This window comes from Amycolatopsis sp. NPDC104775, assembly GCF_055583325.1.
On sequence record NZ_JBVJOE010000003.1, the window covers coordinates 559602 to 616791 of the forward strand.

Annotated in this window: 51 protein-coding genes (1 of these 51 running past the window's edge); 23 read left to right on the forward strand and 28 right to left on the reverse strand. The window is 69.4% G+C overall.

Annotated features, from left to right (window positions below; all coding sequences use genetic code 11):
• Window positions 1-174: 174 nt before the first annotated feature.
• Window positions 175-3225, reverse strand: a complete 3051-nt coding sequence (locus tag ACZ63D_RS16740) for an AfsR/SARP family transcriptional regulator (protein WP_465355189.1) — start codon at window positions 3223-3225, stop codon at window positions 175-177.
• A gap of 1110 nt (window positions 3226-4335) precedes the next feature.
• Between ACZ63D_RS16740 and ACZ63D_RS16745 the strand changes: the two genes are divergently transcribed.
• The 3 genes from ACZ63D_RS16745 to ACZ63D_RS16755 all read left to right on the forward strand — a co-directional run bounded on the left by ACZ63D_RS16745 (window position 4336) and on the right by ACZ63D_RS16755 (window position 6469).
• Window positions 4336-5136: an AfsR/SARP family transcriptional regulator gene (locus ACZ63D_RS16745; protein WP_465355190.1), complete on the forward strand. Its 801-nt coding sequence runs from the start codon at window positions 4336-4338 to the stop codon at window positions 5134-5136.
• Window positions 5133-5906: a thioesterase II family protein gene (locus ACZ63D_RS16750; protein WP_465355191.1), complete on the forward strand. Its 774-nt coding sequence runs from the start codon at window positions 5133-5135 to the stop codon at window positions 5904-5906. The genes ACZ63D_RS16745 and ACZ63D_RS16750 overlap by 4 nt, the downstream gene beginning before the upstream one ends.
• A 65-nt stretch (window positions 5907-5971) precedes the next feature.
• Complete coding sequence (locus tag ACZ63D_RS16755) at window positions 5972-6469, forward strand: GNAT family N-acetyltransferase (protein ID WP_465355192.1); 498 nt, start codon at window positions 5972-5974, stop codon at window positions 6467-6469.
• Here ACZ63D_RS16755 and ACZ63D_RS16760 read toward each other — a convergent pair.
• The 3 genes from ACZ63D_RS16760 to ACZ63D_RS16770 form a co-directional block, all read right to left on the reverse strand.
• On the reverse strand, window positions 6466-7839 hold the full coding sequence (locus ACZ63D_RS16760; RefSeq protein WP_465355193.1) for an MFS transporter: 1374 nt from the start codon (window positions 7837-7839) through the stop codon (window positions 6466-6468). The two genes, ACZ63D_RS16755 and ACZ63D_RS16760, sit on opposite strands and share 4 nt — an antisense overlap.
• Window positions 7840-8233: 394 nt before the next feature.
• Window positions 8234-9073, reverse strand: a complete 840-nt coding sequence (locus ACZ63D_RS16765) for a helix-turn-helix transcriptional regulator (RefSeq protein ID WP_465355194.1) — start codon at window positions 9071-9073, stop codon at window positions 8234-8236.
• Window positions 9074-9105: 32 nt separating this feature from the next.
• Window positions 9106-10290, reverse strand: coding sequence for an MFS transporter (locus ACZ63D_RS16770; RefSeq protein ID WP_465355195.1), 1185 nt, complete (start codon window positions 10288-10290; stop codon window positions 9106-9108).
• Window positions 10291-10369: 79 nt separating this feature from the next.
• On the opposite strand from ACZ63D_RS16770, the gene ACZ63D_RS16775 reads away from it, so the two are divergent.
• The 3 genes from ACZ63D_RS16775 to ACZ63D_RS16785 all read left to right on the forward strand — a co-directional run bounded on the left by ACZ63D_RS16775 (window position 10370) and on the right by ACZ63D_RS16785 (window position 15227).
• Window positions 10370-13363 (forward strand): AfsR/SARP family transcriptional regulator, encoded by a 2994-nt coding sequence (locus tag ACZ63D_RS16775; protein ID WP_465355196.1) that lies wholly within the window; start codon window positions 10370-10372, stop codon window positions 13361-13363.
• A gap of 100 nt (window positions 13364-13463) precedes the next feature.
• Entirely contained in the window at window positions 13464-14339 is an 876-nt protein-coding gene (locus ACZ63D_RS16780) for an NADP-dependent oxidoreductase (RefSeq protein WP_465355197.1), read from the forward strand.
• 54 nt (window positions 14340-14393) lie between these two features.
• Window positions 14394-15227: an MmyB family transcriptional regulator gene (locus ACZ63D_RS16785; protein ID WP_465355198.1), complete on the forward strand. Its 834-nt coding sequence runs from the start codon at window positions 14394-14396 to the stop codon at window positions 15225-15227.
• A 34-nt stretch (window positions 15228-15261) separates the two neighbouring features.
• On the opposite strand, the gene ACZ63D_RS16790 is transcribed toward ACZ63D_RS16785, so the two are convergent.
• From ACZ63D_RS16790 to ACZ63D_RS16805, 4 genes are all read right to left on the reverse strand, one after another.
• Window positions 15262-16236, reverse strand: coding sequence for an NADPH:quinone oxidoreductase family protein (locus tag ACZ63D_RS16790; RefSeq protein WP_465355199.1), 975 nt, complete (start codon window positions 16234-16236; stop codon window positions 15262-15264).
• Between the two features lie 14 nt (window positions 16237-16250).
• Window positions 16251-17669 (reverse strand): Re/Si-specific NAD(P)(+) transhydrogenase subunit beta, encoded by a 1419-nt coding sequence (pntB, locus tag ACZ63D_RS16795; protein WP_465355200.1) that lies wholly within the window; start codon window positions 17667-17669, stop codon window positions 16251-16253.
• Window positions 17670-17688: 19 nt separating this feature from the next.
• Window positions 17689-19212: a Re/Si-specific NAD(P)(+) transhydrogenase subunit alpha gene (locus tag ACZ63D_RS16800; RefSeq protein ID WP_465355201.1), complete on the reverse strand. Its 1524-nt coding sequence runs from the start codon at window positions 19210-19212 to the stop codon at window positions 17689-17691.
• A 693-nt stretch (window positions 19213-19905) separates the two neighbouring features.
• On the reverse strand, window positions 19906-21492 hold the full coding sequence (locus ACZ63D_RS16805) for an alkaline phosphatase family protein (RefSeq protein WP_465355563.1): 1587 nt from the start codon (window positions 21490-21492) through the stop codon (window positions 19906-19908).
• Between the two features lie 296 nt (window positions 21493-21788).
• Here ACZ63D_RS16805 and ACZ63D_RS16810 point away from each other — a divergent pair, with 296 nt between their 5' ends.
• The 3 genes from ACZ63D_RS16810 (at window position 21789) to ACZ63D_RS16820 (ending at window position 23908) form a co-directional block, all read left to right on the forward strand.
• Window positions 21789-22121, forward strand: a complete 333-nt coding sequence (locus tag ACZ63D_RS16810; protein ID WP_465355202.1) for a VOC family protein — start codon at window positions 21789-21791, stop codon at window positions 22119-22121.
• A gap of 81 nt (window positions 22122-22202) precedes the next feature.
• On the forward strand, window positions 22203-23057 hold the full coding sequence (locus tag ACZ63D_RS16815) for an alpha/beta fold hydrolase (protein WP_465355203.1): 855 nt from the start codon (window positions 22203-22205) through the stop codon (window positions 23055-23057).
• A 245-nt stretch (window positions 23058-23302) separates the two neighbouring features.
• Complete coding sequence (locus ACZ63D_RS16820) at window positions 23303-23908, forward strand: TetR/AcrR family transcriptional regulator (protein ID WP_465355204.1); 606 nt, start codon at window positions 23303-23305, stop codon at window positions 23906-23908.
• Here the strand turns inward: ACZ63D_RS16820 and ACZ63D_RS16825 are convergent, their stop codons facing one another.
• The 5 genes from ACZ63D_RS16825 to ACZ63D_RS16845 are packed head-to-tail and all read right to left on the reverse strand — an operon-like array spanning window position 23909 to window position 28952.
• On the reverse strand, window positions 23909-24607 hold the full coding sequence (locus tag ACZ63D_RS16825; protein WP_465355205.1) for an AMP-binding enzyme: 699 nt from the start codon (window positions 24605-24607) through the stop codon (window positions 23909-23911).
• A complete protein-coding gene (locus tag ACZ63D_RS16830; protein ID WP_465355206.1) occupies window positions 24532-25578 on the reverse strand; it encodes an AMP-binding protein in 1047 nt (348 codons plus the stop codon). Before ACZ63D_RS16830 ends, ACZ63D_RS16825 begins: the two co-directional genes overlap by 76 nt.
• A gap of 39 nt (window positions 25579-25617) precedes the next feature.
• Window positions 25618-27234 carry a class I adenylate-forming enzyme family protein gene (locus ACZ63D_RS16835; RefSeq protein ID WP_465355207.1) on the reverse strand — a complete coding sequence of 539 codons (1617 nt, stop codon included), beginning with the start codon at window positions 27232-27234 and terminating at the stop codon, window positions 25618-25620.
• Between the two features lie 27 nt (window positions 27235-27261).
• Entirely contained in the window at window positions 27262-28047 is a 786-nt protein-coding gene (locus tag ACZ63D_RS16840; RefSeq protein ID WP_465355208.1) for a MaoC/PaaZ C-terminal domain-containing protein, read from the reverse strand.
• The gene (locus ACZ63D_RS16845) at window positions 28044-28952 is read right to left on the reverse strand and encodes an SDR family oxidoreductase (protein ID WP_465355209.1); all 909 of its coding nucleotides are present in this window, start codon (window positions 28950-28952) and stop codon (window positions 28044-28046) included. Before ACZ63D_RS16845 ends, ACZ63D_RS16840 begins: the two co-directional genes overlap by 4 nt.
• A gap of 93 nt (window positions 28953-29045) precedes the next feature.
• On the opposite strand from ACZ63D_RS16845, the gene ACZ63D_RS16850 reads away from it, so the two are divergent.
• Together ACZ63D_RS16850 and ACZ63D_RS16855 are read left to right on the forward strand one after the other, a co-directional pair.
• On the forward strand, window positions 29046-29804 hold the full coding sequence (locus ACZ63D_RS16850) for an enoyl-CoA hydratase family protein (RefSeq protein WP_465355210.1): 759 nt from the start codon (window positions 29046-29048) through the stop codon (window positions 29802-29804).
• Window positions 29805-29819: 15 nt separating this feature from the next.
• Window positions 29820-30878 carry an NAD(P)H-dependent flavin oxidoreductase gene (locus ACZ63D_RS16855; protein WP_465355211.1) on the forward strand — a complete coding sequence of 353 codons (1059 nt, stop codon included), beginning with the start codon at window positions 29820-29822 and terminating at the stop codon, window positions 30876-30878.
• A gap of 272 nt (window positions 30879-31150) precedes the next feature.
• Here the strand turns inward: ACZ63D_RS16855 and ACZ63D_RS16860 are convergent, their stop codons facing one another.
• The 3 genes from ACZ63D_RS16860 to ACZ63D_RS16870 are packed head-to-tail and all read right to left on the reverse strand — an operon-like array spanning window position 31151 to window position 34295.
• The gene (locus ACZ63D_RS16860) at window positions 31151-32302 is read right to left on the reverse strand and encodes an acetyl-CoA C-acetyltransferase (RefSeq protein WP_465355564.1); all 1152 of its coding nucleotides are present in this window, start codon (window positions 32300-32302) and stop codon (window positions 31151-31153) included.
• 17 nt (window positions 32303-32319) lie between these two features.
• Complete coding sequence (locus tag ACZ63D_RS16865; RefSeq protein WP_465355212.1) at window positions 32320-33120, reverse strand: SDR family oxidoreductase; 801 nt, start codon at window positions 33118-33120, stop codon at window positions 32320-32322.
• Window positions 33117-34295: an acyl-CoA dehydrogenase family protein gene (locus tag ACZ63D_RS16870; protein ID WP_465355213.1), complete on the reverse strand. Its 1179-nt coding sequence runs from the start codon at window positions 34293-34295 to the stop codon at window positions 33117-33119. The genes ACZ63D_RS16865 and ACZ63D_RS16870 overlap by 4 nt, the downstream gene beginning before the upstream one ends.
• 97 nt (window positions 34296-34392) lie before the next feature.
• Here ACZ63D_RS16870 and ACZ63D_RS16875 point away from each other — a divergent pair, with 97 nt between their 5' ends.
• Genes ACZ63D_RS16875 through ACZ63D_RS16900 form a run of 6 tightly spaced genes read left to right on the forward strand, consistent with a single transcriptional unit; the run spans window position 34393 to window position 40109 of the window.
• Window positions 34393-35271 carry an enoyl-CoA hydratase gene (locus ACZ63D_RS16875; protein WP_465355214.1) on the forward strand — a complete coding sequence of 293 codons (879 nt, stop codon included), beginning with the start codon at window positions 34393-34395 and terminating at the stop codon, window positions 35269-35271.
• Window positions 35268-36422, forward strand: a complete 1155-nt coding sequence (locus tag ACZ63D_RS16880; protein WP_465355215.1) for an acyl-CoA dehydrogenase family protein — start codon at window positions 35268-35270, stop codon at window positions 36420-36422. The genes ACZ63D_RS16875 and ACZ63D_RS16880 overlap by 4 nt, the downstream gene beginning before the upstream one ends.
• Window positions 36419-37372 carry an acyl-CoA dehydrogenase family protein gene (locus tag ACZ63D_RS16885; RefSeq protein ID WP_465355216.1) on the forward strand — a complete coding sequence of 318 codons (954 nt, stop codon included), beginning with the start codon at window positions 36419-36421 and terminating at the stop codon, window positions 37370-37372. The genes ACZ63D_RS16880 and ACZ63D_RS16885 overlap by 4 nt, the downstream gene beginning before the upstream one ends.
• Window positions 37372-38445: an acyl-CoA dehydrogenase family protein gene (locus ACZ63D_RS16890; protein ID WP_465355217.1), complete on the forward strand. Its 1074-nt coding sequence runs from the start codon at window positions 37372-37374 to the stop codon at window positions 38443-38445. The genes ACZ63D_RS16885 and ACZ63D_RS16890 overlap by 1 nt, the downstream gene beginning before the upstream one ends.
• 24 nt (window positions 38446-38469) lie before the next feature.
• On the forward strand, window positions 38470-39342 hold the full coding sequence (locus tag ACZ63D_RS16895; protein WP_465355218.1) for a CoA transferase subunit A: 873 nt from the start codon (window positions 38470-38472) through the stop codon (window positions 39340-39342).
• Entirely contained in the window at window positions 39339-40109 is a 771-nt protein-coding gene (locus tag ACZ63D_RS16900; protein ID WP_465355219.1) for a CoA-transferase subunit beta, read from the forward strand. The genes ACZ63D_RS16895 and ACZ63D_RS16900 overlap by 4 nt, the downstream gene beginning before the upstream one ends.
• Window positions 40110-40114: 5 nt before the next feature.
• On the opposite strand, the gene ACZ63D_RS16905 is transcribed toward ACZ63D_RS16900, so the two are convergent.
• The gene (locus ACZ63D_RS16905) at window positions 40115-40726 is read right to left on the reverse strand and encodes a TetR/AcrR family transcriptional regulator (protein ID WP_465355220.1); all 612 of its coding nucleotides are present in this window, start codon (window positions 40724-40726) and stop codon (window positions 40115-40117) included.
• Window positions 40727-40799: 73 nt separating this feature from the next.
• Here ACZ63D_RS16905 and ACZ63D_RS16910 point away from each other — a divergent pair, with 73 nt between their 5' ends.
• Window positions 40800-42362, forward strand: coding sequence for an AMP-binding protein (locus ACZ63D_RS16910; protein WP_465355221.1), 1563 nt, complete (start codon window positions 40800-40802; stop codon window positions 42360-42362).
• Between the two features lie 29 nt (window positions 42363-42391).
• On the opposite strand, the gene ACZ63D_RS16915 is transcribed toward ACZ63D_RS16910, so the two are convergent.
• The 4 genes from ACZ63D_RS16915 to ACZ63D_RS16930 form a co-directional block, all read right to left on the reverse strand.
• Complete coding sequence (locus ACZ63D_RS16915) at window positions 42392-42571, reverse strand: hypothetical protein (RefSeq protein WP_465355222.1); 180 nt, start codon at window positions 42569-42571, stop codon at window positions 42392-42394.
• Between the two features lie 235 nt (window positions 42572-42806).
• Window positions 42807-44012: an acetyl-CoA C-acetyltransferase gene (locus ACZ63D_RS16920; RefSeq protein WP_465355223.1), complete on the reverse strand. Its 1206-nt coding sequence runs from the start codon at window positions 44010-44012 to the stop codon at window positions 42807-42809.
• A 13-nt stretch (window positions 44013-44025) separates the two neighbouring features.
• Complete coding sequence (locus tag ACZ63D_RS16925; protein ID WP_465355224.1) at window positions 44026-44796, reverse strand: SDR family oxidoreductase; 771 nt, start codon at window positions 44794-44796, stop codon at window positions 44026-44028.
• Between the two features lie 276 nt (window positions 44797-45072).
• Entirely contained in the window at window positions 45073-46302 is a 1230-nt protein-coding gene (locus ACZ63D_RS16930; RefSeq protein ID WP_465355565.1) for an NADH:flavin oxidoreductase, read from the reverse strand.
• A gap of 165 nt (window positions 46303-46467) precedes the next feature.
• On the opposite strand from ACZ63D_RS16930, the gene ACZ63D_RS16935 reads away from it, so the two are divergent.
• Window positions 46468-46743 carry a hypothetical protein gene (locus tag ACZ63D_RS16935; RefSeq protein WP_465355225.1) on the forward strand — a complete coding sequence of 92 codons (276 nt, stop codon included), beginning with the start codon at window positions 46468-46470 and terminating at the stop codon, window positions 46741-46743.
• 51 nt (window positions 46744-46794) lie between these two features.
• Here ACZ63D_RS16935 and ACZ63D_RS16940 read toward each other — a convergent pair whose 3' ends face one another.
• The 4 genes from ACZ63D_RS16940 to ACZ63D_RS16955 all read right to left on the reverse strand — a co-directional run bounded on the left by ACZ63D_RS16940 (window position 46795) and on the right by ACZ63D_RS16955 (window position 50033).
• A complete protein-coding gene (locus ACZ63D_RS16940) occupies window positions 46795-47556 on the reverse strand; it encodes an SDR family NAD(P)-dependent oxidoreductase (protein WP_465355226.1) in 762 nt (253 codons plus the stop codon).
• Window positions 47553-48203, reverse strand: coding sequence for a PaaI family thioesterase (locus tag ACZ63D_RS16945; protein ID WP_465355227.1), 651 nt, complete (start codon window positions 48201-48203; stop codon window positions 47553-47555). The genes ACZ63D_RS16940 and ACZ63D_RS16945 overlap by 4 nt, the downstream gene beginning before the upstream one ends.
• Complete coding sequence (locus ACZ63D_RS16950; RefSeq protein ID WP_465355228.1) at window positions 48203-48976, reverse strand: SDR family NAD(P)-dependent oxidoreductase; 774 nt, start codon at window positions 48974-48976, stop codon at window positions 48203-48205. Before ACZ63D_RS16950 ends, ACZ63D_RS16945 begins: the two co-directional genes overlap by 1 nt.
• 445 nt (window positions 48977-49421) lie before the next feature.
• A complete protein-coding gene (locus tag ACZ63D_RS16955) occupies window positions 49422-50033 on the reverse strand; it encodes a TetR/AcrR family transcriptional regulator (RefSeq protein ID WP_465355229.1) in 612 nt (203 codons plus the stop codon).
• A 276-nt stretch (window positions 50034-50309) separates the two neighbouring features.
• On the opposite strand from ACZ63D_RS16955, the gene ACZ63D_RS16960 reads away from it, so the two are divergent.
• Both ACZ63D_RS16960 and ACZ63D_RS16965 read left to right on the forward strand, forming a co-directional pair.
• Window positions 50310-51083: a class I SAM-dependent DNA methyltransferase gene (locus ACZ63D_RS16960; RefSeq protein WP_465355566.1), complete on the forward strand. Its 774-nt coding sequence runs from the start codon at window positions 50310-50312 to the stop codon at window positions 51081-51083.
• A 223-nt stretch (window positions 51084-51306) separates the two neighbouring features.
• Window positions 51307-52125, forward strand: a complete 819-nt coding sequence (locus ACZ63D_RS16965; RefSeq protein ID WP_465355230.1) for an IclR family transcriptional regulator — start codon at window positions 51307-51309, stop codon at window positions 52123-52125.
• Window positions 52126-52319: 194 nt separating this feature from the next.
• Here the strand turns inward: ACZ63D_RS16965 and ACZ63D_RS16970 are convergent, their stop codons facing one another.
• Window positions 52320-53231: a LysR family transcriptional regulator gene (locus ACZ63D_RS16970; RefSeq protein ID WP_465355231.1), complete on the reverse strand. Its 912-nt coding sequence runs from the start codon at window positions 53229-53231 to the stop codon at window positions 52320-52322.
• 453 nt (window positions 53232-53684) lie between these two features.
• Here ACZ63D_RS16970 and ACZ63D_RS16975 point away from each other — a divergent pair, with 453 nt between their 5' ends.
• The gene (locus ACZ63D_RS16975) at window positions 53685-54083 is read left to right on the forward strand and encodes a DUF1508 domain-containing protein (RefSeq protein WP_465355232.1); all 399 of its coding nucleotides are present in this window, start codon (window positions 53685-53687) and stop codon (window positions 54081-54083) included.
• A gap of 135 nt (window positions 54084-54218) precedes the next feature.
• The gene (locus ACZ63D_RS16980) at window positions 54219-55298 is read left to right on the forward strand and encodes a substrate-binding domain-containing protein (RefSeq protein ID WP_465355233.1); all 1080 of its coding nucleotides are present in this window, start codon (window positions 54219-54221) and stop codon (window positions 55296-55298) included.
• Window positions 55299-55580: 282 nt separating this feature from the next.
• Here the strand turns inward: ACZ63D_RS16980 and ACZ63D_RS16985 are convergent, their stop codons facing one another.
• The gene (locus ACZ63D_RS16985; RefSeq protein ID WP_465355234.1) at window positions 55581-56459 is read right to left on the reverse strand and encodes a sortase; all 879 of its coding nucleotides are present in this window, start codon (window positions 56457-56459) and stop codon (window positions 55581-55583) included.
• Window positions 56456-57190 carry the 3' portion of a hypothetical protein gene (locus tag ACZ63D_RS16990; protein ID WP_465355235.1) on the reverse strand. Its footprint extends 1536 nt past the window's final position, so 735 of the gene's 2271 nt are visible here — the last part of the coding sequence; the start codon falls outside the window, past its right edge — the gene reads right to left on this strand; its stop codon occupies window positions 56456-56458. Before ACZ63D_RS16990 ends, ACZ63D_RS16985 begins: the two co-directional genes overlap by 4 nt.

Genomic DNA, 57190 nt, shown 5'->3' on the forward strand with positions numbered 1-57190 from the left:
AACCCCCCCACCCCCCCCCCCACCCCCACACCCAAACCCCCCACGCCGGGGGGGTTTTTTTCCCCCCCCCTCTCCCCCCCCCACCCCCCCCCCCCCGCGCCGTAGTCACCATCAACCTTCGGGGTGCCCCCACGCAACAGGTCCCCCGCCCAAAACCGGAACCAGGAGCCGACCTCACCCCCGAGCCGCCTCCGGCACCCCCAACTCATCAAAAATCCCATTCCCCGCACCACAATGCCCCCGCCCGGCCTCCGCCTTCCCGAGCGCGGTCTCCGCCTCCCCCGCCCCCACCAGCCCGCGAGCCTCAGCCACCCGATACCCGATCGCCGCGGCCACCCGATACGCCCGCTCGTAATGCGAAACCGCCTCGGCGAACCGCCCCTGCCCCCGCCGCAGCCCTCCGATCAGGTTGTCGATCTCCACCTGCCGGATAGGCGTCCAATGATCCCGCCCATGCCGCAACGCCAGCTCAGCGAACTTCTCCGCGTCCCCGTCGGACCCCAGCCGATGCACAGTCACCGCCGACAACGCGAACACCAGCGCCGCCTCCCCCGCCGACGCCCCGAACTCCTCGACGATCCCCCGGGCCCGCCGCAACTGCTCGTCCGCCTTCCCGGCCTCCCCCGCACCGAGATAAGCATGCGCGAGATCGATCCGAGCGATCACCTCGTGCTCATGAATCCCGAGCTCGCTGTCCAGCTCGACCGCCCGCAACGCGGCCTCCGCCGCCTCCGGATACCGGGCCCACTGCTCATACAGCGAACTGAGATTCACCAACGACTCGGCCTCAGCCCGCCCGGCCCCCAGCTCCCGCTTGATCCGGATCGACTCCCGCAGCAACGGCAACGCTTCCTCGAACCGCCCCACCGTCCCGGTCAGCAGCCCCAGCATCCCGGTGTCCTTGGCGAATCCCCGCCGGTCCCCCAGCTTCCCGGCGATCTCCAACGCCTCCGCGGCCGCGGCGATCCCCGTCTCGAACCGCCCGAGTTTCCACGCCGCCACCGCGAGATTGGACAGGCTCAACCGCAGCAGCTCCGGATCCCCCAGCCGCCGCGACGACGCCACCGAAAGCTCCGCCAGCTCAGCGAAAGCCGTGTACAACCCCACCGCGTCAAGCTGAAAAACGACATTCCGCGCCAGATGCACGACGTGCCGGTCATACCCCTTCTCGTGCGCCAGCACCGCGGCGGCTTCCAGCGTCCCCTGCTCCCGCGCCAGCCACTCGCGCGCCAGCTTCGGATCGTCCAGCTGCCGAGGCGCGGGCCGGCCCGGGTCAAGCCGCCGCGACAACCGGAGACGCCCTGGAAAGAGGATGTCGCACACCTGATCGCTGGCCCCGACCAGATAGTCGAGCAGCCGTTCCAGTGCTTCCTGGACGTCCGGCGCCGGGCTGGGGCCGGAGGCTCGCAGCACCTGCCGCACGAAACTCCGCACCAGATCATGGAAAGCGTAGTACCCGAATTCGTGCTGCTGCAGCATGTGCGCGTCGAGCAGCACCTCGAGGATGTCCTCGGCCTCGTTCTCCGACGATCCGAGCAGCGCCGCCGCGGAGTCGACGTCGATGTCCCGTCCCGGATGGAGCCCGAGCAGCCGGAACGCCGCGCGGTAGCGGGAATCGAGGCCCTCGTAGGAGATCTTGAGCGTCAGGTCGACGCCGCGCTGGCCGGAGCGCAGTTCGTCGAGCCGGCGCGATTCGTCGCTCATCCGGTCGACGAGGTACCCGATCGACCAGCGCGGCCGGTTCGCGAGCCTGCCGAGCGCGATCCGCATCGCCAGCGGCAGGTGCCCGCACAGTTCGACCAGGTCGGCGACCGCCTCCGGTTCGGCCGCCGCGCGCCGCGTGCTCAGCACCGCGGCGGCCATCGCGTTGCCGTCCTCGTCGGTCATCGTGCCCAGCGACATCCAGTGCGCGCCGTCGAGGTCGATCAGCCGGTTGCGGCTGGTGATCAGCACCAGCGACTGGGAATTCGGCGGCAGGATCGGCCGGACCTGAGCCACGTCGCACACGTTGTCCAGCAGCAGCAGCACGCTCCGGTCGGCGACCGCGGTGCGCCACAGGTTGATCCGCGCCGCGGGCTCGTCCGGCAGATGGTCGGTCGGCACGCCCTGCATCCGCAGCAGCGCCTCGGCCGCCGCGTGCGCGGTCATCGGCTTCTCGTCGGGGGTGAAACCGCGAAGATCGAGGTAAAGCTGCGCGTCGCGGTAGCGGTCGGAAACCGAATACGCGACGCGGATCGCGAGCGAGGTCTTGCCCGCCCCGCCCATCCCGTCGATCGCGACGACGCACGGGCCCTGCTGCGGCGCCCGGTCGATATAGGACTTGAGAATGCCGAGTTCGTATTCGCGGCCGATGAAGTCGGTCAGGTCGTTGGGCAGCGAGTACGCCTTGACCGGTTTCTCCGGCTCGAGGAGCACCGGCGCCTTCTCCGGCACCGCGCGTGCGGTCGCGGGCGCGGCCAGCCCCGGATCGTTGCGCAGGATCTGCTCGTGCAGCTTGACCAGGTCCGCGCCGGGATCGAGGCCGAGTTCCTCGGACAGCAGCGCGCGCACCCGGGCGAACTCGTCCAGCGCCTCGACCTGCCGTCCCGACCGGTACAGCGCGAGCATCAGCTGGCCGCGAAGCCGCTCCCGCAGCGGGTGCGCGGCGATGTGCGTGCGCAGTTCTCCCACCAGCTCGGAATGCTCGCCGCGGGCCAGCCGCAGGTCGATCAGCTGTTCCATCGCGGCGACGCGCTGTTCCTGCAACGCGGTGTTCGCGGCCTGGATCGACAGGCCGCCCTCGCCGCCGGCGACGGCCGGGCCGCGCCACAGCGCGAGCGCGTGCTCCAAATGCCGCGCCGCCTGCTCGGCCTCGTGCTTCGCCAGCGCGTCCCGGGCCCCGGTGAGCGACGCGGAGAATTCCCGGAGGTCCAGCTGCCCGGTTTCGAGCAGCATCCGGTACCCCGAAGACTCGGTGACCAGCACTTCCGCGCCGTCCGGGATGAGCTGCCGCAGGCCGGCGACCGCCTTGCGCACCTGGTGGACGGCGGTCGCGGGCGGCGTTTCGTCCCACACCGCGCCGACGAGCTGCGCGACGCGCAACGGGCGGCCCGCCTCCAGCGCCAGCGCTGCGAGCACGCGTTCCTGCACGAGCCCGCCCAACCGGACCCGGTCCCCGCCGACCTGGCATTCCACCGGCCCCAGGACGTTCACCCGCAGCCGCGGCCCCTCCCCCGTACTGGACATCCGGTTCACCGCTGTCTTTCCCGGGCGGGGAATCGATTTCCGCCCGCGCCGTCACGCTTCCCGCCACCGCACCGGAAATTCGACAAGAACATCGTTATCTGGTACTGCGCCAGTCTTGCGCTGCGGCTTTTCCCGGACGTACGCCGAGCGCAGCGTTGACAAGACATGACGATGCTCCTGCGGTCGGGGGCGGCGTAATCATGGGAACGCAAGACTACCGGGCGGGACCGGAACAACCGGCGCACCAAGAGAAAGCATTTACCGCGCGTCGCGGAAAATCCCGGGACGGCGGGCCCGGCGCCGGAACGACGTCCGGCCCGGTTAGCCGGTGAAGCGGCCGTTATCGCAGACCGGGGCCGCCGCGGCAGCGTTCGCCGCCGCGCCGCGCACTTGCCCGAAGGAGCCGCCGCGCCTGTATCGGAGACTCGAAAATCCCGCCCGGAGAGGTACCGCCGAGCGGCACATCGGGCACACTCGCGGAATACCGCTCTCGCGCCGGCAAAGGCGCGCGGACGAGGCTGATCATATCTTCAAGAGAAACCATGCCGCAGCAACGCAGTCAAGTCCTCGGCGGCGAAGTAGTCAAGCGACCACAGTTAGTCAGGATCGCGGCGGACAGTACTTGTTCGACTCCGTTTCGCGGCCGGGCCGCCCGTTGTGCCCGCCCAGCGCGGTTCGTCCGCGATCCGGAACGGCTCGCCCGGTTGCCCGTCCACACCGGAAACTGTGCCCTGGCGACACCTCTTCGACTGGGGCGCGCACCTGCCGGAAACGGACCGCGAGACGACGCTGAATACCGCCGGGGATTCGCCGTTTTTTGCGTGATGCCAGATTTCTCCCGGCCGCGGCAAACGGCGGCGGGAAACGCCGTCCCGCCGGCGAGACGATCACCGGCCCGCGCCGCCTTGCGACGTGCGCCGGCCGCCGCTTAGGCTCGGCACAACTCCTCGATATCGAAAACGAGAGCATTTCCGATTTCCCCGCGAATAGTTGGATCGAGGCCTCATGTCCAGTAATGAAACCGTCCGAAAACCACTCCGGAACCCGGCAGCGGCGAAAAGCGAGGACCACCTCGCCGAAATCTTTTCCGGCGGCCTAGCCCGCGGTCCGATGAACGAATCGATCGTCGTGCGCACGCTCGGCGGATTTCACGTGGCCGTCGACGGCGAACCGATCGAACGCTGGCGCGCGAGCAAAGCGTGCCAGCTGCTGCAGTACCTGCTGCTGCGGCGCGGGCGCGGCGTTTCGCGCGATCAGCTCAACGACGCGCTCTGGCCCGAATCGGCCTGGTCCAACGGTTCCAGCTCGCTCAAGGTCGCCGCGCACGTCCTGCGCCGGGTGCTCGCCGAGCACGGCGCGCAGGACGGCCCCTGCTCGTCGCTGCGGCTGGTCACCACCGAGAGCGGCTACCGGCTGAGCGCCGACAATGTGCTCGTCGATTTCGAGCGGTTCAACGAGCTGGTCGACTACGGCTACGTTTTGCAGCGGGAAGGAAACGACGCCGGGGCGCTGCTGCGCTACCAGCGCGCGGCCGGCCTCTACCCCGGCGATTTCCTGCCCGGCGTGCACCTTCCGTGGGCCGCCGAATACCGGGAATGGCTGCGCAGCCGGTTTCTGTGCACGATGGAGTACATCGTCGAAAGCCAGCTGCGCGAAGCCGACTTCCAGGGCGCGGTCGGCTCCTGCAGGCGGATCCTCGAGGTGGACCCGCTGCACGAGAAGGTCTACCGGTCGCTGATGGTGCTGCACGGGCTGCTCGGCCAGCTGAACCAGGTAATCCGCTGGTACCGGCTGTGCGAAGTCCGGCTGCGGGACGAACTGCAGGTGGAACCGGACCGCCGCACCCGGCAGCTGTACGAGCACGCGATCCGCGGCAAGCTCACCCGCGAGCACCTGACGGCCGCGCCGTGACCGCGACCCGCCCCGCCCCCGGCTGGACCCCGTGGCACCGGGACAAGGCGCCGACCGGCCGGTTCCCGGTCTACTGCCTCCCCCACGCCGGCGGCGGCGGAGCCCACTACCTGCCCTGGACGCGCCTGCCGGGCCCCGATTTCATCCCGGTGGAATTGCCCGGCCGCGGCCCGCGCCTGTTCGAGACCCCGTACTCCGACCTCGCCGAGCTGACGACCGCACTGGCCGAGGAACTGTTCGCTCCGCTGCCGTCCGGATCGTTCGCCCTGTTCGGCCACAGCATGGGCGCCTACCTCGCCTACGAGGTCACCCGGCGGCTGGCCGGACACGGCGGCCCGCTGCCCGCCCAGCTGATCGTGTCCGGCGTCCGCCCTCCCGGCGCGCCGCCCGCCCGCCGTTTCGGCGACCGCGGCGACGCGGCGCTGATCCGGTCGATGACCGAACTGGGCGGCACTCCGCCGGAGGTGCTGGAGCGACCGGAGCTGCTCGAACTGGTGCTCCCGGCCCTGCGCGCGGATCTGACGCTGGTGGAAGAGTTCTACGACACCGGACAACCGGTGCGGCTGCCTTGCCCGGTCACCGTTTTCGGCGGGGAGACCGATCATCTCGCCGGGCCCGAATGGCTGGCGGGCTGGCGCGAGGTCGCCGGGGACCGTTTCTCGGTCAAGGTGTTTCCCGGCGGGCACTTCTACCTGCACGACGATCCGGCTCCGGTGCTGCGGGAGCTCACCGCCACCGTACTGTCCACTGTGGAGGGATGCGCGGAGTGAACCGGCTCGGCGGGCGGCGGAAATTCGCTGGACAGCGGTTGGTCCGGCGCGCAAGATCACCAGACGTGACCGATCTCGCCGCCTTGCCGCTCGCCGATGCCCAGCTGTCCGAAGCCCAAGCCGCCGACGCCGCCGAACTCCTGGTGCTGCAACGATGCTGCTGGGTCCCGCAGGCGATCGTCAACGACACCTTCGACGTTCCCGCGCTGCACGAAGACCTGGACACCGTGCGCGGCTGGATCGCGGCCACGCGCGTGTGGACGCTCCGGCTTGCCGGGCGGCTCGTCGCCGCGGTCCGCGCCCATCTCGAAGAGGACCGCTGGGAGATCGGCCGCCTGATGGTGGCGCCCGATCTCGCCGGACAGGGCGTCGGCCGGTGGCTGCTGAGCTACGCCGAACAGCAGGCCCCGCCGCAGGCGGCCAGCCTGGCGCTCTACACCGGATCGGGCAGCGAACGGAACCTGACGATGTACCGCCGCGCCGGGTACCAGGTGGCCGAACCGCCCGCGAACACGCTCGGGAAGCACATTCGCGGGGCGGTTTTCCTGACGAAGAGCGTTTAACGTTTTCCCTTGCGCAGCAAGGCGAACACGCCGACGGCGAGCAGGGCGAACGCGTCCGCCCCGATCGCGGTCCGGATGGCGTCCAGCTCGCCGGTGGTGACGCTGGTGAAAACCGCGCTCAGCAACGGAATCCCGATCGCCATGCCGATTTGCTGGCTCTGCGTGGCCATTCCCGTGGCGAGTCCTTGGGTGTCCGCGTCGGCCGCGGAAGTGGTGAGCACCAGGAACGACAGCATCGCCAGCATCGAGAAGACCGCGTTCACGAACTCAGCGGCGATCAGGATCGCCAGCCAGCCGTTCGTGGCCGCCAGCCACAGGCCGGGCAGCATGAACGCGCCCTGGCCGACCAGCGCCACGCCGAGCATCGTGCGCGGCGGAACCTTCGCGAGGACCCTCGGGCCGATGCTGCCGCCGAGGATCTGCCCGACGCCAATTCCGACCAGCACCAGCCCGGCGACCAGCGACGAATAGCCAAGGACATTCTGGACGTACAAACCGGTGAAGAAGATCAGCGCGGTCTCGCCGCCGAAGAGGAACAGCGCTGCCACGTTGCCGTAGGCGATGTCGGGGTGGCGAAGGATGGCGACCGGCACGAGCGGGTCGGCGGTCCGGCTCTCCACGATCGCGAACGCGATCAGCAGGACAGCCGCCAGCGCCAGCGAAAAGAGCGTCCCGGAGTCCAAACCGGACTCGGCGACGCGGGTGACGCCGTAGATCCCGGCGAACAGCCCGGTGGTGATGAGCACCGCCCCGGGCACGTCGGGCTTCCGGCGGTTTTCCGCGCGGCTTTCCGGGACCACGAGCGGTACGACCAGCAGCGCGGCGAGCGCGACCGGCACGTTGAGGAAGAACGCCCAGCGCCAGGAGAGCAGGTCGGTGAGCAGCCCGCCGAGGATCGAGCCGACGGTGAAACCGGAGCTCATCCTCACCCCGTTGAGCCCCAATGCCTTGGTGCGCAGGGAAGGTTCCGGGAACGCGGCGGTGAGCAGCGCGAGCGCGGCCGGGGTGACCGCGGCGGTGGCGAGGCCCTGCAGCGTCCGCGCGACGAGCAGCACCGCGGGCGAACCGGCGAGCCCGCCGACCACCGAGGCGAGGCCGAGCACCGCCATCCCGGCCACGAAAATCCGGCGGCGGCCGAGGTAATCGCCGACGCGGCCGAACACCAGGGTGCAGCCAGCCGCGCACAACGCGAACACGGTGGCGATCCATTGCAGATCGCCGGAGAGAAAGCCGAGGTCCGCCCCGACCCGCGGGAGCGCGACGTTCAGCACGGAGAAATCCGCCGCCAGCATGAACTGCGCGGCCAGCAGAACCACGAGCACCACCACGCGGCGGCCGGTCAGGCGGACGGGAGCGGTATCGGTCGTCATGCCGCTTAGCTTCGAGGCGGTGGCGGGAAACAGCCAGATCCCCGCTGTGACTAGCACTGCCAGTGGCAGGCTGCGGCCGGGTCGGCGCTACGGGCGACACGGCTCCGCAGGCCGAGCGCACCACAGAACACCAGCAGGTTTCAGGGTTCAGCACCGGCCGCCCACGACTGCGGACCGTCAGCAGGGAGCTTCCCCGGAACTCCACGCAAGACCCGTGGCCCCGGGTCGGCGGGAACGACCGGGCCGCAGCCGACCCGGCTCCGCGCGCCGGGCACACCACGCGACACCACCAGGCCCCCGGCAGGTTCAGCACCGGCCGCCCACGACTGCAACCGACTCCAGACCGTCACCAGAAAGCCCCGCCGCGTGCGGGAAACCCAGGCCCGCAGCGAGGTCAACCCAGCTCAGTGCCGAGCAGCTTCATCGCCGCCTCGTGCGAGGACCCCGGCTCCGCGTGGTAGATCTTCAGAATCGTCCCGTCCCCCAGTTCCGCGGACTGGTACATCAGCTCGAACCGCCCCACCGTCGGATGCCGGAACGTTTTCGTCCCCGCTGTGCAGTTCCCGACCGTCTGGCCGACCCACAGTTCCGCGAATTCCGCGCTGGCCATGGTCAGCTCGCCGATCAGCTCGGCCAGCCGCGGGTCGTGCCGGTGGTCACCGGCGATGTAGCGCAGGTAGGAGACGTTCTGCTGGGCCTCCAGCGGCCAGTCCGCGTACAGCGCGCGCACGTTGTCGTCGAGGAAGTTCAGCTTGATCACGTTCGGCCGGTCCCGGTCGGGCGCGGCGAAATCCAGGTGCGCGGCGAACAGTTTGTGGAACAGCGAATTCCACGCCAGGATGTCGCAGCGGAAATTGAGCACCGCGACCGCGGCGTCGGCGAGGGTGTTCACCAGCATGCGGGTCCGCGGGGTGACCTCGTCGGTCGTGGGCGGGCGCACCGGCGGGGCGGGCGCGGCCGTGCCGATCTTGAGCAGGTGCGCTTCCTCGGCCGCGTTCAGGTCCAGCGCGCGGGCGATCGCGGACAGCACTTCCGGCGACGCGTGCGCGGTCCGCGCCTGTTCGAGCCGGGTGTAGTAGGTCGAGCTGACCCCGGCGAGCGCGGCGACCTCCTCCCGCCGCAGGCCGGGCACCCGCCGGGAACCGCGGCTGACCAGGCCGATTTCGGCGGGTTGGAGGCGTTCGCGCATCCGGCGCAGGTAGCTTCCGAGGTCGGTGTTCACGGGATCTGGCACGGTTCCATCCAAGATCGCCGGGCCAGCCGGCGTCAAGCGCGCGGGTCCCGCGCCGGGAAACCGTGCCGCCGGGCGAAAAGCACGACCGCCACCACCGGCGCCATCAGCACCAGCACCGCCCACGGGAAGGACCCGCTGCCAGCGACGTCCAGCAGCACCCCGCCCACCACGCCACCAGCGGCCATCGCGGCGTTCCACAGTGTCACGAGCATCGCCTGGACGGTGTCCGCGGAAGCGCCGCCCGCGTCCCCGGCCGCGGTCTGCAGCAGGGTCGGCACCCCGCCCCAGCCGAGGCCCCACAACGCGGCGGCGACGTACACCAGCGCAGGCCCGGTCGCGAGCAACGCCGCGGCGACGGCCACCAGCAGCGCGCTGACGACCATCAGCAACCGCAGCCGACGATGGATCTGCGCGCCGACGATCCAGATGCTCGCGATCGAAGCGAGGCCGAAGGCGAGCAGGACCAGGTCGGTTTGATCGCCCATGCCGAGACCGGTGAGGAAGGTGGCGAGGTAGGCGTACAGGACGGTGTGCGCCAGCACGAACACCAGCGTGACGAACAGGACCGCCGCGACTCCGGGGATCCGCAGGGCGGGCAGCATCTTCGGGCGCGTTCCCCCGGCTTGGCCGGGGAAGTCCGGCACGGCCACGCCGATCCAGGCCAGCAACACCAGCGTGAGCACGGTCATGGCGAGAAACGCGGTGCGCCAGCCGGTGAGCTGGCCGACGAAGGTCCCGGCGGGCACGCCGAGGCACAGCGCGACTGGGATACCAGCCATGGCGATTGCAATGGCACGCCCCTGCAAAGCGGGCGCCACCAAACGCCGGGCGTATCCGGCCAGCAACGCCCACGCGAGACCGGCCGCGACGCCCGCGACGAAGCGCGCGACCATCGTCAGGCTGTACTCCGACGACACGGCGGTGACGGTGTTGGCCACGGCGAATCCGGCCATCGCGGTCAGCAGCAACCGTTTGCGCCGCCAGCCGGCGGTGATGGTGGACAGTGGGATCGCGGTCAGCACGGTGCCCAGCGCATAGACCGTGACGGTTTGGCCGGTGGCGGATTCGCTGACGCCGAGCGAGCGGCTCATCGCGGGCAGCAGGCCGGCGGGCAGCGTCTCGGTGAGGCTGGTGATGAACACCGCGGTGGCGAGGGACAGGAGTGCGAAAAGCGGAAGCCGCCGGGTAGGCGCGGCCGCGACTGAGGTGGAGCTCATGCGTCCACAGTGCGGACCGGGCCTTCGGGAATGCTTACGATCGACTGACGGTGACCTGATGGCGCGACGGGAGCGACGCATGCGGTTCGGGGTGCTCGGCCCGCTCGCGGTGTGGGACGAGACAGGCACCCTGGTCACCGTGCCCGAAGCGAAAGTGCGCGCACTGCTCGCGACGCTTCTGGCCAGCGACGGCGGACCGGTCAGCGCGGACCGGCTCATCCAAGACCTGTGGGGCGAGCACCCGCCCGGCAAACCGGCAGGCGCGTTGCAGGCCAAGGTGTCGCAGCTGCGCCGGATCGTCGGGCGGGACGGCGTCGAACGGCAACCGGCGGGCTACCGGCTCCGGATCGGCCGCTCCGACGCCGCTGAGTTCCGCGACCTCGTCGCCCAGGCTCGCGCGACGGCGGACCCCCAAGCCCGGGCTGCGCGCTTCGCCGAAGCCCTGGCCCTGTGGCGCGGTGAGGCGTTCGCCGACTTCGCCGACGAGGAGTTCGCGCGACCGGCCGCGCATCGGTTGTCCGAACTGCGCCTGGCTGCGGTAGAAGAACAAGCCAAGGCGCAAGTCGAAGCAGGCGACTACTCCGCCGCAGACGAGCTGGCGGACGTCATCGCGCAGCATCCTCTCCGGGAAGGCTTGCGGGCAGCGCACATGCGCGCGCTGTATCTGCGCGGACGGCAGAGCGAAGCCCTTGCCTCCTATACCGATCTCCGCACCCGGCTCGCTGAGGAGCTGGGCGTCGACCCGAGCCCGGAGCTGCGCGCGCTGTACGAATCGCTGCTCCGCCAAGACCCCGGGCTTGCCGCCGAACCTCGCGGCAACCTTCCCCGCCCGCTGACCCCGTTGATCGGCCGGGATGCCGCGCTCGCCCGGCTGGCCGGACTCTCGGCCCGGCTGGTGACGCTGACCGGGCCGGGCGGGGTCGGCAAGTCACGGCTGGCAGTGGCCGTGGCGGGTGCCGCGCGGACCGCACCGGACGGTGCGTGGCTGATCGAATTCGCGGGCGTGCGCGGCTCCGCGGCCGACCTCGCCGAGACGGTCTCCGCCGTGCTCGGAATCCGCGATTCGGCCGACTCCGCCTCCCCGGTCCACCGGCTCGCCACCGCCCTGCGCGACCGGCGGCTGCTGCTCGTCCTGGACAACTGCGAGCACGTCGTCGAAGCCGCCGCCGAACTCGTCGAAACACTCCTCCGCACCACCCGTGACCTGCGCATTCTCGCCACCAGCCAGGAACCGCTCGGACTGCCGGGCGAGGCCGTGTTCCCCGTCGAGCCGCTCGCGCCCGACGACGCCGTGCGGCTGTTCACCGAACGAGCAGCCGCTTCCGCGCCGGGTTTCGCGGGTGATCCCGCCACGATCGCCGAGATCTGCCGCCGCCTCGACGGTCTTCCGCTCGCGCTGGAACTGGCGGCCACCCGCGTGCGCGGCTTGGGCGTACGGGAACTGGCGGCCCGGCTCAACGACCGGTTCGCCGTCCTGACCCGGGGGTCGCGCGGCGCTCCGGCGCGGCAGCAGACCCTGCGCGCGGTGCTCGACTGGAGCTGGGAGCTGCTCAGCGAACCGGAGCGGACTGTCCTCAGCAGACTGGCCGTCCACCGCGACAGTTTCGACCTCGCCGCCGCCGAAGCCGTCTGCGCGGGAGACGGCGACGTGGTCGATCTCGTGCTTCGGCTGGTCGACCGGTCGCTGGTGGCGGTCACGGACGGACCGGCCGGGATCCGGTACCGGCTGCTGGAATCCGTTGCCGCGTATGCCATCGAGCGCCTGACCGACCCAGCCGGGACGCGCGATCGGCACCTGCGCCATTACCTGCGCATCGCCGAGAGCGCCCAATTGCACGGCACCGAACAACGTGCATGGCTTACCCGGCTGGACGCCGAAGCGGGCAACCTGCGCGCCGCACTGGACGAGGCGATCCGCCGGTCGCCCGCCGAGGCGATGCGGCTCGCGACGGCGCTGTCCTGGTGGTGGCTGCTGCGCGGCCGACTGACCGAAGGCCGCCGGATGCTGTCCGCCGTTTCGAGGGTCGTCCCAGCGGATCCGGAACTCACTGTCCTCAATGGATCGTTCGCCCTGCTGACCGGAGAACAAGCCCCACCGGATTCCCCGAAGAGCGTCCGTGCCTTGTGGCTGCGAGCCTACAGCCTGTTCAGCGTCGGCGACCTCGCCGCCAGCGAGGAGATGAACGCACGCGCCCTCGCCCTCGCGACTGCCGAAGACGACGAATGGGGCGTCGCCGCGACGCTCGGCCTGCGCGCGATGCTCGGCCTGGTCCGCGGGGATCTCGCCGGGCTGGGCCGGGACGGTCGGCGCAGCGCCGAGATCTTCCGCCGCCTCGGCGACCGGTGGGGCGAGATGCAGACCATCCCGCCGCTGGCCGCGCTCGCCGAAATCAAGGGCGACTACGCCGAAGCCGCGCGCCGCCAGCACGAAGGGCTCGCGATCGCGCGCGAACTGGACTGGCAAGCGGAAGTGTCCGCGAGATTGTCCGGCCTTGGCCGCCTGGCCCTGCTCGAGCGCGACTGGCAACGAGCCCGAGACCTGCACGAACAAGCTCTCCGCATCGCAGCCGACCACGGTTACACCTACGGCCGGCTCCACGCCGAAATGGGCCTGGCGCTGGGTGCCCGCCGCTCCGGCGACCTCGATGCCGCCGAGCATCACCTGACCCGCATCCGCGACGAATACCGCGGCCTGTCCTCGACGGCGGGCGACCATCTGCTGTATGCGGAACTCGGTTTCATCGCCGAGCTTCGCGGAGATTTGGCGCAGGCGCAGAAAAATCACCTGCAGGGCTTGGAATACGCGCGGCTGCTGGACGAGCCCCGGGCTTTCGCGCTGTCGTTGGAAGGGCTGGCCGGGACGGTGGCTCCGGAGTCCGCCGCCGTGCTGCTGGGTGCGGCGGACGCGGCGCGGCGCAGTGTCGACGCCCCACTCCCGGCGGCCGAGCGGGCTGACGTGGACCGGATCGCGCAGGCCGCTCGATCCTCCCTCGGCGAATCCGCCTTCACCGCGGCATTCGAGCGCGGAGCCCAAATGTCGGCCGAGGCAGCCGCTCTTGCTTCTGCTGGGTAGCGACGCCGTCACCAGGACAAGCACCGCCTAGCTCCGCCGCTCCAGCCGCCGCACCCTGGCAACAGAGCCGCACCCCGGCGGCCGGACTGGAGCAACCCTCGTGAAAGCACTGCGCATCAACGCCTTCGGCACCGACGCCGCCCTCGCCGACCTCCCCGCACCCGTCCCCGGGCCGGGCCAAGTCGTAGTCGATGTCGTGGCCGCGGCGGCCAACCCGCTCGACCTCAAAATCGCCTCCGGAACCATGCAGGACTACTTCCCCGCCGCCCTCCCCTACGTCCTGGGCACCGACTTCTCCGGCCGGATCGCCGAAGCCGCCTCGGGATGGCAGGTCGGCGACCCGGTCATCGGCCGCCTCGACCCCGTCAGCGGCGGCGCGTTCGCCGAGCAGCTCGTGATCGACGCGGCGCAGCTCGTCCCAGCACCGTCCGGTGTCAGCCTGACAACCGCGGCAGGCCTGCCCACCGCCGCCGCGACCGCCTGGCAGGCATTGGTCGAGGTCGCGAACGTCCAACCTGGACAGACAGTTCTCGTGCACGCCGCAGCTGGGGGCGTCGGCAGCTTCGCGGTCCAGATCGCCCGGCGGCTCGGCGCGAGGGTCTTCGCGACTGCATCCGGGTCGGGCGTCGCCCTCGCGGAGAAGCTCGGCGCCGAGTCCGTCATCGACTACCGCGAGAACGCCTTCGAGCGCCAGCTCGAAGGAATCGACGTCGTGCTCGACACCGTCGGCGGCGAGGTCGTGAACCGATCACGGCAGGTGCTGAAACCGGGCGGTCGGCTGGTCACCACCCCGACCCCGGCCGAAGGAGCCGAGTTCGTGCTCCACGCCTCAGACGCGGCCCGGCTGGCCAAGGTGGCAGATCTGGGCCTCGAAGTGCTGGTCGACCGCACCTACCCGCTGACCGACGGCGCGCGGGCACTCGCCTACCTCGCCGAAGGCCACGCCCGCGGCAAGGTCCTCCTCGAAGTCGCCTAGGTGGCGATGACGACGCCTGGTTGCGGCCGCTCGCCCCGAGGCATAGTGGGCGGCATGGACCTGCGCGAACTAGGCGGCTACCTCAAGTCGCGGCGAGACCGGATCAGCCCGGCGGACGTCGGCCTCTTCGCGGGGCCGCGCCGCCGAGTGACCGGGCTGCGCCGCGACGAGGTGGCCACCCTGGCGCGCGCCTCGGTGGACTACTACGTGCAGCTGGAGCAGGGCCGCGGCGCCCAGCCGTCCGAGCAGATGCTCGCCGCGTTGGCCCGCGCGCTGCGGCTGACCAGCGACGAGCGCGACCACCTCTACCACCTGGCTGGCCGCCCGCTCCCGCCCGCGTCGAGCGGCAACGCGCACGTCCAGCCCGCCCTGCTCAACCTTCTCGAGCAGCTGACCGCCACACCCGCCCAGGTCATGACCGACCTCAGCGTGCCGCTCGTGCAGAACCGGCTCGCCGAGGCGCTGCTCGGCGCCCCGGCTCCCGGCGACGGCGTCGAGGCCAGCTTCGTCTACCAGTGGTTCACCGACCCCGCCGCGCGCGAGCGGTACCACCCCGACGAACACAAGCACCAATCGCGCGTCTTCGTCGCCGACCTGCGCGCCGCGATCGCCAAACGCCGCCGCGACGCACTGGCCGGCGAACTTCTCGCGGCCCTGCACGCCCGCAGCGAGGAATTCGCCCGCCTCTGGGACCAGCACGAGGTCGCCGTCCGGCGCACGGACCGCAAACGGCTCGTGCACCCGACGCTCGGCGTCCTCGAACTCGACTGCATGAACCTGCTCAGCGAAGACGGCGGCCAGCGGCTCCTGTGGTTCACCGCGCCACCCGGCAGCGACGGCTTGGAGCTGCTAGCCGCCATCGGCACCCAGGACCTCGCACCCCATTAGTCCACAATGGACACACTCGGCGCCGCACGGTCCACTAAGGACGAACCTGCAAAATGAGCTTCCCCATCGCCTTCCGATTCTCGATGGCCTCCAGCGCCTCCCGCACCTGCCCGAGCGGGTAACTCCCGCCCAGCGGCGGCACGATCGCGCCCTCCGCCAGCTTCGGCAGCAGTTCCGCCCACTGCCCCTGCAGGTATCCCGGCCGAGGCAGCGCGTACGCGCCCCATCCGACGCCCACGACGTCCAAGTTGTTGAGCAGCAACCGGTTCACCTTCACCTCGGGGATCGACCCGCCGGTGAACCCGATGACCAGCATCCGCCCGTCCGCGGCGAGGCACCGCAGGGAATCGGTGAACCGGTCTCCGCCGACGACGTCCGCGATCAGGTCGACCCCGCGGCCGCCGGTCGACGCCTTCACCGCGTCCTTGAAACCGTCCGCCAGCACGTATTCGTCCGCCCCGGCCGCGACCGCCGCCTCGCCCTTCTCCGGCGTCGACACCACTCCGAGCACCTTGCCCGCGCCGAACGCCTTCGCCACCTGGATGACCGCCGTCCCGACCCCGCCGGCCGCGCCGTGCACCAGCACGGTCTCCCCGGCCGCCATCCGGCCGCGGCGGCACAGCGCGAAATGCGCGGTCAGGTAGTTGAACGGGATCGCCGCCGCCTGGTGGAAGCCGAGGTCGTCCGGAATCGGGAACACCGCGTCCGCCGCGCACGCGACCCGCTCGGCGAACCCGCCCAGGAACGGCAGCGCCGCGACCCGGTCCCCGGCCTTGACCGCCGCGCCGTCCGGAGCCTCGGCCACGATCCCGGCGACTTCCGCGCCCGGGATGAACGGCAGCTCTGGTTTCACCTGGTACAGCCCGCGCGTCTGGAGCAGGTCCGGGAACGCCACCCCGGCCGCGTGCACGTCGATCAGCACCTGGTCGTCCGCGCGCGAAGGCGCATCTGCCTCGACCACTGAAACGGTCGACGGGCCTTCGAGATCCTTGATGTGTACGGCTTTCATGCGTTTCTCCTGGTTCACAGCGCGGCGAGGATGTCGTTGACCCGGTCCTTGGCGTCACCGAAGAGCATCGCCGAGTTCTCGCGGAAGAACAGCGGGTTCTGCACGCCCGCGTAGCCCGAGGCCATGGAGCGCTTGAACACCACGACGTTCTCCGCTTCCCACACGGTCAGCACCGGCATGCCCGCGATCGGGCTGCCCGGGTCCTCGGCGGCGGCCGGGTTCACCGTGTCGTTGGCGCCGATCACCAAAACCACGTCGGTGTCGGCGAAATCGTCGTTGATCTCGTCCAGTTCCAGCACGATGTCATACGGGACCTTCGCCTCGGCGAGCAGCACGTTCATGTGCCCGGGCAACCGTCCCGCGACGGGGTGGATGCCGAACCGGACCTCGATGCCCTTGTCGCGCAGTTTCCGGGTCAGCTCCGCCACCCCGTACTGCGCCTGCGCGACCGCCATCCCGTACCCCGGCGTGATAATCACCCGCGACGCCCCGGTCAGCAGCTCCGCCGCGCCCTCCGCAGTGATTTCCCGGTGCTCGCCGTAATCCTTGTCCCCGCTCGGCCCGGCCTCGATGCCGAACCCGCCCGCGATGACGGAGATGAACGACCGGTTCATCGCCTTGCACATGATGTAGGACAGGTACGCACCCGAGGAACCGACCAACGCGCCGGTGATGATCAGCAGGTCGTTCTCCAGCAGGAAGCCCGACGCCGCCGCGGCCCAGCCCGAGTACGAGTTCAGCATGGACACGACCACCGGCATGTCCCCGCCGCCGATCGAGGCCACCAGATGCCACCCCAGCGCCAAAGCCAGCACGGTGACGACGATCAGCAGCCACAACGCCGGACTGACCACGAACCACGCGGTGAACGCCACGAACAGCACCAGCGCGCCGAGGTTCAGGAAGTTCTTGCCCGGCAGCATCAACGGCGCGGACTTGATCTTCGCCGACAGTTTCAGGTTCGCCACGATCGACCCGGTGAACGTCACCGCGCCGATGAACACCCCGATGAACACCTCGGCGTGGTGGATCCCCAGCGTCCCCAGGGAATCCAGGTGCCGGGCCTCGGCCCCGCCCGGGTCGGATTCGACCTGCAGGTAGCCGTTCCAGCCCACCAGGACGGCGGCGAGACCGACGAACGAATGCAGCAGGGCGATCAGCTCGGGCATCCCGGTCATCTCGACCACCGCCGCGCGGCGCAGCCCGATCCCGGCCCCGATCACCATCGCGACGATCATCAGCGCGATCGACGTCCCGGTGATCTCCCCGGACACCGCCTGGGCGATCGTCGCGACGAGCGCGACCGCCATCCCGGCGATGCCGAAATAGTTTCCGACCCGCGCGGTCTCGTGCCGGGACAGCCCGGCCAGCGCGAGAATGAACAACAGCCCGGCCACGATGTAGGCGGCCTGGCTCGCAGTGTGCACAGTCATCTGAAGGAGGCCTCTCGGGTCAGCTGCGGGAGAACATGGCGAGCATCCGGCGCGTCACCGCGAAGCCGCCGAAGATGTTGATCGTCGCCAGCAAGGTCGCCACCGCCGCCAGCACCACGACCACTGTGTTGCCGCTGACCAGGTTCAGCAGAGCGCCCACGACGATGATCCCGGAAATCGCGTTCGTCACCGACATCAACGGCGTGTGCAGCGCGTGGTGCACGTGCCCGATCACGTAGTAGCCGATCACGATCGCCAGCGCGAACACCGTCAGATGCGGCAGCAAAGCGGCCGGGGCCAGCGCCGCCAGCAACAGGAACACCGCCGCGATCCCCAGCACGATCCCGAGCCGGCGGCCCGAGGACATCGGCTGCTTCTCCGGTTCCTCCTTCTTCTCCGCCGCCGCGGGCTTCTGCGGTGCCGCGGATACTTGCACCGGCGGTGGCGGCCACGTCAGCTCGCCGTTTTTCACGACCGTGATCGACCGGACCACCACATCGTCGAAGTCGACCACGAGCTGGCCGTCCTTCTCCGGTGTCATCAGCTTCATCAGGTTGACCAGGTTCGTCCCGTACAGCTGGGACGCCTGCGCCGGAAGCCGACCCGCGAGGTCGGTGTAGCCGAGGATCGTCACGCCGTTGTCCGTGACAATGCTTTCCCCGGCGACCGAGCCCTCGACGTTGCCGCCGTTGGCCGCGGCCATGTCCACGATGACCGAACCCGGCTTCATCGACGCCACCATCTCGCCGGTGATGATCCGCGGCGCCGGACGCCCCGGGATCAACGCCGTCGTGACGATGATGTCGACGTCCTTGCATTGCGCCGCGTACAGCTCCTTCTCGCGCGCCTTGTAGTCGTCGCCCATCTCCTTCGCGTAACCCGTCGCGGACACCTCCGCGTTCGGGTCCTCGATGGACAGATACTCCCCGCCCAGGCTCTTCACCTGATCAGCCACTTCCGGCCGCGGGTCGGTCGCCCGCACGATCGCCCCGAGGCTCCCCGCCGCGCCGATCGCCGCCAGCCCGGCGACCCCGGCGCCCACGACCAGCACCTTCGCCGGGTTGACCTTCCCCGCCGCGGTCACCTGCCCGGTGAAGAACCGCCCGAACGTGTGCGCCGCCTCCACCACCGCCCGGTACCCGGCGATGTTCGCCATCGAACTCAAGACGTCGAGCGACTGCGCCCGGCTGATCCGCGGCACCGCGTCCATCGCCAGCGCCGTGATCGGCCGTTTCGCCAGATCCTCCACCAGCTCCGGCTTCAACGCCGGAGCCAGCAGGCTGACCAGCGTCGCACCGGACTTCACCGCGTCCAGCTGCTCGGATGAGGGAGCGTTCACTCCGAACACGACGTCCGCGTCCGCGACCGGCCCGACCGCCGCCCCCGCCTCCGCGTACGCCTCGTCGAAGAACCCCGACGCCAGCCCCGCTCCCGGCTCGACCGCCACCTCGTAACCCAGCCCGCGCAGCTTGCCCACCGTCTCCGGGGTCGCCGCTACGCGCGTCTCCCCCGGCTGGGCCTCCTTGAGCACCCCGATCAGCATGCCGTCTCCTTCCCGCTTCGTTCGCGGAAGATCCGCCGGCCGGGCCTGACGGCGTTTTGGGTCCGCCCCCTGGTCCGACTTCGCCCGCTTCAGGTACAGATGCGCTGGATACTCCCATGCCGCCGGGCCTCCGGCAGCCGACCGGAGCCCCTTTTTCGGTGTCGGCCGCGACGAGAGCACGGTCATAGCCCCGGACAGCCGCCGCGACCGGGTCCCCCGCCTCGCAGGTTCCAGGCTTTCGGCTCCCGGGACGCGGCCGCGGAATCGATCGCCGGATCGATCAGGAGGCCCGCAGTGATGTCCGCCACTTGACAACCCGGTCAGCCGGGCCGCCGACCAGGCGGCGCAACCGGCTGCTCCGCTCGGAGCCCACGGTCGCGCGGCGGGTCCAGCTCGTCCTCGAACGCGGGCAGAGCGAGCAGCCTCGCGTCGCCTAGTCCATAGTGGACACTCAGAACCGCGCGCAAGCGATCCGCTTCTCACGCCGGGCGAACTGTTCCGCGGAGCGCGTCTTGACGATCCGCGGTTGCTGGCCGAACAAGCCCCGGATTCGACGCCGCGCTTCGCGAACTCGCGCCCACGCGGATCCGAAACCAAGCCGCTGAGCAGCGACGCGCCGATGTTCCCGAGGAATGGGACATCCCGCCGCCGACCTCGGCCCGGCCCGCTGCCGGAGCCGGACCGAGGCGCCGGTCAGCCGCGGCCGAGGCCCGGCAGCGGGCGCGTTCCCTCCGCCCGGACCGCGTCCAGCGCACGCGGGTCCAGGTCCAGCAGCCGCAGGATCGTCGGCGCGATCTGCGTGGTCTCGACCGCCGCCGGGATCCGTGCCCCGTTCCCGCCGCTGACTACCAGCGGAACCGCGCGGTCGTCGGCCGCCGCGCCGCCGTGTTCGGCGATTTTCGAGTGCCCGCCGGTGTACACGACGCCGTGCTGCGCGATGCCGACCAGGTCCGGCACCCGCGGGTCGTCCTGCCCGGCATGGAAGTAGCGAGCGGCGTCGGCTCCGGCGTACGCCGTCGTCAGGCCCGCGTGGACGAACGGTTTCGGCGCGCCGGTGCTGCTGTTTCCCGTACCGGACTGGGCCAGCAAGTACTGCCGGGCGAAGGCGGCCGCCGCCGGCGCATGGTCGGTGAACCACAGCAGCATCGCGTCATCGTCGGTCGACTGGGCGACCAGGTCGGGTGCGCCCGGATGCGCGGCCCGCCAAGCGGCGTTCAGCCCGGCGAGCAGCGGGGCGTCGTCGATGCGGGTCAGCGCGGCCGGGTCGATCGGCGACTGGCCGTGTTTCGCGGAGAGGACCACCGCGGTCGACCGGTCGAGATGCTGTTTCCGCAGTTCGGCGGTGAACGCGCCCACCTGCCGGTCGACGAAGTCCAAAGCGGACCGCAGCACCGGGCCCGGCGTGCCGTCCGCCTGGTAGCCGCCCGGCTGGCCGCCGGAGGACGGGAGTTTCTGCGCGGTCGAAACGGACTGGAAGTTCATTCCGAACACTCCGGGCGTACCGGTGTTCGCGCGTCCGCTGTGGTCGAAACCGTCGATTTCGTTCAGGATCGCCCGGGCTTTGTAGCCGTCGTAGCGCTGGGTCGCGGCATTGTCCTTGGTCCAATCGCTGGAGCTGGGCGCTTTGCTGTTGATCTCCGGCGTGAAGAGGTCGTCGATTCCGGTTCCGGACGGACCGCTGAGCATTTCGTACGCCGGATGCTTGTCCGACCACGCGGTGCGCAACCCGGCCTGCCGGGCGACCTCGAAGACGGTGTTCACCCGCAGGTATTGGTGCGGGTAAACGGGTTCGCACTTCGCGGGATCGACCGGAAGCGCGGCGGGATCGATCAGCGAGCGGGGGTCGCCGGTCATCGCGAGCACGCCGTCGGGCAGATCCGGCAAGCCCTGCCCGGCGTCGATGCGGTCCTTGTTCCGGTCGAGATCCTCGGTGTAGTCCACTGTGGACCCCGGCTTCGCGCCCGCGCACGAGGTGGTGCCGGACGGCAGCAACGCCCGGTTGTAGGTGGCGTCGTAGTAGATCCCGGTGGTCGCCGGATTGCCACCGGTCACCTGGCCGACCATGCCGGGGAAGGAATCCGACGGCACCGGCGTGCTCGCGTGCGTGTATTCGGTGCCGTGCGCGACGAGCGCGGCCAGCGCGGATCCGGGATGAGTGCGCGTGTACCACTCCAGGTCCGATTGATGGAGACCGTCGACCGAAAGCAGCAGCACGTGCTCGGTGCGCACCGGCGCGGCCAGCGCGGGCACGGCCGCCGCGACCGCACCGGCCGCCGCCATCGCCGCGGCGGCACGCCAACGAATTCTCGACACGGGTGTCCTCCTTGTTTCTGCCGCCGCCCCGGCGACCGGCGTATTCCAGGCCGCGCACAAAGACGCGGGAAAACCGCCGGAGAAACACAAGATGAACGCTGGCGGCGAAGCAGTGCGCGAATGGGGTGCAATTCGCTCGATTCGCTCAAGGAAGCAGATACGCGCACTCGCCTTCGCAGCCCCGGCCGGAGTGCTTGCACTTTGCCAGCAGACGTGGTCTCCTGGAAGCGCTTGCAGATCACAATCACTTCGAAGGGGCAGCCATGATCCGCCGAGTACTTGCCCAATGCACAGTCTCCGACCTCGCACGGGCCGAGAAGTGGTACGCCGCCCTGTTCGAGCGCGGCCCCGACGCCCGTCCGATGGCCGGGCTTCTGGAATGGCATCTCGGCGACACGTTCGGCCTGCAGGTGTGGTCCGAACCCGGCCGCGCCGGGCGGTCGACGGTCGTCTTCGAGGAAACGGATCTCGACACGGCGGCCGCGCGGGCGGCGAAAGCCGGAATCGCCCACGACGGGCCGCAGCCCGGCGGCGGCGCGCGCATTCTGCCGCTCGCCGACCCGGACGGGAACCGCGTGGTCTTCAGCGGCGCGTGACCGGGTTGACCCGCCCGCCCGGACCGGCCTAGTCTCGCGACTAGAGTGATCGCTCTAATCGCCAGACCCGAGGGAGGTCCGATGCCGCGCGTGGAACTGTCCGCCGGGCCGATCGACTACACCGACACCGGCGGAACCGGCCCGGCGCTGGTGTTCGGGCACGGTTTCCCGATGTCCGGCACGCAATGGCGCAAGGTCGTCCCGCTGCTGGACGGTTACCGCTGCCTCCTGCCCACCCTGCCGCTCGGCGCGCACCTCGCCCCGATGCGGCCCGACGCGGATCTGACCCAGTTCGGCGTCGCGCGGCTCCTCGGCGAATTCCTCGCCGCGCTCGACCTCCACGACGCGACAATCGTGCTCAACGACTGGGGCGGCGGCCAATTCCTCGTCGCCGACGGAATGGCGCCGCCCGAGCACGCCGCCCGCGTCGGACGGCTCGCACTGGTCGCCTGCGAGGCGTTCGACAATTTCCCGCCCAAACCCGCGCGAGTGCCGTTGCGGCTGCTCCGGCTTCCCGGCGGGCCTTGGCTGCTCACCCAGGCCAGCCGGACCTCGTTCTACCGCCACGCCAAAGCCGCGTACGGCGGAATGTGCGAAAGCCGGATCCCGGAGGACGTTCTCGACGGCTGGTTCGGCCCGGCGTTGCGGGACAAGGAAATCCGCCGGGACATGGCCAAATTCGCACTAGGGAGCCCGCCGCGGCGCACGCTGCTCGAATGGACCGAAAAGCTGCGTAGATTCGACCGCCCGGTCCTGGTCGTCTGGGCGGGCAAGGACCGGATGATGCCCGCCGACCACGGGCGCCGCCTCGCCGACCTGTTTCCGGCCGGCCGGCTCGTCGAAATCCCGGACAGCGGCACGCTGATCCCCGAGGACCAACCCGAACAGCTGACTAAGGAACTCACCGCGTTCCTGGCCGAAACCGGCGCGGAATAACGCGTCGAGCCGGAAAGCTCACCCTGGTCCGCTCCCCGGAGACCGTCCACAAGCGACTATCGACCTCCGGATCACCTGCGGCGCTCCCAGTTCGATCAAGCCCCGGGACAACCATCTTGTCACCGACAACATGCCGCCAGTCTGTCGCGGGCACTCGTCCGGCCGCACGCCGCCGCGCGGCGCTCGTCCGTAACGAAACCGGCCGTCCGCGCGAATGCGGCGGACAATTGGATACCGTGGTCGGCATGGCTGACCAACGACCGCTCGGCTTGCGAGAACGCAAGAAGCTCGACACGCGCAAAGCGCTGAGCGACGCCGCTGTGGCGCTGATGTACGAGAGAGGTCCAGACAACGTTGTCCGCGAGGACATCGCGGAGCGGGCCGGAGTGTCGCTCCGGACGTTCAGCAACTACTTCGCCACGAAATACGACGCGGTCGCCTACCGCCAGGAGCACCGGATCCGGCTCAGCGCGGAGCTGTTGCGGAAACGCCCTCCGGAAGAACCGCTGTGGACCGCGCTCGCCGAAGCGCTCATCGAACCGCTGCGCGCCGATGGGGTGCCGTACGGGCAACCGGCATCCGACCAGCTCAGCGCGGTGCAGGCGTGGAGCGCGACGCCGGAGATGCGCACCGCTTTAGCGCGCGTGGAAACCAGCGACCTGGTCAAGGCGATCGCCGAACGCACCGGCACGAAGGTCGGCGAACTGTATCCGCAACTGGTGTCCGACGTCGCGATCGCGGCGATGACCACGGTGCTGAACCGGTTCCTGGACGAAAGCCTGGAGAAGACGGTTCCGGCGACGTTGCGCGAGGTGTTCGCCGCGATTGCCGAAGGGCTCCCGCCGCGGTGATCAGCGCCGGGAGGCCGCGGGCAGCGAGTTTTCCCGGCCGTGCGCCAGGAATTCCGCCCGCAGCCGGTCTCGGTCCTCCCCCGTGAGCAGCCGGTACGGACTCCTTCGCCGCGGTGCGTACCACACCTGGCCGCCCTCCCACCCCTGCGCGCGCAACGACGCCTTGTCCGCCTTGCCGCTGCCGGTCAGCGGAATCTCGTCCAGAATCCGGACGAACGTCGGCCACCATTTCGTACCGAGGTCCGGTTGCACGGCAAGGAATTCGTTGAATTCGACCGGATTGAACACGGCATCCTCAGCGAGAACGACGGCTGCCATCAAAAGGTCCCCGGTCTTCGGATCGGGCACGCCGTAGCAGTGCGCCGCCGCGAACGCCGGGCAGCGATCCAGGATCCGCTCGACCGGCGCGGTGCCGAAGTTCTCGCCGTCGACGCGGAGCCAGTCCGCCGTCCGGCCCGCGAAATACAGATAACCGTCGCGGTCCCGGTAGCCGAGGTCGCCGGTCCAGAAGTCCTCGCCGCCGAATTTCAGCCGTTCGGCCATCGCGGCGGGGTTGCGGTAGTAGCCCTCGAACGTTTTCCCGCCGCCCACCGCGACGATCTCGCCGGTCGCTTCCCCGGCGTTCAGCAGCAGGCCGTTCTCGTCGAATTCCGCGGGCGGGCAGACGCGGTTGTCCTGGTCGCGGATTTCCGCGCGCATTCCGGGCGCGGGGCGGCCGAGCGCGCCCGGCGGCCCGTCCGGGTCCGGCACGACGCGGAGCCCGCCTTCGCTCGACCCGTAGCCTTCCCGCACCTCGCAGCCGAACCGGCGCGGAATTCGGCGGCCTCGCCCGGCGCGGCTTCCGAGCCGAAGGCGACCTCCAGCCGGTTGTCGGCGTCGGCTGGCGACTCCGGCTGCGCGACGACGTAGCTGAGCACCCGGCCGACGTAGTTGAAGTACGTCACGCCGTGCGCGCGGAGATCCGGGACGAACCGCGCCGCGGAGAACTTCCGCACCAGCACGATCGTCGCGCCGACTTTCGCCGCCGCGGCCAGGTTCATCATGATCGCGTGCCCGTGGAACATCGGCAGGCAGAGGTAGGTGACCGAATCGCGATGCAGCGAGACGCGTTCGGCCAGCGCGCCAGCCAACCGGCCGAGGCGGCCATTGCCGCAGATTACCGCCTTGGGCGTGCCGGTCGAGCCCGAGCTGAACAGCAGCAGCAAGATCGCCGCCGGGTCCGGCAGGCGCGCGGGCAGGTCCGCGCCCGCGTGCACCGCAAGCAGATCCCGGTATTCCGCCGACTCCACCTCGAGGATCCGGCGGACGGACGGCAGGTCGAGGCTCGCGACCTCCTCGCGGTAGAGCGGTTCGGTGAGCAGCACGTCGACGTCTGTGTGGCTGATGTCCGCCGCCAGCTCCGCGCCGCGCCGGGTGGAGTTGATGCCGACCAGGACGTCGCCGGTCACCGCGGCGGCGAGGATCCAGAACGCGAAATCCGGCAGGTTCCGCAGCAGTACGCCGAGGTGCCGCTGCGTCCGGCCCGGCCCCGGCTCGAAGGTGCGCAGCAGCGACGCCCGCACGGCGGCTTCGCGGACGACCTCGGCCCACGTCCAGCTGCGGCCCTCGAACCGCAGCGCCTCGTGCGCGTCGTCGCGCCGGGAGCGGACGACTTCCGCGAACGTCTCCATCGAACCTCCTCAGCAGTCGGCCGCGCTCACCTTTGCTCCCTACTCCCACCGCACCAGCCACCGGACCACCTTCCCCGTCGCGTTGCGCGGCAACGGATCCCGGGTCAGAAACCAGGCCGTCGGGATCTTGTACCGCGCGAGCCGTTCGCCGAGATACCCGCGCAGCTCGTCAGCGTCCACTTCGGACTTGTCGCGCAGCACTACCTTCGCGGCGACTATCTGCCCGTAGTCCGAATCTGGCAGCCCGGCTACCAGGCATTCGGCGACGGCAGGGTGCCCGGCCAGCTGTTCCTCGACCTCGGCCGGATAAATGTTCTCCGCACCGCGCAGGATCAGATCGCTGCGCCTGCTCAGCACGAACAGCGCGCCGTCGCGCAGCTGGCCGAGGTCGCCGGTGCGGAACCAGCCGTCCTCGGTGAACGCGGCGGCCGTCGCGGCAGGGTCGTTGAAATAGCCCAGCATCACCTGCGGGCCGCGGATGTGGATCTCGCCGTCGGTGCCGTCGGGAACAGGGCGGCCTTCGGCGTCGCAGATCCGCACTTCCATGTTCGGCACCGGACGGCCTGCGGTGTCCGGGTCGGCGAGAACTTCGGCGGGGGTGGCGAGCGTGGCCGCGGTCGACGATTCGGTCAGTCCGTAGTTCGTGCTCAGCGAGGCGGCCGCACCGGGAAGCGCCTCCCGCAACCGGTCTTTCAGCTCGGCGGTCGACGGGGCGCTGCTGACCGAGACCGACTTGAGCGTGCTGAGATCGTGGCCCGAAAGATCGGCTTCGACCAGCCAGGACAGCATCGTCGGGACCGCGCCCCAGTTGGTGATCCGCTCGGCCGCCACCAGGTCCAGCACCCGGTGGATCTCGAATTTCCCTTGGTACAGCACGGCAGTGTCGCCCACCGCGAGCCGCACTACGGCGAGATTGTGCAGGGCGGCGATGTGGAACAACGGCGTGGCCAGGAGGAATCGGCGATCCCGCGCCGGACTGCCGAATTCCGCCGCGAGCGCGTCGTTGAACAGGTGGAACCACACGGCGGCGAGCACGTTGCGATGCGAGTGCGTCGCACCCTTCGCCCGCCCGGAAGTCCCGCTCGTGAAGAAGACGACGGCCGGATCGTCCTCGTCGACCGGCACCGGATTCAGCGGAGCGTTTTCGTGGCGGCCGAGCAGTTCCCGGTATTCGCCGCTGCCGAATTCCAGCACCGGACAGCGATTCGCGACCAGTGGCTTCCGGGCAGCGTCGGCCAGCACGACTTTCGGCGTCGTCAGGTCAAGACCGTGCGCGACCTCCGGCGCGGCCCACATCGAGTTCATCCCGACCGCGATCGCCCCGAGCGACACCGCGGCCCAGAAGCCGACTATCCACTCCGGACAGTTCGCCGCGCACAACGCGACCCGGTCTCCGCGGCCGACGCCGTATTCAGTCCGCAGCACCGCGGCGAGTGCAGCCACTTGGCGGTAGTGCTCGGCGAACGTGAGCCTACTGTCCACTGTGACCAGATACTCGCGATCGCCGAACGCACGCGAGGCCTCCAGCAGTTCGGTCAGGGACCGATGCCGCCGCGCGAACACCTTCATCGGACGGCCCACGACCGGCTCCGTCCGGATCTCGAATTCCGCGCCCGGCGCGGTCAGCCGCGCGATGATATCGTCCCGCTCGGTCATCGGTCGCCTCCCGTAATCCGCGTTCCGCTATCCGAAGCGGACCAGCCCTCCGTCGACCACCGGGCCGCGTTCCGACGTGATCCGCAACCCGCCGCCCGGCCAGCCTTCCACCCGCAGTTGCTCTCCCGGGAACACTGGTGCGGCGAACCGGCCTTCCAGAGATGTCAGATCCGCCGGATGCGCGCCGACCTGCCGGGCCGCGACCAGCGCGCCCGCGCCGAGGGTGGCCAAACCGTGCAGGATCGGGCGAGGCTGGCCGATCCCGGCCGCGGCCGCGGGGTCGACGTGGATGTGGTGCCGATCCCCCAGCAGCCGGTAAAGCAAGGCTTGATTGTGCGCAGTGGACAATGATGTAGTCCATTTCGGACTGTCCAAAGCAGGCGGTCGGCCAGGTCCGCGCTCACCGCCGAAACCGCCGATGCCCGGACAGAACAACGACCAGGTCGCAACGAAGTAGTCCGATTCGACGGCCACCTCATACACCGCCGCACTGCCTTTGTCCCACACCTCGGAAACTTTGGCCTGCATGGAAATCTCGCCAGCGGGCGGCAAGGACTTCAAGACTCGCAGCCGTTGCGAGCCGTGCACCGCGTTGCCGACCTCGAACGCCCCGGCCGAGCCGAGGACGTCCGGCGCCCATTGGGCGAGCGTCAGCGCGAACGGCGGCAGCACCCGGAGCCGGTCCTCGAACACCAAGTCGAGTTCGTCCGGCCGAGCGCCGACGGCTAGCGCGTAGAGGATCGGATCGCGGTCGGCGTAGGCGACGGTGCGCTCGCCGAGGATCCGGCCCTTCCAGTCCGCGGGGCTGGTCACTGCGCCCCGTAAACCGGCTCGGGCTCGGGCGCTTCCTTGAGCAGCTCGCGCACGGCCGGCCCGACTTCGGCGGCGGTCCAGCGCCGGTCCAGCTCCCGCGACGGGCCGTGGCTCCAGCCGTTTTCCACGCAGATCCGGCCGCCCTCGACCTCGATCACGCGTCCGGTGACGTCCGCGGCTTCCTCGCTGGCGAGCCAAGCGACGATCGGCGACACGTTGCCCGGGTGCATCGCGTCGAACCCCTCGTCCGGCGCGGCCATCTGAGCCGCGAACGGCCCCTCGGTCATCCGGGTGCGTGCGGCCGGGGCGAGGGCGTTCACCGTGATCCCGTACCGCCCGAGCTCCGCGGCTCCGACCAGCGTCAACGCGGCGATCCCCGCCTTGGCTGCACTGTAGCTGCCCTGCCCGACGCTGCCCTGCAGACCCGCGCCAGAGGTGGTGTTGACGATCCGCGCCGCCCGCGCCCGCCCGGCTTTCGCCTCCGCGCGCCAGTACCCCGCGGCGTGGTGCATCACTGCGAAATGCCCCTTGAGGTGCACCGCGACGACGGCGTCCCACTCCTGCTCGCTGGTCGTCACGATCATCCGGTCGCGCACGAACCCGGCGTTGTTGACGACGATGTCCAGCCCGCCGAACTCCTCGACCGCCTGCCGCACCAGCGCTTCCGTGGCCGCGAAGTCCGCGACGTCCGCACCGTTGGCCACCGCCTGCCCGCCCAGCGCGCGGATCGCCTCGACCACTTCGCCCGCCGGGCCGTCGGACGCCCCCTCGCCCGCACCCGACGTGCCGAGGTCGTTCACCACGACGCGCGCACCCTGGCGGGCGAGTTCCAGCGCGTGCTCGCGCCCGAGTCCGCGACCGGCCCCGGTCACGATCGCGACCCGGCCCTCCAAGATCCCGCTCACATCATCTCCGTTCGTCCGCACCGTCGGCGAGGCGGTTCCCCGTAAACCAAGCAAGTGTTAGGCTACCAAGCAATCGCTAGGTTAGGAACGCACGTGACGATTTCCACGCAGCTCCACGACAACGGCACCTTCGTGGTCACCATGGACTACCCGCCGGTGAACGCCCTGCCGGTCGCCGGATGGTTCCGTCTCGCCGAAACCGTGCGGGAGGCGGGCGAGGACCCGGCGGTGCACGTCGTCCTGCTCCGCGCCGAGGGCCGCGGGTTCAACGCCGGCGTCGACATCAAGGAAATGCAGCGCACCACCGGTTTCGACGCCCTCGTCGGCGCGAACCGCGGCTGTTACCTTGCTTTCAAGGCGATTTACGAATGCGCCGTGCCGGTGATCGCCGCGGTGAACGGTTTCTGCCTTGGCGGCGGCGTCGGCCTGGTCGGCAACTGCGACACGATCATCGCCGCCGACGACGCGTACTTCGGCGTCCCCGAGGTCGACCGCGGCGCACTGGGCGCCGCGACTCACCTGGCCCGCCTGGTCCCCCAGCACCTGATGCGCACGCTGTACTTCACCAGCCGCACCATCGCGGCGACCGACCTGGTACAGCACGGCTCGGTCCTGGAAACCGTGCCCGCCGCCGACCTGCACGACGCCGCACTCGCCCTGGCCGCCGAGGTAGCCGCCAAGGACCCGCGCGTGATCCGGGCCGCCAAAGCCGCGCTGAACGGCATCGACCCGATCGACGTCAACCGCAGCTACCGGTACGAACAGGGCTACACGTTCGAACTCAACCTCGTCGGAGCCGCCGACGAACACCGGGACGCTTTCGTCGCCAACGGCCACCCGCTGACCGACTGACCATCGAGGAGACCCGTGCCTCTCCGCACCCCGCTCACCGAGCTCACCGGCGTCGCCCACCCGATCGTGCAAACCGGCATGGGCTGGGTCGCCGGCCCGCGCCTGGTCTCCGCGACCGCCAACGCCGGAGCCCTGGGCATCCTCGCCTCCGCGACGATGACCTACGACGAGCTCGATCACGCCATCAAGGAAGTCAAGCAGCGCACGGACAACCCCTTCGGCGTAAACCTGCGCGCCGACGCCGGCGACGCCACCGAACGCGCCGACCTGCTGATACAGCACGGCGTCAAGGTGGCATCTTTCGCACTGGCACCCAAAAAAGACCTGATCGCCCGCCTCAAGGACCACGGCCTGATCGTCATGCCGACCGTCGGCGCCGCCCGGCACGCCGAAAAAGTCGCCTCCTGGGGCGCGGATCTGGTGATGATGCAAGGCGGAGAAGGCGGCGGCCACACCGGCCCGACTGCGACCACCTTGCTGCTGCCATCCGTACTGGACGCAGTTGATATCCCAGTAGTCGCCGCCGGAGGCTTCTTCGACGGCCGAGGCCTAGCCGCCGCACTTTCCTACGGCGCGGCCGGAATCGGCATGGGCACGCGCTTCCTGCTCACCAGCGACAGCGCAGTACCAGACGAAATCAAGCGCACCTACCTCAGCTTCGGCCTGGATGGCACGGTCGTCACCACCAAAGCCGACGGCATGCCGCACCGCCTGCTGCGCACCCCGTTCATCGAGGGCCTGACCAAGGAAGGCTTCGTGCAGCGCACGGCTCGAACCCTGCGCCGCACGATGGACTACAAGCGCCTGAGCGGCCAATCCTGGCCCTCCCTGCTCAACGACGGCCTGCGCATGAAACGCGGCAGCGACCGCTCGTGGACGCAAACCATGCTGGCCGCGAACACCCCCATGCTGCTCAAAGCAGGCCTGGTGGAGGGCGACACCCGCGCGGGAATGCTGGCCGCGGGGCAGGTTGTGGGCGTGATCGAAGACCTGCCGAGCTGCGAAGAACTGGTGACCAGAATCGTGGACAGCGCGGAAGAACGCCTGAAAGCAACGGCCGCCCTGCTGAACTGAGCAAGGTCCGTGAGGGGAACCCTGAGGAACTCTGATTCCCTCAGGGTTCCCCTCACGACCCTCGATCGCGCTGCGCGGAGCCCCACCGCCACCCTCAAGCCCAACCCACCCCAGGCAGCCACCCCCCGCCCTGCACCCCGATACGAAGCCCAAACACGCGCGGAGAGGCTTGTCAAGGTACTCTTTCCAGCCTTGACAAGCCTCTCCGCGCGTAGTCACAATCCAGCTTCGGGGTGCCCCACGCAACCAATCGCCCCAAACAAAACCGCAGGCTAAAGACGCTCCAGAACAGTCACATTAGCCTGCCCACCCCCCTCACACATCACCTGCAACCCATACCGCCCCCCACTCCGCTCCAATTCATGCAACAAAGTCGTCATCAACCGAACCCCAGTAGCCCCGATCGGATGCCCCAACGCAATCCCGCCCCCATTGACATTGACCTTCTCATGCGGCACCCCCACCTCCCGCATCCAAGCCAGCACCACCGGCGCGAAAGCCTCATTGCACTCGAACACATCAATATCCCCCACCGACAACCCAGTCTTGGCCAACGCCCGCTGTGTAGCCGGAATAGGCGCAGTCAACATCCACACCGGATCCGCCCCGTACACGCTGATGTGATGCACCCGAGCCCGCGGCGTCAACCCATGCTCGCGCACCGCCTTCTCCGAAGCGATCAATAAAGCCCCAGCCCCATCACTGATCTGCGAAGCGACAGCAGCGGTAATCGGACTGCCTTCCTCCAACGGCTTGAGCCCAGCCATCTTCTCCAAGGTAGTATCCCGCCGCGGCCCCTCATCCACGGAAAACTCCCCAACCGGCGAAATCTCCCGCGAAAACCGCCCACCGTCAATCGCAGCCAACGCCCGGCGATGACTCTCGTACGCGAACTCCTCCAGCGACTCCCGCGAAAGCCCCCACTTCTCCGCGATCATCCGCGCCGACCGGAACTGGGAAATCTCCTGCTCCCCATACCGTGCCACCCACCCCGGCGACTCCGCGAACGGCGTGCTGAACCCGAACTGCTGCCCCACCACCATCGCCGAAGAAATCGGAATCGCGGACATATTCTGCACGCCCCCGGCGACCACCACATCCACAGTCCCCGACAGCACTCCCTGCGCCGCGAAATGCACCGCCTGCTGACTGGACCCGCACTGCCGGTCCACAGTCACCCCCGGCACATGATCCGGATACCCCGCCACCAGCCAAGCAGTCCGAGCGACATCACCGGCCTGCGACCCAATCGTGTCGCAACACCCGAAAATGACATCATCCACAGCCCCAGGATCAATCCCAGTCCGCCGAACAAGCGCACGAATCGCGTGCGCCCCCAAATCCGCCGAATGCACCCCCGCGAGCGAACCACCCCGCCGCCCCACCGGAGTGCGAACCGCATCGACCACATATGCCTCAGGCACGAAATCCTCCAGCCGGATCAAGGATGCTGACTGCTCACCGAGACGACTTCACCAGTGAGATAAGACGAATAAGCACTAGCGAGAAACACCATCACATTGGCGACTTCCCACGGCTCCGCGGCCCGCCCGAACGCCTCGCGCTCCTTCAATTCAGCGAGCAGTTCAGCGGTAGTGACCTTCTCCAGAAACGGATGCATCGCCAAACTGGGCGACACCGCATTGACCCGAATCCCAGCCGCAGCCAGGTCCATCGCCGCCGACCGGGTCAACGCCATCACCCCAGCCTTGGCCGCCGCGTAATGCGCCTGCCCTTCCTGAGCCCGCCAGCCGATCACCGAAGCATTGTTCACGATCACCCCGCGGTAACCGCGAGCGATCATCCGCCGTGAAGCCGCCCGGATACACCGAAACGTCCCCGTCAACGTCACGTCCAGCACCAACGACCACTGCTCGTCAGTCATCTCGGTAATCGACGCCGTACCGCCAAGCCCGGCGTTGTTCACCATCACCTCAACCCCGCCGAACGGCTCGGCAGCGTCAAGCAACGAAGCGACCTGTTCCTCCTTGGTTACGTCGCACACCACCGACACGACCCGCTCCGCCCCGAACTCCGCGCCCAGCTTGGATTCCGCCTCCGCAAGCCGCCGCTCGTGCGTGTCCCCGATGACGACCGCCCGAGCGCCTTCCTCCAAGCACCGCCGAGCGACCGCAGCCCCGATACCCGCACCCGCCGCCGCGGTCACCACCACTACGCGCTCGGCAAGCAACCCATGCCCCGGCACGTACTCCGGCGCGGGCTGTTCCGGTTTAACGCTCACGGTCGCGGCTCCCTAGGCAGGCCGAGCACCCGCTCGGCAATGATATTGCGCTGGATTTCGTCCGAACCGCCGTAAATCGTGTCGGCCCGGCTGAACAAGAAAAGCGTCTGCTGCGCATCAAGCTCATAAGAACCACGAGCGGTCAACGCCGAACCCCCGCGGACCTCCATCGCCAACTCCCCCAGCTCCCGATGCCACCGAGCCCACAACAGCTTCGACACCGAAGCCTCCGGCCCCTGCGACCCAGCTTCATACGCACTCAGCGTCCGCAACGCATGCACCCGCAGCACTTCGAGCCCCACAAAGGCTTGCGCCAGCCGGTCCCGCACCACCGGATCGTCATAACGCCCGTTCGCCTTGGCGGTAGCGACCACACCCGCCAGCTCTCGAGCGAACCCGACCTGCTGCCCGATAGTCGACACCCCGCGCTCGAACCCGAGCGTCGCCATCGCGACCCGCCACCCGTCCCCGGGCGCGCCGACCACCAGCGACTCCTCAGTGCGCGCACCGTCGAAAAAGACCTCGTTGAACTCGCTGGTCCCGGTCAGCTGCCGGATCGGCCGCACCTCGACCCCGGCCTGATCCATCGGCACCAGCAAATACGACAGTCCGGCATGTCGCCGGGACCCCGGCTCGGTCCGCACCACCGCGAAACACCACTGCGCGTGCTGAGCGAGCGACGTCCAGATCTTCTGCCCGTCGATCACCCACTGGCCGCCCTCCAGCCGGGCCCGCGTCCGCACCCCGGCCAGATCGGAGCCCGCCCCCGGCTCCGAATAGCCCTGGCACCACAGCTGCGTGACCCCGACGATCCCCGGCAGGAACCGCCGCCGCTGCTCGTCCGTGCCGTGCGCGATCAACGTCGGCCCGAGCAGTTCCTCGCCAAGGTGGTTGACCCGCGCCGGAGCGTTCGACCGGGCGTACTCCTCGTGGAAGATCACTTGCCGCAGCAGGCTCAGCCCGCGCCCGCCGTGCTCGACCGGCCAGCCGAGGCACGTCCAGCCGTGCGCCGCCAGATGCTGGTTCCACGCCTGCCGCTCCCGCGGCGCCTCGTGCTCGCGCCCGGATCCGCCGAGGCCCTTCAGTTCGGCGAACTCGCCCGCGAGGTGGTCGCCGAGCCATTCGCGCACCTCGGCGCGGAACTGCTCGTCCTCGGGGGTATAGCGAAGATCCACCCGTCCTCCTGGTCCGCCGTCGCCCGGTCCCGTCACGCTACCAAACCAAGCACTTGTTTGGTAGCATCGCCGCCGGACCGAGAAGGAGTGATGCGCGGTGGGCGGAGCCGAAGAAAGCACTGACGAGCAGGTCGTGACCTACGAGGTGCGCGGTCCGGTCGCGGTCGTCACGCTGAACCGGCCGCGGTACCGCAACGCCCAGAACTCGAAGATGACCTACGCGCTGGACGCCGCGTTCAAGCGGGCGGTGGACGATCCGGACGTCAAGGCGATCGTGCTGGCGGGCAACGGCAAGCATTTCTGCGCCGGGCATGACATCGGCACCCCCGGCAGGGATGCCGACCAGAGCTTCGAGCGCAAAGCGGTTATCTGGTGGGACCACACCGACCGGGCCGGTGTCGATTCGCGGTTCGCCCGCGAGTCGGAGGTTTACCTCGGCATGTGCCGGCGGTGGCGGGAGATCCCGAAGCCGGTGATCGCGATGGTTCAAGGCGCGTGCATCGCGGGTGGGCTGATGCTGGCCTGGTCGTGCGACTTCATCGTGGCATCCGACGACGCGTTCTTCTCTGACCCGGTCGTGCGGATGGGCATCCCGGGCGTCGAGTATTTCGCGCACCCCTGGGTGATGAACCCGCGTGCGGCGAAGGAGTTTCTCTACACCGGCGACCGGTTCACCGCCGACCGCGCTCAGGCGCTCGGCATGGTCAACCACGTCGTGCCGCGCGCCGAACTCGAAGAGGCGACGTTCGCAATCGCCGAGCGGATCGCGCAAATGCCGCAGCTGGGTCTCGCGCTGACGAAGAAGGCGGTCAATCAGGCCGAAGACCTGATGGGCATGCGGTCCGGAATGGACTCGGTGTTCGGCTTGCACCACGCCGCGCACGCGCACAACGCCGAGCTGGACAGCGATTCGCTCGCCGGGCTCGACGCGCGTTCCATGGCGAAGGCCAACAAGAAGGCCGCGGGAGAGTCATGAGCCCGGAATTCACCGCCGAGGAAGAAGCGTTCCGCGCGGAAGCCCGTACCTGGCTAGCGGAGAACAGCCCCGGACCGTTGCCGTCGATGGACACTGAGGACGGAGCCCGCGCACACCGCGAGTGGGAAGCGAAACTCGCCGAAGGCCGATGGTCCGTGGTCACCTGGCCGGCCGAGTACGGCGGCCGCGACGCGACGCTCACCGAGTGGGTACTGTTCGAGGAGGAGTACTACCTCAGCGGCGCGCCGACCCGGATCGCGCAGAACGGCATCTCGCTGCTCGCCCCGATCATCTTCCAGCACGGCACCGACGACCAGCGTCAGCGCCACCTCCCGCGAACGGCCAACGGCACCCGGATCTGGGCGCAGGCCTGGTCCGAACCGGAGGCGGGCAGCGACCTCGCCGAAATCCGCAGCACCGCCGTCCGCGACGACGAGCGCGGCGGCTGGGTCCTCAATGGACAGAAGATCTGGAGTTCCCGCGCTCCGTTCGCGGACTGGGGTTTCGGCCTGTTCCGCTCCGATCCGGACGCCGAACGGCATCGCGGCCTCACCTACTTCCTGTTCCCGCTCGGCTCCGACGGCGTCACCGTGCGGCCGATCGCACAGCTCGACGGCGACTGCGGTTTCGCCGAGATCTTCTTCGACGACGTCTTCGTGCCTGATCAGGACGTTCTCGGCGGGGTCGGCGACGGCTGGCGGGTCGCGATGAGCACGGCGGGCAACGAACGCGGCCTGTCGCTGCGTTCGCCGGGCCGGTTCCTCGCGGCGGCGGACCGGCTGCTGGACCTCTGGGCCGAGCGCGGCGCCGAAGCCCCGCACCTGCGGGACCGCGTGGCCGACGCCTGGATCAAGGCCGAGTCCTACCGGCTCTACACCTGGGACACCGTCGACCACGTCCAGCACGGCGGCGACGTCGGCGCGGCGGGCAGCGTCAACAAGCTCTTCTGGACCGGGCTCGACCTGGGCATCCAGGAAACCGCGCTGGACCTGCTCGGCGCGGGCCAGGAGCTGCGCGGACGCTGGATGGAGGACTACCTGTTCGCCCTCGGCGGCCCGATCTACGCCGGCACCAACGAAATCCAGCGCAACATCGTCGCGGAGCGGCTGCTCGGCCTCCCCCGCGGCGACCGCGGGAGGGCACAAGCATGAAGTTCCGGCTGTCCGCCGAACAGCGCGCGTTCGCCGAAGCGCTGGACGCCCTGCTGGGCGCGGCCGACGTCCCCGGCGTCAACCGGTCCTGGGCGGCCCACCGGCCGGAATCCGGGCTGCTGCTGTGGAAACAACTGGCCGAACTGGGTGTCACCGCGCTCGGCGTGCCCGAGGAACACGGCGGAGTCGGCGGGACCCCGGTCGACCTGATCGTGGCCTTCGAGCGGCTCGGGTACCACGGCGTACCAGGTCCGGCGATCGAGTCGATCGCCGCCGCGCCCGCGTTGCTCACCGACGCGTCGTTGCTGTCGAGGCTGGCTTCCGGCGACGCGATAGCGACCTTCGCCAGCGCGCCGGACACTCCGTACGCGCTGGACGCTGATGTCGCGACGGACGTCTTCGTGGTCGGGAATTCTTTGGCCCCGGCGGAAATCGGCCGCTCATTGCAGTCCGTCGATCCTTCCCGTCACCTTTTCGAGGTGACCGCAACAGCGAAAGCTCATCCGCTTTCCCCTGGTGCCAGGGAAAAAGCCCTCGATCTAGCCAGCCTCGCCTGCGCGGCGGAACTGCTCGGCTGCGGCGAACGGATGCTCGCCGACACCGTGGCGTACCTCGGCCAGCGACGGCAGTTCGGCCGCGTGATCGGCGAATACCAAGCGCTCAAACACGCTGCCGCGGACGTCCGGGTGGCACTTGACTTCGCCCGGCCGCTGGTGCTCGGCGCGGCCCGCGAGCCGAGCGCCCGCGCGGTCTCGGCGGCGAAGGTCGCGACGTCGGACGCGGCTCAGCTCGCCGCGCGCACCGGCCTGCAACTGCACGGCGCGATCGGCTACACGCTCGAATGCGATCTGAGCCTGTGGCTGTTGCGCGTCCGGGCGCTCGTGGGCTGCTGGGGCACGCCGTCCGTGCACCGCGCGCGGGTGCTGGAGAGCCTGACGAGGGGCCGCTGATGCGTTTCGCGTTGTCCGATGAGCAGCGGGAACTCGCCGCCGCCGTCCGCGGGCTGGTCACTCGGCGGGCGGCGAAGACCGACCTGCGGGCGGCGATCGACTCGCCAGCCGGGTACGACACCGAGCTGTGGTCGGCGTTGTGCGAGCAGATCGGCGTCGCGGCGCTGGCGATTCCCGAGGAGTACGGCGGGGCCGGGTTCAGCCTGTTCGAAACGCATGTCGTGCTGGAGGAACTGGGCGCGAGCCTGACGCCGTCACCGCTGCTGGGCTCCGGAGTGCTTGCCGCACAAGCCTTGCTGGCCGCTGACGCGCCTGAGTTGCTCCCCGAGATCGCGGCGGGCGAGGTCGTCGCGCTTGCCTGGGCGGATCGTGCCGGACGGCACCGAACCGACGGCTCGGACGTGGTCGCGTCGGAAGGAATCCTGAACGGCACCGCGACCTTGGTACTGGACGGCGCACAGGCGTCGCACCTGCTGGTGGTCGCGATGGCCGACGGACGCCCCGCGTTGTTCCAAGCCGAGGTCACCGCCGAGGCGACCCCAGCCGTTGACCAGACGCTTCGGTTCGCGCAGGTCGAATTCCGCGACACCCCAGCGACGCTGCTCGCCGCCGACTTCACCGAAGCGCTTCCCAGGCTGCACGCCATCGCCGCGATCGCTTGCACCGCAATGCAAGTCGGCGGCGCACAGTCCTGTTTGGACCGTACCGTCGCGCATCTCAAGGAACGCGAGCAGTTCGGCCGCCCGCTCGGTTCGTTCCAGGCGTTGAAACACCGGGTCGCGGACATGCTGGTGCGGGTCGAAACCGCGCGTTCGATCTCGTGGGCAGCCGGATTCGCGGCCAGCAACGGAAACGACCTCGTGCAGCAGGCCGCGTACGCGAAATCCTGGTGCAGCGAAGCTTTCTCCGCGGTGGCCGCCGAAACCGTCCAGCTGCACGGCGGAATCGCGATCACCTGGGAGCACGACGCCCAGTTGTACTTCAAACGAGCGCACGCACTGGCACACCTCTTCGGCGACGCCCGGGAGCACCGCGCCCGGCTGCTGGAGGGCGGCCGCGCGGTGCCCGCCTGAGCAGCCGAAACAATGGAGGAATGAATGGGCGGCAAGTCCATGACACTGGACGGCGTCACCGAGTACGTCCGGTCCGGGATGACCGTCGGGATCGGCGGCTGGGGGTCGCGGCGCAAACCGATGGCGATGGTGCGCGAACTGCTGCGCAGCGACGTCGAGGACCTCACGCTGGTCACCTTCGGCGGGCCCGAGGTCGGGTTGCTGTGCGCGGCGGGCAAGGTGCGCCGGGTGATCTACGGGTTCGTCTCGCTCGACACGATCCCGCTCGACCCGCATTTCCGCGCCGCGCGCGAGGGCGGCCGGGTCGAGACGACCGAGTACGACGAGGGCATGTTCGTCGCCGCGCTGCGGGCGGGGGCGAACCGGCTGTCGTTCCTGCCGACGCGGGCCGGGCTGGAAAGCGACGTGCTGCTGATGAATCCGGAACTGCGCACGGTGGCGTCGCCGTATGACGACGACGTGTACATCGCGGTCCCGGCGGTGCGCCCGGACGTCTCGTTGCTCCACCTCAACCGCAGCGACACCCTCGGCAACGCCCAGTTCCTCGGTCCCGACCCGTATTTCGACGACCTGTTCGCGATGGCGTCGGACAAAACCTTGCTCAGCGTCGAAAAAATCGTGGACACCGAAGACCTCACCGCCACTGAGCGGTCGACGTCGCTGCTGATCAGCAGGATGTTCGTGAACGGCGTGATCGAGGCCCCGAACGGTGCGCACTTCACCTCGTGCGATCCGGATTACGGCCGCGACGAAGCGTTCCAGCGGCATTACGCACAGTCCGCACAGGACGAACAATCGTGGCAGCGCTTCCGCGAGACATACCTGACCGGCGACGAGGCCAGCTACCACGAAGCAGTGCGCGCCTTCCACCGCGCGACCGAGAAGGAGTCCGCATGAGCGCCCCCGCAACCCGCGCCGAGGTCTGCGTCGCCGCGTGCTCCGATGCGTGGCGCGGCTCCGGCGAGGTGCTGGCCCACGCGGTCGGCACGGTCCCGGCGATCAGCGCACGGCTGGCCCGGCTCACCCATTCCCCCGAGCTGGTGCTGTCCGACGGCGAATGCCATCTCATGGCCGATCCGCCCCCGCTGGGCAAAACCGCCGCGGCGGGCGGCACTGTCGAGGGCTGGGCTCCGTTCGGGCGGATCTTCGACATCCTCAACACCGGGCGGCGGCATTCGATGATGGGCGCGAGCCAGCTCGACCGGTTCGGCAACCAGAACATCTCGCTGATCGGCGACTGGCGGAAGCCGAAACGCCAGCTGATCGGCATGCGCGGCGCGCCGGGCAACACGGTCAACCACCGCACCGACTACTGGGTGAGCCGGCATTCGAGCCGGGTGTTCGTGGACCGGGTGGACGTGGTGTCCGGTGTCGGCAACGACCGGGCCCGCGCGCATCCGTCGACGGCGCTGCGGTTCCACGACCTCGGCGTCGTGGTGACCGACCTGGCGGTGCTCGACTACGACGAGGACGGACGGCTCAAGGTGCGTTCGCTGCACCCGGGCGTCACCGCGGACGAGGTGCGCGCGAACACCGGCTTCGAGCTGGATTTCAGCGGTGCCGGGGTGTCGCGGGTGCCGGACGAGCAGGAACTCGAGCTGATCCGGACTGTGCTCGACCCGTCGGGCGCGCGGGACCGGGAGGTCAAGGAGTCCCGGTCCTGAACCGCTCAGCCGGCGAGCAGCCCGCCGTACAGCATCGCGAGGTACTGCTCCGCCACGACGTCGTGGCGGAGCTTTCCGCGCGGGTTGTACCAGCGGACCGACGACCAGACGGTGTCCCGGATGAACCGGTACACGAGGCTCACCTCGAGGTCGTCGCGGAAGTCGCCGGTCTCCCGGCCCGCTTGGAGCACGCCGAGCCACAGTTTTTCGATTTTCAGCGACGTCTTTCCGACGAATTCGAAATCGGCGAGGCTGCCGACGACGGCCGATTCGTTCTGGTAGAGCGCCACCGCGAACGGCCGCTCGTGAATCGTCGCGAAGGCGGTGTGCACCAGCGCGTCGAACTTCTCGCGCGGCGTGCCGTCCTTCCCGGCGATCCCGGCGAACGCGGCCAGCAGGCCGTCCATGAACTCCTTGAGGATTTCGCGGAGCATGTCCTCCTTGGACGCGAAATGGTGGTACAGGCTCCCGGAAAGGATGCCCGCCTCGTCGGCGATGTCGCGGACAGTGGTCTGGGAGTAGCCCCGGGTCGCGAACAGCTGAGCGGCGATGCCCAGCAGCTCGCCGCGCCGGGTGCCGCCGTTCTTGGCCGGGGCCCGGCCGGTGCGCGGAGTCATCGCATGGATCCCTTCCTGCCCGCTGCTTTCCCCTATGCTACCGAACAAGCACTTGTTCAGTGAGGAGACCCGCGTGCCGACACCTCGCACGATGCCCGCGCTGCTCGATGAAGCCGCAGGTCGCCACGGTTCCGGAACAGCTGTGGTCGACGGTACGACACGGCTGTCCTGGACCGGATTGCGGGAGCAGGTGCGGGTCGTTTCCCGCGCGCTGGCCGCGGTCGGGGTCCGGCCCGGGGACCGGGTCGCGGTGTGGTCGCCGAACCGGGTGGAATTCATCCTGACGTTCCTGGGCGCGCAGTGCCTCGGCGCGGCGCTGGTCCCGATCAACACGCGGTACCGCGGCGAGGAAGCCCGCGTGGTGCTGGAACGATCCGGGGCTTCGGTGCTGGTGCTGTGCAACGGATTCCTCGGCAACGACTATCTCGGAATGCTGACCGAGGCCGCGGCCCGTTCGGGTGATTCCGGCGCGGTGCCCGGACTTCCGCGGCTGCACACCGTCGTTGATCTCGGTCCGGACGGCGTTGCGTTGCCGTGGAACGAATTCCTAGCCGGAGCGGAGACGGTGCCGGTGGTCGACGAGACCGCGGTGACGCCTTCCACGGTGGCGGACATTCTGTACACCTCGGGCACCACCGGCGTGCCCAAGGGCGTGATGAGCACGCACGCGCAGACAATCGGGGTCGCGGACGTCTGGGCGAAAGGCGCGTCGCTCACCCCCGCCGACAATTACGCGATCGTGAATCCGTTCTTTCACTCCTTCGGCTACAAAGCCGGGGTCGTCGCGGCGATCACCGCGGGCACGACGATCTACCCGGTGCCGACCTTCGACCCGGTCGCGCTGATGGAGCTGATCGAGCGAGCTGGCATCTCAGTGCTGCCCGGTGCTCCTACCATCTTCACCACGCTGATCAACCACCCGCGCCGCGCCGAGTTCGACCTGTCGTCGCTGCGGTTCGCGATCGCGGGCGCGGCTTCGGTGCCGGAGAACCTGTTCTCGGACATGCGGGAAATCCTCGGCTTCGAGCAGGTCGCGCAGGCGTACGGGCTCACCGAATGCGTGGTCGCGACCCAATCGCGGCCGAACGAAGACCCGCGGCACGTCGCGCACACGACCGGTCCGGCAGTGCCCGGGCTGGAGATCCGAGCAGTCGACGACGAGGGCAAGGACGTGCCGGTCGGCGCCGACGGCGAGATCCTGATCCGGGGCGAGTTCGTGATGCTCGGCTACTTCGACGACCCGGAAGCGACCGCGGCGGCGATCGACTCCGGCGGCTGGCTGCACACCGGCGACGTCGGGCAGCTGGACGAGCACGGGTGCGTCAAGATCACCGGTCGGCTCAAGGACATGTACACCGTGGGCGGGTTCAACGTTTACCCGGCCGAGGTGGAGAACGTGCTGAGCACGCATCCGGACGTCGTGGAGGCCGCGGTGATCGGCGTGGACGACGAGCGGATGGGCTCGGTCGGCCGCGCTTACCTGACGCTGCGGGCGGGGGTCGAGCTGGACGCGGAGGCGCTGCGCGAGTACTGCCGGGAGCGGCTGGCGAACTTCAAGGTGCCGCGCGAGTTCGTGGCGATCGCCGAACTGCCGAGGAACGCCAGCGGGAAGATCGTGAAGCGGGAGCTGAGCTGAGGTCTGCGCCGGTCGCCGCTTGAGCCGGGTCAGGTCTGGACTGCCCGCCGGGCGATCTTCGCGTCTGGTGGTTGCCGCCATCGGAACGTCAGTACTTCGTGGTTCGCGGTCAGCCGCGGCACGTCCGGGAGCTGAGCCGGGTAGACAGCGAGTAGCTCCCGGCGTTTCGGCCGCACGAGGGCGAACCCGGCCACGGCCGCGAAGGTCACATCCTGCGCGTCGTTTCCTCGCGAAGTTCGCGCCGCCCGGCAGCTCCCACTGCTACCGCCAGCTGTCGAACACCATCAACACAGTCCCAGCGTGCCGGACGACCACCAGCGACGCTGCCACGCTCTCCAGCCCGTCTTCCGCAACGAACCAGCACGTTGCCCGCACGATCGCGGATCGGCAGCGCGGTCATGCATGCATCCACCCGCGCCGGTGCCGTCCTCGCTGCGATCTTCGTCAGGCGAGCCGCTCCAGCACCATCGCCATGCCCTGTCCGCCCGCCGCGCACATCGTCTCCAGCCCGAAGGTCGCGTCTTTCTCCTGGAGGCCGTGCAGCAGCGTCGTCGCCATCCGCGCGCCGGTCGAGCCGAACGGATGCCCTAGCGCGATCGCCCCGCCGTGCACATTGACGCGGTCGAGTTCCAAGCCCAGCTGGTCGACGCACGGCAACACCTGCGCGGCGAAAGCTTCGTTCATCTCCACCAGGTCGATGTCCGCAACGGACAGTCCAGCCCGCCCCAACGCCTGCCGGCTCGCCTCGACCGGCCCGAGCCCCATGATCTCCGGGCTCAACGCGGACACCCCGGTGGCGACGATCCGCGCCAGCGGCTGGATACCCAGCTCGCGCGCCCGGACGTCGCTCATCACCACGAGCGCGGCCGCCCCGTCGTTGAGCGGGCAGCAGTTCGCCGCGGTAACCGTCCCGTCTGGCCGGAACACCGGCTTGAGTTGAGATATCTTCTCGAGCGTCACGCCCGCTCGCGGACCGTCGTCAGCGGACACCACACTGCCGTCCGGCAACGTCACCGGGGTGATGTCCTTCTGCCAGAACTCCCCGGCCGCTTCGGCGAGATTCTGGCTGCGCACCGCGAAGGCGTCCTGGTCCGCCCGGGACACTCCACAATGGTCCGCGACGTTCTCCGCGGTCTCGCCCATCGCGATGTAGACGTCCGGCAGCGCACCGTCTTCCCGAGGGTCTGTCCACTGCAGACCCCCAGCCGCCCGCTTCTCCGTCACCGCCATCGCATCGGCGTACAACGGGTTCTTCGTGTCCGGCATGCCGTCTGCTTTCCCTTGGGAGAAACGGGAAACACACTCGACCCCCGCCGAAACGAACACATCGCCCTCGCCAGCACGGATAGCATGCATCGCCATCCGCGTGGTCTGCAGTGAAGACGCGCAGTACCGGTGCACCGTCGTGCCCGGCACCGTGTCCAGTCCGAGCCGCAGCGCGACCATCCGCCCAAGGTTGTACGCCTGCTCCCCGGCCGGTTGCGCACAACCGAGCATCAGGTCGTCGATGCGGCCGACTTCCGGAACCGCGGCCAGCGCGGCTTCGACCATCTGCGCGGCGAGGTCGTCCGGCCGCAAATCCTTGAGGGAGCCCTTGTATGCCCGCCCGATCGGCGAGCGGACGGCGGAGACGATCACGGCTTCGGGCACAGCGGAGTCCTCCTCAGGCGTTCGGGGTGTGCTGGAGGAAGGCGGGCCATTCGCCGCCCCCGTCCACATTGAGCACCGCGCCGCTGACGTGGCTCGCGAGCGGCGACGCCAGCAGCAAACAGGCTTGGCCGACCTCGGCCGGCGACGCGAACTGTCCACGCGGAATCGTCCGGGCTACCGCGTCGCGCTGCGCCGCATCGCCGTAATGGTCCTCGGAACCCGGCGTCTCGACCAGTCCGCAACTGACCGCGTTGACCCGCACCCGCGGTGCCCACTCGACCGCCAAACTGGTCGTGAGACTTTCCAGCGCCGCCTTCGCCGCCCCGTACACCGCCGTGCCGGGACTGGGCCTCCGCGCCGAGATGGACGTGACGTTCACCGCCGACGCCCCGGGCGTCTCGCTCAGGAGCGGATGGGCCGCCTGCAGCACGTACGCCGCGGCCAGGAAGTTGAGCTCGTTGATCTTGCGATGAAACCGCGGCGACGCCTCGGCGAACTGCGCGAACGGCGCACCGCCCGCGTTGTTGACCACGACGTCGAGCCGTCCGTGCCGCTCCCCGATCTCCTTCAGCCACGACTGCACCTGCTCCGGCTCCCGCACGTCCACCCGCGTGAACCGGGGCTCGCGGCCGTCCGCCTCGCGGAGGGTTTCGGGTTCGGTGCGCCCGCAGATCTCGACCTGCGCGCCCGCTTCGAGGAATGTCGCCACGATGCCGTCGCCGACTCCGCGCGCGCCCCCGGTGACCAGGACGACGCGACCAGTCAGGTCGAAGCTGACAGGCATGCTGCTCCCTTCTCGCCGGGAGTCAGCGTACCAAACAAGTGCTAGGTTGAGTGCCGAAGATTTTCCCGGCACCCGAGGCAATCCGGCAGGCACCGGGGTGTGGTGGGCCGCCGTCTCGTCGCGCTGGGATCTCATCGATTCCGCTGCCGCTGTTGAGACCTCGATCGAGCCAGCCGGTGGACCCCTCGCCACGGACGGCGTGGTCGAGATGTTCACAACCCCAGGCCTCGGCTGCGTAAAGCCGTCACCCGCAGGCATGAGCGGCGTCCTCGCCCTTCAGCCCACGTAGCCCGCAGCCTGCCCCCACTCCGCGCCCCGGGTGGTCTTCCGATCCACCAGCACACACCGAGTCCCGGTGAAGTTCGTCGGCATGCATTTGTTGCAGTGAATGCACAACGACGGCGTCCCGGGCTCCGCCGCGATCCGGTTCACCAGATCCGGCTCGCGCAGCAACGCCCGGCCCATCGCGACGTACTGGAATCCCTCCCGCATCGCCAACTCCATCGACGCACGGTCAGTGATCCCGCCGAGCAACACCATCGGCAGCTTCACCGCGGCCCGGATCTGCCGAGCGTCTTCGAGCAGGAACGCGTCCCGGTAAGGATATTCGCGGATGAACCGCTTCCCGATCATCCGCACGCCCAGCCTCAGCGGCTGGGGCAGCACCGCCGCGAACTCGCGAACCGGTGCGTCTCCTTTGAAGAGGTACATCGGGTTCAGCAGCGACGAACCGGCGGTCATCTCAAGCGCGTCGCAGGTGCCGTCGGCTTCGAGCCACTGCGCCACCGGGATCGCCTCGTCGAGCCAGAACCCGCCGGGCACGCCGTCGTCCATGTTCATCTTCACGATCACCGCGATCCGGTCGCCAACCGCGTCACGCACCGCCCGCATCGTGTCGCGCGCGAGCCGAGCACGGTTTTCCAGCGAGCCACCGTATTCGTCGGTGCGGCGGTTAAGCTTCGGACTCAAGAAGGAACTGATCAAATAATTGTGTCCTAAGTGGACCTCAATGGCGTCAAACCCGCACTCGATGGCTCTTTTGGCCGCGTCGGCGTGAGCACGTTTGACGCGTTCGATACCGGCATGGTCGATTTCCTTCGCGAAGCTGAGCGACGCCCGCTGAAAATACCGGCTCGGGGCGAGCGCGGGCAGCCCGTTGCCCTTCGGATCCGCGACCGGCCCAGCGTGCCCGATCTGCGCCGAGATCGCCGCTCCCTCGGCGTGCACCGCTTCGGTGAGCACGCGCAGCCCCGGCAGCGCCTCGTCGCTCCAGTAAACCTGATGCCGGTCGGTGCGGCCTTCCTTGGCGACCGCGCAATAGGCGACCGTCGTCATCCCGACGCCGCCCTTCGCGTAGCCGACGTGGAAATCGACCAGATCCCGGGTGACCCGGCCGCGATGGCTGAGCCCCTCGTAGGTCGCCGCCTTGACGACGCGATTGCGCAACCGCACCGGCCCGAGCCGCGCGGGCGCCAGCGGGTCGGTCGGGTCGGTCGGGTCGGGCATCGTGGAGGTCACCTGGTCACGGTAGGAAACGGAGGACCTGGCCCGCTCCGGCGATCTCGGTGACCGGGAGGCACCGACCGACGGGAGCCACTGACTGCGGTAACGCTCCGGCCGGACTCGGCGACTCTTGTTCACCCGTTCCTGCTCCGCCGAAGGAGACCGACGATGACAGACCTCAAGCCCCGTCCTCGCTATCACGCCGACGCGTTCACCGGACCCGCCGCAGTCGCCGAGCGGCTCAAAGAAGCGTCCGAGACCGACGGGCCGACGGACTACGCGAACCGGATCAACCTGGAGATCCTCGGCCAGCTCGCGGCGATCCGGAGGCACGCGCTGATCATCGCCACCATTGTCGTGCTGTGGGCGATTCTCACCTCGATCGGAATCATCGTGATCATGGCCCATCTCCCGGGCAGCAGCTCCCCCGTCTATCGCTACTGAGAAACCTCATCTCCAGCGCCCAAGTTGACTATGACACCGTTCTCAGCGGGTTCAGCCGAAAAAGGCCTGCCCGCCGTCGAGCGGCACAGTAGCCCCGGTCAGGTAGCGCAGATCCGAGCCGACCAGCGCGACGACAGCGCGGCCGATGTCCTCCTCGCATTCCCCGATCCGGCCCATCGGAATGGTCGAGACGAATTCAGCGGCCTCTTCAGGATTGTGCTCAGTCCACCATTTCAATCCCGGCGACAGCGCATGCGGCGCGATCGCGTTGACCCGGATCCCGTCGCGTGCCCACTCCACCGCGGCGGTACGCGACAGCGAGCGCAAGGCTTGTTTCGCTGCCGCGTAAGCACCATAGGTGGTGGGATCCCAGCGCACCATCGCTGAAGTGACCAGATTGACGATCGAACCGTCACCGGTCGCCTTCAAATGCGGATGAGCCGCCTTCATAAACGCGAACGCCGCGAACGGGCCAGTCTCGAAACCGCGTACAAACTCTTTATCGCTCATTGTGAGCAACGGCCCGAACGCACCGGAATACGCATTATTGACCAGAATGTCCAGCCGACCGAATCGTGAAACGACCGCCTCGACAACCCCGGAGATCGACTCAGTGTCCGCGACATCGCACTCGAACGGTTCCGCGGCAGCACCCCGCTCCCGGATGAGGCGGCAGGTCCCGTCCAGTTTGCCCCGCGTGCGCCCGAGAACCGCGACCGACACCCCCTCCACCGCCAGCGCCAACGCGATTCCTTGCCCGACGCCTTGTCCCGCGCCGGTCACCAGGGCCACCCGGCCCGCGAGCGTGTTCATCGGCCTCCTTCGTCTTGAGCGACCGGACGCGCGACGTGTTTCGCCACGAAAATCCCGTCCGCGGAAACGCATACCTGACCGTCGGCGAGAATTTCGCCAGTCGTGCGGATCCGGCGGCCTTCGCTGGATTCCTGCCGCGCGCGGATCGTCAATTCCTCGAACAGCGGCGTCGTCCGGTGGTACCGGACGTTGAGCGTGCCAGTCATCCCGTCCGGCCCGGGCCCCCAGCTGTTGGCGACGCCGAGCGCGTGATCGAGCAACAGCGCGGAAATCCCGCCGTGCACGCAGCCCGGCGGCCCCTGATACGGCAAACCGAGCGTCACCGTGCCGGTCACTGAACCGTCCGGCAATCCGTGCAGGCGCAACGGCGGCGCGAGCGCGTTTTCCGGTCCGGTAACGGGATCGTGACGCGGTCTCCCCGCCCACATTTCGATGAATCGCTCCTGCCGCTCCGGCGCGTATTCTTCGAGCTGGCTGGCGATCCGGTCGAGGTCGCGGGCGATGTCCGCCATCGGCGCAGCACTGTCCGCGCCCACGTGCACCAGCGCGCTGACCACCCGGCGGGCCGCCGCGACAGCAGCGTCAATGCCGTCGTCATTGGGCACCGGCGACAATGGGACGCCCGGGCTTTCGGCGTAAGTCGTCATCAGTAGTGCGCCGCCGGACGAAGGGTCGCTTCGGCACCGCCGTCGACGTAGACGACCTGGCCGGTGATGTGCGTGGTCGCGGCGTCAGCGAAATAGGCCAGAACTCGCGCGACATCTTCCGCGTCCGCGTAACCGTGCAGCGGCATCGGAACAGCCTTATCCATCACCGCTTTCATCCTGGGATCCGCGAAAAGCGCTGCGGTCATCGGCGTCCGGACCACACCGGGCGCGACCACGTTGACCGCGATTCCCGCGTCCGCCCAGCCCGCCGTGACCGACGTCCGGCGCGCCCATTGCGCGAGCGCGGACTTCGAGGATGGGTACAACTGGAACGCGCGATTGTCCGCGATCGCCTCGCGGGCAGCGATCAACGCGGTTTGCTCTTCGCCGCGCAGGCAAGCGTCGACCACCGCAGGATCGTACGGCTGGGTGCCGGAGATCGAGCCGACCAGGACCACGCGCGGAGCCTCGGATTTCGCGAGCAACGGCTGCAGCGCTTCGACGAACTCGGTGCTGCCGAAGTAATTCACCGTAGCCATCGCTTCGCCGGGGTCCGACGTACCAGCGCATGTGATCACCGCGTCAACGTGCCCGGTGCGCTTGCCGACTCCCTCGGCGGCGTCGGCGCGGCCTTGCGTGGTGGAAAGGTCCGCGTCGAGGTCGCTGCCCGCGAGGTCGACGCCGAGGACCCGGTCGCCGCGCTCGGCGAGAAGGCCGCAGACCGCCGCCCCGATCCCCGAACTCGCACCGGTGACGACGACGGTGCGCGACATGAGGGCCTCCTGCGGTGGGATACCGGAACGGCCGCGAGGCTACGGGGACGCCGCGGCACCCGACGGGCTGATCCCGGTCACCGGGAGAATCTGTCCGGGTTGGTCATCGGGGAGGGCGGTTCGGCTAGCTCGACCGGGACGCTGTTTCTACGGCTGAGATCTCAGCGCGCAGGGGTGAATACAGCAACGCGGCTGTCTAGTCGACGGGCAGCCTGGCGCAGGTCAGCTCGGGTGAGCCCGGCAGTGCGACAATCGGGCCGCCTGAGATACCAACCCACCGAACCGCCACACCACAACCACACCGTCACCGCGCAAACCGCCCAGCTCAGCTATGGCAACCGGCACGCCAGCATCGCCCCGCCTCAGCTCAGAGCGACCCCAGCAGCACCACAACCGCACCAGCTGAGATACCAACCCGACGAACCGCCACACCACCACCGCACCGTCACCCCGCAGACCGCCCCAACTCAGCCAGCAGCAACCGGCACGCCAGAATCGTGTCTGCCTCCGCTTCCTCCGCAGTGATGTGCCCCGTCAGTTGCGAGGTCAGCACGCCGTACCAGGTCTGCTCGATCAACCGCACCAGGCGGCGGTCGTGCTCGCTGGCCTCGGTCACCCCGGCGACGCGCAGGATCAGATCCCCGAATGCAACCGCCGCGGCCAAGTTCGGCGATTCTCCCGCGACGGTCGCGTTGTTCGACTGCAGCATCGCCTGCGCGAGCCGCGGGCGTTCCAGCAGGCGGCGGGCGGCGTCGACCAGCACGCGTGCGACCGCCTCGGCTGGTTCCTGGCCGGGTTCGACGGGGACGCTGTTGCGGTCCAGCTGCTGGATCTGGCTGTGCAGCAACGCGGTGAACAGGACCGTTTTGGACGGGAAGTACCGGTAGAGCGTGGCGATGGCGACGCCAGCATCGCGGGCGACGTCGAGCATCTGGATCCGGTCGAGGCCGTGCTCGGCACCGTGGTCCGCGGCTGCTCGCAGGATGCGCCGGTAGCGCTCCTGCTGCGCGGGCGAGCTCGGCGTGGCCGGCGCCCGGTTTTCGGCGACTCTCGGCACCGCGACTCCTCCGCTCGTGATCAGGCCATTCTCGCGCACGATCCTCTCACCGGACGCCGCCGCTACCGGTGAGTGGGACGGCCGCACCCTGGTTCGATTCCTTCGCCGACGCCGGATACGAACACGGGTTTCGGCCGTGGCGAAGACGAATACGCGCGAATCCGATGCTGGTTCCCAGGGGGTGCGCCCGCCGCGCTGTCCGGGTGGACAGGTACTGCGTGAGGACGGTTCGGCGGTGGAAGGTCTTTACGCCATCGGCAATCCATGAGCCGGAAAATGACCTGCGCGCCAGTGATCAAGTCGGTTACCGTCGCCGATGTGGAGGACTACTTCGGGGAAAATGTCGCTGCGAGATATGACGCATCATCCGCCGAAATGTTCGCTCCGGAAGCGGTGAATCCGGTAGTCGACGTCCTGGCCGGGCTCGCCGGTGACGGTCGCGCGCTGGAACTGGGCGTCGGCACCGGCCGGATCGCTTTGCCGCTTGCCGCGCGTGGAGTGCCGGTCTCCGGGATCGACCTGTCGTCCGCGATGGTCGCTAGGTTGCACGCCAAACCGGGCGGCGACGCCATCGACGTGACGATCGGCGACTTCGCGACGGCTCGGATCGCCGGGGCTTTCTCGGTGGTGTATCTGGTGTACAACACGATCGAGAACCTGACATCTCAGGAAGCGCAAGTGGCATGTTTCCGCACTGCCGCGGCGCATCTCGAGCCGGGCGGGTGCTTCGTGGTCGAGGTCGGGATACCGCAACTGCGGAAGCTGCCTCCTGGGCAGACCGTCGTGCCGTTCGACCTGAGCGCGACACATTGGGGATTCGACCAGTACGACGTCTCGACGCAGTCGATGAGTTCGTACCACGCGCGGGTGGCCGACGGCCGCGGAGAGTTCCGGGCGATTCCGTTCCGGTACGTGTGGCCCGCCGAGCTGGATCTGATGGCGCGGCTGGCCGGGTTGCGGCTGCGCTCGCGGTGGGAGAGCTGGGGCGGGAAGCCGTTCGCCCACGAAAGCGAGCAGCACATCTCGATCTGGGAGAAGCCGAGGGGTTGAGCCGTCCGCGGAGGAACAGCACTGCGGAGTCGGCCGTTTCGAGCCAGACCCGTGCATCTGCCCGGCATGACCTCCGCCGTGCACGACCGCGGACACGAGCGGGTTCTCCCGCTGATCGGGAGCTTTGCCGCAGTCGTGACCCGTCGCATGTTGACGCCGTGCTCGGGCACCGTGCTACCGTCCGAACTAGAAATGATTTCAGTTCGTCCGCGAGGGGCACAGCATGGCGGTGGTCGCGATCGAAACGGACTCTCCCGGCCCGGACGCCCCGCCGAAGCACACGCTGCCGCCGTCGATGGTTGAGCGGATGACGCTGATCCTCGACGCCTTCGACGCGCCGAGCACCCGGCTCACCCTCGAACAGGTCGCGCGCACGACCCGGCTCCCCCGTTCGACCGCGCACCGCATCCTCGACCAGCTCGTGCGGCTGCACTGGCTGTCGCATTCGTCGTTCGGCTACGCGCTCGGCGCCCGGGCGCTGGATCTCGGCGGCACCGGCGGCGGCCACCTCGAACTGCGCGAAGCGGCCGCGGCCGTGCTGCACGAATTGCAGGTGCGGACCGGGCTGGTCGCGCAGCTGGCGATCCTCGCCGGCGCTGACGTCCGGTATCTCGACAAGCTTGGCGGCCGGTTAGCCGCGACTGTCCCGTCGCGAGTCGGCGGTCGCGCGCCCGCGCAGTGCACCGCGCTCGGCAAGGCGATGCTCGCATGGCTGCCCGCCGAAGAGGTTGAAGACCGGATCACGCCGACGCTCGGCCGCCAGATCAGCCGGACGATCTGCGACCTGGCGACCTTGCACCGCGAACTCGGCCGGATCCGTGAGCGCAGCGGCCTCGCTTTCGAACGCGGTGAGTATTTTTCCGATATCTCATCCGTCGCCGTTGCCATCCGAGGCCCGGAAGGTCCCGAGGCGGCGATCTCGCTGGCCGGGGACGCGCATACGGCGCTGGAGCGGGTCGCGCCGCTGGTCGTGGCTGCCGCGCGGCAGGTCACCCAGGAGCTGTACCCGATGGTCCGGCTGCGCACGGCCGAACCTGCCTGAGCACGACTGTCCACAAAGGAACCACGGGCCACTGAGATATCACGGGCACCATCTGTCAGGCCAGCTCCAGGTAGTGGTCGGCGCAGCAGTTCCCCCAGAAGTACCGCACCCATTTGCCGCGCCCCACGGCCGTCGAGCCGCCGTGCGGGATCCACAGCATTCCACCGCAGCACCAGAAGCCCGTACCGAACGGCCTATCGCGGGGTCCGCAGCAACCGCTGCGCCTCTTCCTCCAGCGCGCGCACCATCGCCACCGCCGCCGCCCCCGGCTGTTCCCCGGTCACTGCCCACAGCGAGCGCCGCAGCCCGCCGCATTCGTCGCGCACCGGGATCCACCGGACGTCGGCGGGCAGCGAATCCGCCGCGAAACCGGGCACCAGCGAAATCCCCAGCCCGGCGGCGACCAGCCCCAGCCGCGTCGGCCACGCCCGCACCGCGAACGCGACGGACGGACCGGCGATGCCCGGCCACGTCCCGAATTCCGGAGAACCGCCCGCGCCGACGATCCACTGCTGTTCGGCCAGTTCGCCCGGTTCCACCCAGCTGCGCCCGGCGAACGGATGCGTTTCGGCGACCGCCACCCCGTAGCCGATTCCGCTGCGCAATTCGGTGCGGCGCAAGCTGTCGAAATCGTATTCCGGCAACCCGTCCCCGGTCACGGCCACCGCGACGTCGAGGCGGCCGCGGCGCAGCGACTGCAGCTGCGCCGGGGTCGCGGATTCGGCGAGCTGTACCTCCACGCCCGGATGCGCGTACAGCAGCCGGGAAACCGCCCGAGGCAGCAGCACCGCCGACGCGGCCGCGACCCCGCCGACCGAGATCCGCCCGGCCAGCCGGTCGCGCAGCCCGGCCAGTTCCTTTCCGGCCGCGCTCACGCTGTCCAGCACCCGGCCGGCATGCCGGATCAGCACTTCTCCCGCTGTCGTAGGGCGGATTCCGCGCGCGTGCCGTTCGAACAACGCGGTTCCGGTAGCGCGTTCGCTCGCCGCGATCTGCCGCGACACCGCCGATTGCGTGTAGCCGAGCCGGTGCGCGGCAGCACTGAACGACCCGGTGCGGGCCACCTCGACCACGACCCGCAGGCCGGTGAGCGTCAGATCAGCCATTCCGCCAACCATATCCGAAACGAACGGCCCCGGGCGTCCACAGTAGACACCGGCGCGGCCCCTTCCCTTGACCACGGCGCGAAACTGCCCGGCGAACCGGGGTTTTCGCGCCCCGAAGGACACCGAGCGTGCCCCAACTACCCTGTCGCGGGTGCCGCCGAACGCCGGAATCGCGGTTGCGGCGAACAGCCGAACCCGCCCCGAACCGCCGCGCGGGCGAAACATCCGCGCGGGAACGGACGATGTCCTTGCCAGGAGTGGCGAAGAGAATCTTCAGCGTGACCGTCGGCCGGCGGTCTACTGTGGAATTCCCGTGCCCACTCGCTGTTCACCGGGTGGCCGTCGCCGCTTAACCGCTGACGGTAACTTTCCGGCGCCGTGCCCGCGATGTCCCTTCTGACTGCGGCGGCTTGTCACCGGACGGCCGTCCGAGCCGGACTGAGGTTGCGACCCATGAAAAGCGCTCGAAGTCCACGTCGGACTCCCCGGTTCCAGCTGATCGGCGGCCCGGGAAACGCGACGAGATGGCGGCTTCTCGGCACGAACAACGCTTCGCTGGGGCTGGGTACTGTCGATTACCGAAACGGGGAGGAATGCGTTGCGGCCATCCGGTGGCTGTGCGCGAACATCCCGCGCACGCGCATGGAATTGACCCACGACCACGGAATCGACTGGCGGTGGTTCCTGCGCGCGGGCAGCGGGACGATCGCGTCGGCGAGCCACGCCTACGGCCGCCGCATCGAAGCGCAGCACGGATACGAGAGATTCGTCGCCGCGGTCGGGGAAGCGGCGGAATTCGCGGCGGAGGGCCGGATCACCGACTGGCGCACGAAGTACCGGCTGCCCGGCTGAACGCGTTCGTCGGGCATTCACTGCCGCGCCGTCGGGCGGGAACGCGACCGCCGGGGCGCTGTTCGCCGAACCCCGCGAAGTTGGTCTCGACCACGGAATCCCGTGGTCGAGACCAGACAGAAAGAGTACAAACTGATGCGTGCTCGTACTGCCCGGTTCGCGGGCGTCTCCGCCGCGATCGCCGCGGGAGCGGCCCTGCTCTTCCCGGGGACCGCCGGCGCCGTCCCCGGCCCGAACGGAGCCAAGGAGGTCATCGCGGCCGTCGGCTCCGACACGATCGCGGACGTCACGTCCGCGGTGTTCGCCGCCGCGAACGGCTCGGCCGCGAACACCGACCCCGACAACTACGTGAACGTCCCGCCGGTTCTCCAGGGCGGCTCGTTCGTCGTCCCCGGCGACAAGTTCAGCCCGGGCACGACCTACAACGCCACCAACCCGCCGCCCAACGGCTCCACCGCGGGCAAAGCCGCGCTGGCCGCCAGCGCCTCGGCGGGCAACGGCGCGGTCGACGTCGCCCGCTCCTCCTCCCCGCGCTCTTCCTCCGACCCGGCGGAATTCCAGTACTACGCGTTCGCCAAGGACGGCGTGTCCTGGGCGGCTTCGTCGACCGGCGCGGGAGCCGGCGTCACCTTGACCCTGGCCCAGCTGCGCGGCATCTACAGCGGCACCATCACCAACTGGAACCAGGTCGGCGGCGCGAACGCCCCGATCGCCGTCTACCTGCCGCAGGCCGGATCCGGCACGCTGTCCTTCTTCACCAACACCGTGCTCGGCTTCGACCCGACCACCAAGCCGGTCACCATCAACCGGTTCCAGGAGAACGAGGGCAACACCATCCCGGCGGCCGCGCAGGCGAACGCGATCGCGCCCTACTCCGTGGCCCAGTGGGTCGCGCAGGGCAACGGCGTCGTGAGCGACAAGCGCGCCGGCTTCTTCGAAGGCACCCTGACCGGTGCCGGTTCGGACGGTGCGCCGGTTTCGGGCTCCGCCCCGAACTTCGCCCCGGCGTTCGCCGACGGTTTCCTCGGCGCCCGCTTCGTGTACTACGTGCTGGACACCCGCTCGCCGTCCTACGGCGCGGCGCTCAACGCGGTCGGCTTCGACGACGCCGGTCCGAGCCCACTCTGCAACGGCAGCCTCGCCGGCACGCTGAGCCAGTACGGTTTCAAGCCGCTGGCCGCTGACGACACCGGTGTCACCTGCACGCTCAGCTGACGCACGCACCACCAGACCGGCCCGGCCGGGGGAGTTCTTCCCCGGCCGGGCCGGTCCTGTTTCTCCGGAGCCCGGCGCGTGCGGCACAGCCCCCGCACCGATCGGCAAGTCTGAATCGCGCTGGCCAGCTCAGCCTCAAGCGGCAAGCCCGGCGCCGTCGCACTCCCGCCCACAGCCGAATTCCACGGCTTCGCCAGCAACACCTCCAGGGCTGCCTCGCCAACCCAGCGAAAAACCGGGCCGGGCACGGATTCCCCCGCACCCGGCCCGGTTCCGGACGGATCAAGCCCAAGCAGGCAGCAACCTCCACACCGCCGACCCCGCCAGCGCCGCCAGCGCCAGTAACGCCGGAGCGGTCAGCACATACGTCGACACCGAACGCCATCGCCGGTACAGCACCGTCGCACCGGCCGCCACCACCGCGAAACCACCGAAGGCCAGCACCAGCCGGGCCCAGCCGCCCGGGTCGCCGGTGCGGCCGTCCTGCGCGTCCGCCCGGCCGTTCTGCGGCGTCGGACGGAACGGCTTGCCGTCGAGGACCGCGGTCACCACCGTCGCGCTCGACGCCGAACCCGGCCACCACGAGTCCGAGGTGACGAGCGTCAGCCGGTCGTTCTCGGTGCGGCCGTAATCGCGGTCCTCGTCCAGGTCGCGAGACGCCGTGTCAGTCACGGTGTAGACCGATTTCCCCTGGGTCGTCGCGACCACCAGCTGGTCGCCCCGGGACAGCTCGCCGAGCCGTGAAAAAGGAGCGCCGTAGCCGGAAAACCGGCCCACCACTGCCGAATTGCCCGGCTGGCCGGGGCCCGAGGTGCCCGGAACGTGCCCCGGACCGGACATCGTTTCGCCCGGTTCCACGCCTTCGAGCACTACCTGCTGCACCCGCAGTTTCGGAATCTCCAGCACCGCCACCGGCGAACCGAACTCCGGCGGCTTCGTCACCGGTGCCGCGCCGAGCAACGTCCTGGACGCGCCCTGCGCCTGCGCCATCCGGTCCTGCAGAACGGAAAGCGCGGCCCGCTGATCGTTGTTCGCCAGCATCGGCCCGAGCGCGTAGGCGACGATGCCGAAGCACAGGACCGTAGTGACCAGCCAGCCGAGTATCGCGACGACCGTCCACTTAGGAGTCAGCTGCGCCGGGGCGCGAAGCGTCGCGGTCATGCCCGGCGTCGCAATGCGACGATCCGCGCGGCACACCGATTCACCCACGGCGGCAACGGCTTCCCCGCGGTGAAATAGCCGGTGGCCGAGGGCAAGAGCACCAACGCGACCAAGGCGAGCAACGGAATCAGCGCGCCCAGCACTCCCGCGCCCGGGAACAGCGGGATCTTCACCGCCGCGGCCAGGCTGCGCGCCTCCTGGACACTCGCCTGCGTCGGAACCTTCATCGCCAGCGCGGCCGCTTCCGCCGCTCCGCTACCGGGCGAGCCGGAGCTTGGTGTCGGACCGCCGAAACCGCCGCCCAGCGGCGTCCCGCCCGTGGCAGTGCCGGGGCCACCGCTCGCGGCCCCCGCACCAGGGTTCTGCGCCTCCTTGTGTTCCTGGCAGGAGGCTTCCGCCGTGCCAGTGCCGACCTTCGCCGCAGCGGCCTGTGCCGCGGAAAGCAGGTCAGGCGGCAGCGGAACAACGCCGGGCCCCATCGAACCCTGACCGCCGTTGGTCGCCGCTTTCAAGAAGGTCGCCAGCTGTGCCTGTTTCGCGGTTTCCGGTGCGCACGACGCGTTCACCAGCGGATTCAGCGGTGCGGCAAGAGATTCGAGGTACGTCAACGGGTACGCCTCCGGATCATCGCTGCCGACAATCCGCACGGAGCCGTCCTCCGCCTGCTGCGTGTGGGCGGCCGCGGCCTGCAGCGACTTCGGAGTCGGCGCGACATAACCGCCCTTGCCGTT

Bases quoted from the DNA above. Each gene is read 5' to 3' on its own strand.
- ACZ63D_RS16740 (WP_465355189.1), bottom strand. From the start codon at position 3,225: ATGTCCAGTACGGGGGAGGGGCCGCGGCTGCGGGTGAACGTCCTGGGG.
- ACZ63D_RS16745 (WP_465355190.1), top strand. From the start codon at position 4,336: ATGAACGAATCGATCGTCGTGCGCACGCTCGGCGGATTTCACGTGGCC.
- ACZ63D_RS16760 (WP_465355193.1), bottom strand. From the start codon at position 7,839: ATGACGACCGATACCGCTCCCGTCCGCCTGACCGGCCGCCGCGTGGTG.
- ACZ63D_RS16770 (WP_465355195.1), bottom strand. From the start codon at position 10,290: ATGAGCTCCACCTCAGTCGCGGCCGCGCCTACCCGGCGGCTTCCGCTT.
- ACZ63D_RS16775 (WP_465355196.1), top strand. From the start codon at position 10,370: ATGCGGTTCGGGGTGCTCGGCCCGCTCGCGGTGTGGGACGAGACAGGC.
- ACZ63D_RS16785 (WP_465355198.1), top strand. From the start codon at position 14,394: ATGGACCTGCGCGAACTAGGCGGCTACCTCAAGTCGCGGCGAGACCGG.
- ACZ63D_RS16790 (WP_465355199.1), bottom strand. From the start codon at position 16,236: ATGAAAGCCGTACACATCAAGGATCTCGAAGGCCCGTCGACCGTTTCA.
- pntB (WP_465355200.1), bottom strand. From the start codon at position 17,669: ATGACTGTGCACACTGCGAGCCAGGCCGCCTACATCGTGGCCGGGCTG.
- ACZ63D_RS16800 (WP_465355201.1), bottom strand. From the start codon at position 19,212: ATGCTGATCGGGGTGCTCAAGGAGGCCCAGCCGGGGGAGACGCGCGTA.
- ACZ63D_RS16805 (WP_465355563.1), bottom strand. From the start codon at position 21,492: ATGGCGGCGGCCGGTGCGGTCGCGGCGGCCGTGCCCGCGCTGGCCGCG.
- ACZ63D_RS16810 (WP_465355202.1), top strand. From the start codon at position 21,789: ATGATCCGCCGAGTACTTGCCCAATGCACAGTCTCCGACCTCGCACGG.
- ACZ63D_RS16815 (WP_465355203.1), top strand. From the start codon at position 22,203: ATGCCGCGCGTGGAACTGTCCGCCGGGCCGATCGACTACACCGACACC.
- ACZ63D_RS16820 (WP_465355204.1), top strand. From the start codon at position 23,303: ATGGCTGACCAACGACCGCTCGGCTTGCGAGAACGCAAGAAGCTCGAC.
- ACZ63D_RS16825 (WP_465355205.1), bottom strand. From the start codon at position 24,607: ATGCGCGCGGAAATCCGCGACCAGGACAACCGCGTCTGCCCGCCCGCG.
- ACZ63D_RS16830 (WP_465355206.1), bottom strand. From the start codon at position 25,578: ATGGAGACGTTCGCGGAAGTCGTCCGCTCCCGGCGCGACGACGCGCAC.
- ACZ63D_RS16835 (WP_465355207.1), bottom strand. From the start codon at position 27,234: ATGACCGAGCGGGACGATATCATCGCGCGGCTGACCGCGCCGGGCGCG.
- ACZ63D_RS16880 (WP_465355215.1), top strand. From the start codon at position 35,268: ATGAGCCCGGAATTCACCGCCGAGGAAGAAGCGTTCCGCGCGGAAGCC.
- ACZ63D_RS16885 (WP_465355216.1), top strand. From the start codon at position 36,419: ATGAAGTTCCGGCTGTCCGCCGAACAGCGCGCGTTCGCCGAAGCGCTG.
- ACZ63D_RS16890 (WP_465355217.1), top strand. From the start codon at position 37,372: ATGCGTTTCGCGTTGTCCGATGAGCAGCGGGAACTCGCCGCCGCCGTC.
- ACZ63D_RS16895 (WP_465355218.1), top strand. From the start codon at position 38,470: ATGGGCGGCAAGTCCATGACACTGGACGGCGTCACCGAGTACGTCCGG.
- ACZ63D_RS16900 (WP_465355219.1), top strand. From the start codon at position 39,339: ATGAGCGCCCCCGCAACCCGCGCCGAGGTCTGCGTCGCCGCGTGCTCC.
- ACZ63D_RS16905 (WP_465355220.1), bottom strand. From the start codon at position 40,726: ATGACTCCGCGCACCGGCCGGGCCCCGGCCAAGAACGGCGGCACCCGG.
- ACZ63D_RS16925 (WP_465355224.1), bottom strand. From the start codon at position 44,796: ATGCCTGTCAGCTTCGACCTGACTGGTCGCGTCGTCCTGGTCACCGGG.
- ACZ63D_RS16930 (WP_465355565.1), bottom strand. From the start codon at position 46,302: ATGCCCGACCCGACCGACCCGACCGACCCGCTGGCGCCCGCGCGGCTC.
- ACZ63D_RS16935 (WP_465355225.1), top strand. From the start codon at position 46,468: ATGACAGACCTCAAGCCCCGTCCTCGCTATCACGCCGACGCGTTCACC.
- ACZ63D_RS16940 (WP_465355226.1), bottom strand. From the start codon at position 47,556: ATGAACACGCTCGCGGGCCGGGTGGCCCTGGTGACCGGCGCGGGACAA.
- ACZ63D_RS16945 (WP_465355227.1), bottom strand. From the start codon at position 48,203: ATGACGACTTACGCCGAAAGCCCGGGCGTCCCATTGTCGCCGGTGCCC.
- ACZ63D_RS16950 (WP_465355228.1), bottom strand. From the start codon at position 48,976: ATGTCGCGCACCGTCGTCGTCACCGGTGCGAGTTCGGGGATCGGGGCG.
- ACZ63D_RS16960 (WP_465355566.1), top strand. From the start codon at position 50,310: ATGACCTGCGCGCCAGTGATCAAGTCGGTTACCGTCGCCGATGTGGAG.
- ACZ63D_RS16965 (WP_465355230.1), top strand. From the start codon at position 51,307: ATGGCGGTGGTCGCGATCGAAACGGACTCTCCCGGCCCGGACGCCCCG.
- ACZ63D_RS16970 (WP_465355231.1), bottom strand. From the start codon at position 53,231: ATGGCTGATCTGACGCTCACCGGCCTGCGGGTCGTGGTCGAGGTGGCC.
- ACZ63D_RS16975 (WP_465355232.1), top strand. From the start codon at position 53,685: ATGAAAAGCGCTCGAAGTCCACGTCGGACTCCCCGGTTCCAGCTGATC.
- ACZ63D_RS16980 (WP_465355233.1), top strand. From the start codon at position 54,219: ATGCGTGCTCGTACTGCCCGGTTCGCGGGCGTCTCCGCCGCGATCGCC.
- ACZ63D_RS16985 (WP_465355234.1), bottom strand. From the start codon at position 56,459: ATGACCGCGACGCTTCGCGCCCCGGCGCAGCTGACTCCTAAGTGGACG.